Annotated in this window: 57 protein-coding genes (2 of these 57 cut by a window edge); 21 read left to right on the top strand and 36 right to left on the bottom strand. The window is 67.4% G+C overall.

Features of this window, described 5'->3' with window-relative positions:
* Positions 1–780: the 5' portion of an ABC transporter ATP-binding protein gene (locus AC1D1A_RS14815; protein ID WP_476849641.1), read on the bottom strand. 6 nt of this gene lie to the left of the window's left edge; the window shows 780 of its 786 coding nt (coding positions 1–780); the start codon lies at positions 778–780; its stop codon lies off the left edge, out of view.
* A 131-nt stretch (positions 781–911) separates the two neighbouring features.
* Between AC1D1A_RS14815 and serB the strand changes: the two genes are divergently transcribed.
* Positions 912–1,919 (top strand): phosphoserine phosphatase SerB, encoded by a 1,008-nt coding sequence (gene serB, locus AC1D1A_RS14810; protein WP_476849640.1) that lies wholly within the window; start codon positions 912–914, stop codon positions 1,917–1,919.
* 98 nt (positions 1,920–2,017) lie between these two features.
* Here serB and AC1D1A_RS14805 read toward each other — a convergent pair whose 3' ends face one another.
* The 3 genes from AC1D1A_RS14805 to AC1D1A_RS14795 all read right to left on the bottom strand — a co-directional run bounded on the left by AC1D1A_RS14805 (position 2,018) and on the right by AC1D1A_RS14795 (position 4,376).
* Positions 2,018–2,794 carry an SDR family oxidoreductase gene (locus AC1D1A_RS14805; RefSeq protein WP_476849639.1) on the bottom strand — a complete coding sequence of 259 codons (777 nt, stop codon included), beginning with the start codon at positions 2,792–2,794 and terminating at the stop codon, positions 2,018–2,020.
* A gap of 148 nt (positions 2,795–2,942) precedes the next feature.
* On the bottom strand, positions 2,943–3,362 hold the full coding sequence (locus AC1D1A_RS14800; protein WP_028275538.1) for an Hsp20/alpha crystallin family protein: 420 nt from the start codon (positions 3,360–3,362) through the stop codon (positions 2,943–2,945).
* A gap of 288 nt (positions 3,363–3,650) precedes the next feature.
* Complete coding sequence (locus AC1D1A_RS14795) at positions 3,651–4,376, bottom strand: beta-ketoacyl-ACP reductase (protein WP_230008961.1); 726 nt, start codon at positions 4,374–4,376, stop codon at positions 3,651–3,653.
* 150 nt (positions 4,377–4,526) lie between these two features.
* On the opposite strand from AC1D1A_RS14795, the gene AC1D1A_RS14790 reads away from it, so the two are divergent.
* From AC1D1A_RS14790 to AC1D1A_RS14775, 4 genes are read left to right on the top strand one after another with little or no spacing between them, the layout of a single operon-like run.
* A complete protein-coding gene (locus AC1D1A_RS14790) occupies positions 4,527–4,991 on the top strand; it encodes a DUF3099 domain-containing protein (RefSeq protein WP_476872549.1) in 465 nt (154 codons plus the stop codon).
* Positions 4,988–5,281 carry a hypothetical protein gene (locus AC1D1A_RS14785; protein WP_476948036.1) on the top strand — a complete coding sequence of 98 codons (294 nt, stop codon included), beginning with the start codon at positions 4,988–4,990 and terminating at the stop codon, positions 5,279–5,281. Before AC1D1A_RS14790 ends, AC1D1A_RS14785 begins: the two co-directional genes overlap by 4 nt.
* Positions 5,282–6,160 carry an SURF1 family cytochrome oxidase biogenesis protein gene (locus AC1D1A_RS14780; protein WP_476849637.1) on the top strand — a complete coding sequence of 293 codons (879 nt, stop codon included), beginning with the start codon at positions 5,282–5,284 and terminating at the stop codon, positions 6,158–6,160.
* A gap of 3 nt (positions 6,161–6,163) precedes the next feature.
* Entirely contained in the window at positions 6,164–6,643 is a 480-nt protein-coding gene (locus tag AC1D1A_RS14775; protein WP_476948035.1) for a YbaK/EbsC family protein, read from the top strand.
* Positions 6,644–6,713: 70 nt separating this feature from the next.
* On the opposite strand, the gene AC1D1A_RS14770 is transcribed toward AC1D1A_RS14775, so the two are convergent.
* Positions 6,714–8,312, bottom strand: a complete 1,599-nt coding sequence (locus AC1D1A_RS14770) for an ABC-F family ATP-binding cassette domain-containing protein (protein WP_476855914.1) — start codon at positions 8,310–8,312, stop codon at positions 6,714–6,716.
* A 327-nt stretch (positions 8,313–8,639) separates the two neighbouring features.
* Here AC1D1A_RS14770 and AC1D1A_RS14765 point away from each other — a divergent pair, with 327 nt between their 5' ends.
* The 3 genes from AC1D1A_RS14765 to AC1D1A_RS14755 are packed head-to-tail and all read left to right on the top strand — an operon-like array spanning position 8,640 to position 10,719.
* On the top strand, positions 8,640–9,287 hold the full coding sequence (locus AC1D1A_RS14765) for a biotin transporter BioY (RefSeq protein WP_476948034.1): 648 nt from the start codon (positions 8,640–8,642) through the stop codon (positions 9,285–9,287).
* Positions 9,284–10,090 (top strand): energy-coupling factor ABC transporter ATP-binding protein, encoded by an 807-nt coding sequence (locus tag AC1D1A_RS14760; RefSeq protein ID WP_476855916.1) that lies wholly within the window; start codon positions 9,284–9,286, stop codon positions 10,088–10,090. Before AC1D1A_RS14765 ends, AC1D1A_RS14760 begins: the two co-directional genes overlap by 4 nt.
* The gene (locus tag AC1D1A_RS14755; protein WP_476849632.1) at positions 10,087–10,719 is read left to right on the top strand and encodes an energy-coupling factor transporter transmembrane component T family protein; all 633 of its coding nucleotides are present in this window, start codon (positions 10,087–10,089) and stop codon (positions 10,717–10,719) included. Before AC1D1A_RS14760 ends, AC1D1A_RS14755 begins: the two co-directional genes overlap by 4 nt.
* A 78-nt stretch (positions 10,720–10,797) precedes the next feature.
* Here AC1D1A_RS14755 and AC1D1A_RS14750 read toward each other — a convergent pair whose 3' ends face one another.
* From AC1D1A_RS14750 to AC1D1A_RS14715, 8 genes are all read right to left on the bottom strand, one after another.
* Entirely contained in the window at positions 10,798–11,787 is a 990-nt protein-coding gene (locus tag AC1D1A_RS14750) for a cyclase family protein (protein WP_476948033.1), read from the bottom strand.
* Complete coding sequence (locus AC1D1A_RS14745; RefSeq protein ID WP_476855918.1) at positions 11,784–12,041, bottom strand: hypothetical protein; 258 nt, start codon at positions 12,039–12,041, stop codon at positions 11,784–11,786. Before AC1D1A_RS14745 ends, AC1D1A_RS14750 begins: the two co-directional genes overlap by 4 nt.
* A gap of 12 nt (positions 12,042–12,053) precedes the next feature.
* Entirely contained in the window at positions 12,054–13,391 is a 1,338-nt protein-coding gene (locus AC1D1A_RS14740; RefSeq protein WP_476948032.1) for a TRAP transporter large permease subunit, read from the bottom strand.
* Between the two features lie 81 nt (positions 13,392–13,472).
* A complete protein-coding gene (locus tag AC1D1A_RS14735) occupies positions 13,473–14,261 on the bottom strand; it encodes an NAD(P)-dependent oxidoreductase (RefSeq protein WP_476855920.1) in 789 nt (262 codons plus the stop codon).
* 20 nt (positions 14,262–14,281) lie between these two features.
* Positions 14,282–14,911 carry an RraA family protein gene (locus AC1D1A_RS14730; protein WP_476872551.1) on the bottom strand — a complete coding sequence of 210 codons (630 nt, stop codon included), beginning with the start codon at positions 14,909–14,911 and terminating at the stop codon, positions 14,282–14,284.
* Positions 14,912–14,947: 36 nt separating this feature from the next.
* Complete coding sequence (locus tag AC1D1A_RS14725) at positions 14,948–15,943, bottom strand: tripartite tricarboxylate transporter substrate binding protein (protein WP_476948031.1); 996 nt, start codon at positions 15,941–15,943, stop codon at positions 14,948–14,950.
* 64 nt (positions 15,944–16,007) lie between these two features.
* A complete protein-coding gene (locus AC1D1A_RS14720) occupies positions 16,008–17,510 on the bottom strand; it encodes a tripartite tricarboxylate transporter permease (RefSeq protein WP_476948030.1) in 1,503 nt (500 codons plus the stop codon).
* 2 nt (positions 17,511–17,512) lie between these two features.
* Positions 17,513–18,016, bottom strand: coding sequence for a tripartite tricarboxylate transporter TctB family protein (locus AC1D1A_RS14715; protein WP_476948029.1), 504 nt, complete (start codon positions 18,014–18,016; stop codon positions 17,513–17,515).
* 121 nt (positions 18,017–18,137) lie between these two features.
* Here AC1D1A_RS14715 and AC1D1A_RS14710 point away from each other — a divergent pair, with 121 nt between their 5' ends.
* A complete protein-coding gene (locus AC1D1A_RS14710; RefSeq protein ID WP_476931037.1) occupies positions 18,138–18,941 on the top strand; it encodes an IclR family transcriptional regulator in 804 nt (267 codons plus the stop codon).
* Between the two features lie 196 nt (positions 18,942–19,137).
* Here AC1D1A_RS14710 and AC1D1A_RS14705 read toward each other — a convergent pair whose 3' ends face one another.
* Both AC1D1A_RS14705 and AC1D1A_RS14700 read right to left on the bottom strand, forming a co-directional pair.
* A complete protein-coding gene (locus AC1D1A_RS14705; protein WP_476872145.1) occupies positions 19,138–20,292 on the bottom strand; it encodes a thiolase family protein in 1,155 nt (384 codons plus the stop codon).
* Positions 20,293–20,410: 118 nt separating this feature from the next.
* Complete coding sequence (locus AC1D1A_RS14700; protein WP_476948028.1) at positions 20,411–21,823, bottom strand: class I adenylate-forming enzyme family protein; 1,413 nt, start codon at positions 21,821–21,823, stop codon at positions 20,411–20,413.
* Between the two features lie 58 nt (positions 21,824–21,881).
* On the opposite strand from AC1D1A_RS14700, the gene ypfJ reads away from it, so the two are divergent.
* Complete coding sequence (ypfJ, locus tag AC1D1A_RS14695) at positions 21,882–22,769, top strand: KPN_02809 family neutral zinc metallopeptidase (protein ID WP_476948027.1); 888 nt, start codon at positions 21,882–21,884, stop codon at positions 22,767–22,769.
* 69 nt (positions 22,770–22,838) lie between these two features.
* Here ypfJ and AC1D1A_RS14690 read toward each other — a convergent pair whose 3' ends face one another.
* From AC1D1A_RS14690 to AC1D1A_RS14660, 7 genes are all read right to left on the bottom strand, one after another.
* On the bottom strand, positions 22,839–23,435 hold the full coding sequence (locus tag AC1D1A_RS14690) for a hypothetical protein (protein WP_476849628.1): 597 nt from the start codon (positions 23,433–23,435) through the stop codon (positions 22,839–22,841).
* Positions 23,436–23,616: 181 nt separating this feature from the next.
* Positions 23,617–23,949 carry a metal-sulfur cluster assembly factor gene (locus tag AC1D1A_RS14685; RefSeq protein WP_018772973.1) on the bottom strand — a complete coding sequence of 111 codons (333 nt, stop codon included), beginning with the start codon at positions 23,947–23,949 and terminating at the stop codon, positions 23,617–23,619.
* A 13-nt stretch (positions 23,950–23,962) separates the two neighbouring features.
* Positions 23,963–24,760: a Fe-S cluster assembly ATPase SufC gene (sufC, locus tag AC1D1A_RS14680; RefSeq protein WP_026537381.1), complete on the bottom strand. Its 798-nt coding sequence runs from the start codon at positions 24,758–24,760 to the stop codon at positions 23,963–23,965.
* An 88-nt stretch (positions 24,761–24,848) separates the two neighbouring features.
* On the bottom strand, positions 24,849–25,208 hold the full coding sequence (locus tag AC1D1A_RS14675; protein WP_476948026.1) for a non-heme iron oxygenase ferredoxin subunit: 360 nt from the start codon (positions 25,206–25,208) through the stop codon (positions 24,849–24,851).
* Between the two features lie 31 nt (positions 25,209–25,239).
* Positions 25,240–26,526 (bottom strand): Fe-S cluster assembly protein SufD, encoded by a 1,287-nt coding sequence (gene sufD / locus AC1D1A_RS14670; RefSeq protein WP_476948025.1) that lies wholly within the window; start codon positions 26,524–26,526, stop codon positions 25,240–25,242.
* Positions 26,526–27,989 (bottom strand): Fe-S cluster assembly protein SufB, encoded by a 1,464-nt coding sequence (sufB, locus tag AC1D1A_RS14665; protein WP_223917411.1) that lies wholly within the window; start codon positions 27,987–27,989, stop codon positions 26,526–26,528. Before sufB ends, sufD begins: the two co-directional genes overlap by 1 nt.
* Positions 27,989–28,852, bottom strand: coding sequence for a helix-turn-helix transcriptional regulator (locus tag AC1D1A_RS14660; RefSeq protein ID WP_476948024.1), 864 nt, complete (start codon positions 28,850–28,852; stop codon positions 27,989–27,991). Before AC1D1A_RS14660 ends, sufB begins: the two co-directional genes overlap by 1 nt.
* A gap of 171 nt (positions 28,853–29,023) precedes the next feature.
* Here AC1D1A_RS14660 and AC1D1A_RS14655 point away from each other — a divergent pair, with 171 nt between their 5' ends.
* The 5 genes from AC1D1A_RS14655 (at position 29,024) to AC1D1A_RS14635 (ending at position 34,032) form a co-directional block, all read left to right on the top strand.
* Positions 29,024–29,992 carry an ABC transporter ATP-binding protein gene (locus tag AC1D1A_RS14655; protein ID WP_028275511.1) on the top strand — a complete coding sequence of 323 codons (969 nt, stop codon included), beginning with the start codon at positions 29,024–29,026 and terminating at the stop codon, positions 29,990–29,992.
* Positions 29,989–30,801: an ABC transporter permease gene (locus tag AC1D1A_RS14650; RefSeq protein ID WP_476855928.1), complete on the top strand. Its 813-nt coding sequence runs from the start codon at positions 29,989–29,991 to the stop codon at positions 30,799–30,801. Before AC1D1A_RS14655 ends, AC1D1A_RS14650 begins: the two co-directional genes overlap by 4 nt.
* A 7-nt stretch (positions 30,802–30,808) precedes the next feature.
* On the top strand, positions 30,809–31,753 hold the full coding sequence (locus tag AC1D1A_RS14645; protein WP_476858599.1) for a COX15/CtaA family protein: 945 nt from the start codon (positions 30,809–30,811) through the stop codon (positions 31,751–31,753).
* Positions 31,754–32,039: 286 nt separating this feature from the next.
* Positions 32,040–32,564: a hypothetical protein gene (locus AC1D1A_RS14640; RefSeq protein ID WP_476849623.1), complete on the top strand. Its 525-nt coding sequence runs from the start codon at positions 32,040–32,042 to the stop codon at positions 32,562–32,564.
* A 307-nt stretch (positions 32,565–32,871) separates the two neighbouring features.
* A complete protein-coding gene (locus AC1D1A_RS14635) occupies positions 32,872–34,032 on the top strand; it encodes an acyltransferase family protein (RefSeq protein ID WP_476948023.1) in 1,161 nt (386 codons plus the stop codon).
* A 24-nt stretch (positions 34,033–34,056) separates the two neighbouring features.
* Here AC1D1A_RS14635 and AC1D1A_RS14630 read toward each other — a convergent pair whose 3' ends face one another.
* Positions 34,057–35,004, bottom strand: coding sequence for a threonine/serine dehydratase (locus AC1D1A_RS14630; protein ID WP_476948022.1), 948 nt, complete (start codon positions 35,002–35,004; stop codon positions 34,057–34,059).
* A gap of 132 nt (positions 35,005–35,136) precedes the next feature.
* Complete coding sequence (locus AC1D1A_RS14625; protein WP_026266346.1) at positions 35,137–36,099, bottom strand: heme o synthase; 963 nt, start codon at positions 36,097–36,099, stop codon at positions 35,137–35,139.
* A 497-nt stretch (positions 36,100–36,596) separates the two neighbouring features.
* Between AC1D1A_RS14625 and tkt the strand changes: the two genes are divergently transcribed.
* The 6 genes from tkt to pgl all read left to right on the top strand — a co-directional run bounded on the left by tkt (position 36,597) and on the right by pgl (position 44,858).
* Entirely contained in the window at positions 36,597–38,714 is a 2,118-nt protein-coding gene (gene tkt / locus AC1D1A_RS14620) for a transketolase (protein WP_476948021.1), read from the top strand.
* A 63-nt stretch (positions 38,715–38,777) separates the two neighbouring features.
* On the top strand, positions 38,778–39,893 hold the full coding sequence (tal, locus tag AC1D1A_RS14615; protein WP_476872135.1) for a transaldolase: 1,116 nt from the start codon (positions 38,778–38,780) through the stop codon (positions 39,891–39,893).
* 6 nt (positions 39,894–39,899) lie between these two features.
* Positions 39,900–41,534, top strand: coding sequence for a glucose-6-phosphate isomerase (locus AC1D1A_RS14610; protein ID WP_476948020.1), 1,635 nt, complete (start codon positions 39,900–39,902; stop codon positions 41,532–41,534).
* A gap of 15 nt (positions 41,535–41,549) precedes the next feature.
* Positions 41,550–43,112: a glucose-6-phosphate dehydrogenase gene (zwf, locus tag AC1D1A_RS14605; RefSeq protein ID WP_476849618.1), complete on the top strand. Its 1,563-nt coding sequence runs from the start codon at positions 41,550–41,552 to the stop codon at positions 43,110–43,112.
* Positions 43,109–44,050 (top strand): glucose-6-phosphate dehydrogenase assembly protein OpcA, encoded by a 942-nt coding sequence (locus AC1D1A_RS14600; protein WP_028275501.1) that lies wholly within the window; start codon positions 43,109–43,111, stop codon positions 44,048–44,050. The genes zwf and AC1D1A_RS14600 overlap by 4 nt, the downstream gene beginning before the upstream one ends.
* Positions 44,040–44,858 carry a 6-phosphogluconolactonase gene (gene pgl, locus AC1D1A_RS14595; protein ID WP_290370274.1) on the top strand — a complete coding sequence of 273 codons (819 nt, stop codon included), beginning with the start codon at positions 44,040–44,042 and terminating at the stop codon, positions 44,856–44,858. The genes AC1D1A_RS14600 and pgl overlap by 11 nt, the downstream gene beginning before the upstream one ends.
* On the opposite strand, the gene AC1D1A_RS14590 is transcribed toward pgl, so the two are convergent.
* The 12 genes from AC1D1A_RS14590 to AC1D1A_RS14535 all read right to left on the bottom strand — a co-directional run.
* Positions 44,811–45,170 (bottom strand): RNA polymerase-binding protein RbpA, encoded by a 360-nt coding sequence (locus AC1D1A_RS14590; protein WP_306292809.1) that lies wholly within the window; start codon positions 45,168–45,170, stop codon positions 44,811–44,813. The genes pgl and AC1D1A_RS14590 overlap by 48 nt on opposite strands.
* Positions 45,171–45,324: 154 nt before the next feature.
* On the bottom strand, positions 45,325–45,582 hold the full coding sequence (secG, locus tag AC1D1A_RS14585; RefSeq protein ID WP_018772994.1) for a preprotein translocase subunit SecG: 258 nt from the start codon (positions 45,580–45,582) through the stop codon (positions 45,325–45,327).
* A gap of 48 nt (positions 45,583–45,630) precedes the next feature.
* Positions 45,631–46,446, bottom strand: a complete 816-nt coding sequence (tpiA, locus tag AC1D1A_RS14580) for a triose-phosphate isomerase (protein ID WP_018772995.1) — start codon at positions 46,444–46,446, stop codon at positions 45,631–45,633.
* 108 nt (positions 46,447–46,554) lie between these two features.
* Positions 46,555–47,781, bottom strand: a complete 1,227-nt coding sequence (locus tag AC1D1A_RS14575) for a phosphoglycerate kinase (RefSeq protein ID WP_476948019.1) — start codon at positions 47,779–47,781, stop codon at positions 46,555–46,557.
* 10 nt (positions 47,782–47,791) lie between these two features.
* Positions 47,792–48,802, bottom strand: coding sequence for a type I glyceraldehyde-3-phosphate dehydrogenase (gene gap, locus AC1D1A_RS14570; RefSeq protein ID WP_028276841.1), 1,011 nt, complete (start codon positions 48,800–48,802; stop codon positions 47,792–47,794).
* A gap of 287 nt (positions 48,803–49,089) precedes the next feature.
* Positions 49,090–49,713 (bottom strand): superoxide dismutase, encoded by a 624-nt coding sequence (locus AC1D1A_RS14565; RefSeq protein ID WP_028276840.1) that lies wholly within the window; start codon positions 49,711–49,713, stop codon positions 49,090–49,092.
* 169 nt (positions 49,714–49,882) lie between these two features.
* A complete protein-coding gene (whiA, locus tag AC1D1A_RS14560) occupies positions 49,883–50,863 on the bottom strand; it encodes a DNA-binding protein WhiA (RefSeq protein WP_018772999.1) in 981 nt (326 codons plus the stop codon).
* Positions 50,864–50,873: 10 nt separating this feature from the next.
* A complete protein-coding gene (locus tag AC1D1A_RS14555) occupies positions 50,874–51,893 on the bottom strand; it encodes a gluconeogenesis factor YvcK family protein (RefSeq protein WP_028276839.1) in 1,020 nt (339 codons plus the stop codon).
* The gene (rapZ, locus tag AC1D1A_RS14550; protein WP_018773001.1) at positions 51,893–52,816 is read right to left on the bottom strand and encodes an RNase adapter RapZ; all 924 of its coding nucleotides are present in this window, start codon (positions 52,814–52,816) and stop codon (positions 51,893–51,895) included. Before rapZ ends, AC1D1A_RS14555 begins: the two co-directional genes overlap by 1 nt.
* A 119-nt stretch (positions 52,817–52,935) precedes the next feature.
* A complete protein-coding gene (gene uvrC, locus AC1D1A_RS14545) occupies positions 52,936–54,945 on the bottom strand; it encodes an excinuclease ABC subunit UvrC (protein WP_476849615.1) in 2,010 nt (669 codons plus the stop codon).
* Between the two features lie 85 nt (positions 54,946–55,030).
* Complete coding sequence (locus tag AC1D1A_RS14540) at positions 55,031–55,699, bottom strand: lysophospholipid acyltransferase family protein (RefSeq protein ID WP_026266350.1); 669 nt, start codon at positions 55,697–55,699, stop codon at positions 55,031–55,033.
* Positions 55,686–55,958, bottom strand: the 3' end of a protein-coding gene (locus AC1D1A_RS14535) for an HAD hydrolase-like protein (RefSeq protein WP_476948018.1). Its footprint extends 489 nt past the window's final position; the window shows 273 of its 762 coding nt (coding positions 490–762); its start codon lies off the right edge, out of view — the gene reads right to left on this strand; its stop codon occupies positions 55,686–55,688. The genes AC1D1A_RS14540 and AC1D1A_RS14535 overlap by 14 nt, the downstream gene beginning before the upstream one ends.

The raw sequence follows: 55,958 nt of genomic DNA, 5'->3' as shown, positions 1-55,958 counted from the left end.
GCTGGCGGTCGCGGTGTACCGGCCCGCGTTGACGCTGACGTCCAGCGGCAGGCCGAACGTTTCGCTCAGGTTTTCCGCCGTGAGGACCTCCTGCAGCGGGCCGGAAGCCACGACGCCGCCGTCGCGCATGAGCATCGCGTGCGTGAAGCCCGGCGGCACTTCTTCGAGGTGGTGGGTGACCAGGACGATCGCCGGGGCGGCGTCGTCGCGGGCGAGTTCGCTCAGGCGCTGGACCAGGTCCTCGCGGCCGCCGAGGTCGAGCCCCGCGGCCGGCTCGTCCAGGAGCAGGAGCTCGGGATCGGTCATGAGGGCGCGGGCAATCTGGACGCGCTTGCGCTCCCCCTCGGAAAGCGAGGCGAAGGGGCGGTTGAGCAGCGGGCCCATCCCCCACTCGTTCAGCAGCCCGAAGGCGCGCCGCTCGTCGTCCTTCTCGTAGCCCTCGCGCCAGCGGCCGGTCACGCCGTACGCGGCGGTGACCACCACGTTGAGGACCTTCTCGTGCTCGGGGATCTGGCTGGCCAGCGCAGCGGAGGACAGCCCGATCCGGGGGCGGAGCTCGAAGACGTCGACGGCGCCGAGGACTTCCTCGAGGATGCCCGCCATTCCGGAGGTCGGGTGGATGCGGGCCGCGGCCAGCTGGAGGAGCGTGGTCTTGCCGGCGCCGTTGGGGCCCAGAATCACCCAGCGTTCGCCCTCTTTGACCTGCCAGTCGACCTTGTCCAGGAGCGTCTTCGCCCCACGTACAACACTGACCCCGGCCATTTCAAGAACATCACTCATAGGAGTAGACACTAGGACAAAAAAGCGGGTGACTGATAACCGGCGCCGCGCCCTGCCGTGGAGCGTCACGCGGCGCCTGCCCAGGCGCAACGAATTCGGGCCGCCCGCCCCCGCTCGCTAGGATTGAGGCCATGAGTTCGAACGTGACCGCAGTGAGCTACGGCCTGAAACTGTCCCTTCCCGACATCCAGCGGCTGCGTTCGCTCCTGACGGCCGCCGGGCTGGGCGTCGGGGCGGAAACCCGGACCGGCGACGCCCGCTTCGAGGTATACGCCGTCGACTGCGCACTGGACAGTGTGCAGGACGACTCACTGGACTCCTCCCGGGGCGACTCCCAGGCCGGCGGAGCGGACAGCCGCCCGGACACCGGACGGGACGGACGGACTGCAGACGCCGCCACAGCCGCCGCGGTTGCGGAAGCCCGCCTGGACGGTGCGCGCCGTGCGCTGGCGGCCGCCGGCATCGAGGGCGTCGACACGGCCCTGGTTCCGGCAGCACTGCGCAGCGCGCCCCGGAAGTTCCTCATCATGGACGTGGACTCCACCCTCATCCAGCAGGAAGTAATCGAGCTGCTGGCCGCCTACGCCGGCAAGCGCGAGGAAGTGACGGCGGTGACCGAGGCGGCCATGCGCGGCGAGCTGGACTTCGCCCAGAGCCTGCACGCCCGGGTGGCGGTCCTCGCGGGGCTGCCCGCGGACGTCGTCGAGTCGGTCCGCGCCGAGGTCAGGCTGACCGAGGGCGCCGCCGAGCTGGTGGCGGCGTTCCAGGCTGCCGGCCATGCCGTGGCCGTCGTGTCCGGCGGCTTCAACCAGATCCTCCGGCCGATCGCCGAAGACCTGGGGCTGCACTACTGGATCGCGAACGAACTCGAAATCGTCGACGGCGCCTTGACCGGCAAGGTGCTCGGCGACGTGATCGACCGGGCGGCCAAGGAGAAGTACCTGCGCGAATGGGCTGCGGCCGAGGGCATCCCGATGGAACACACGATCGCCGTGGGCGACGGCGCGAACGACCTCGACATGCTGGGCGCCGCCGGGATCGGCATCGCCTTCAACGCGAAGCCGGCCGTCCGCGCTGCCGCGGACGCCGCCGTCAACCTTCCCTATCTTGACGCCGTCCGGTATATCGCCGGAGTCTGATGCATTAACCGGGAAGGCACGTTCCGGCAATGTTTAGTCAAGCATTGCCGGGACGTGCCTTCTCTACGCGCCATCCCGGCGCGCGTGGCGGCCTGCGCCTAGCTGGAGCTCTTATCCGCTGCCTGGTCCGCGGTCTTACCGAAATAATCCGCACCGCCAACGTATTCCGTGTGGCCGGTTTCGACATCGGCCGAGGCCATCTTGGCGACCTCGGCGGCAAACTCCTTGACCGAGTACAGCTTGCCGGCTTCTGCGCGGCGGGCCTCGATGGCGCCGGGGTTGGACCGGTCAAGCAGGGTGGCCGTGACGGTGCCCTCGATCATGTCGCCGGAGACGACCACGAGCGTGATCCCCTTCTCGGCCAGGTTCGGGACGAGTGCCCGGAGTGCATCCTCGCCGGCGCGCTTGCTGCGGGCCACGGGCTCGTACTCGGGCATGGTGGGCACCGTGTCGATGAAGTGGGCCTGGTGGCTGGTCACGAAGACCACGCGCGAGCCGTGGGGCATGAGCGCGACGGCGGCGTTGAGCATGTTCACCTGGGCGTCGCGGTTCAGCTTCAGCGCGTAGCCCTCTTCCATGCCGGTCTCCATGCCGCCGGAGGCGTTGAGGACCAGGAGGTCGAGCGAGCCGAAGTTCTCCATCGCGGCGCTGGCGAGGGCCTGGACGCCTTCCTGGGTGGTGAGGTCCGCCCCGACGGCCGCGGCACGGCCGCCGTCGGCTTCGATCTCGGCGACGACCTTGTTGGCGCGCGGCGCCTTCTGGCGGTAGTTGACGACGACGGCCGCACCCTCGGCGGCGAGGATTTTGGCCACTTCGGCGCCGATTCCGCGCGACGAACCGGTCACGATCGCAGTCTTGTTCTCCAGCAGTCCCATACGAGCTCCTTTGTTCCAAACGTCCAAATACTGTGGGTCTGCAATCCATCATGCCAGCGGACCGCGCCATTACAGTTGTTCAGCATCCACAAAGAAGCCCCGGCGGCGTAGTTCCGTCGTCACGTGGCTTGAACATGCCGGGGGTGGGTCAGCCGCGGTCGATCCGGATCTTCGTCGTCGCTTCACCGGTCACAACCTTGGGCGCCGGTGCGCGGACTTCCAGGACGCCGTCCTTGTACGTGGCGGTGATGTCTTCTTCCCTCACCCCTGCGGGCAGCGCGATGCTCCGGGCGGCCCGGCCGTAGCGGAACTCCGAGCGGTAACCGTCCTTGCTCTTGTGCTCGGACGACTCCCGCCGCTCCACCGCAATATTTAGCACGCCCTCGCCGACCGAGACGTCGACGTCCCGGTCCGGGTCGATCCCCGGCGCTTCCGCCCGCACCACCAGGGTGGTGCCCTCCTGGAACTGTTCGATCTTGATCCCTGGCGCTATGGACAGATCACCGTCAAGGAAGCGGCGGACCGGTTCCAGCATGTCCGAGGGCGTCCATTTGCTGAGATCACTCATGATTTCCTCCTGCGTCCACGCCCCTGCCGCGGCATGGTCAGGGGCTGTGAGCCCATTACACGCTCCAGGAGCCCCGGAGCCAAGGGCAAAAAGGCCCGGCACGGTTCCCGGCACGGAACCCGGCACGGAAAAGTGTGCGTCTCCAGTGGCCCGGTCCGGGTTGCAATAGACAGCGGACACAGCACAGCGGACTCAGAACAAGCGGACACAGCACAGCGGACGACGGCGGAATCCGCCGTCGTCCGCTGTGCTCCGCAGGAGTCCTGCGTCGTCCTGCTGTGTCAGGGGCTAGTGGCCCATTCCGAGGCCGCCGTCGACCGGAATGACCGCACCGGAAATGTACGACGCCTCGTCGCTGGCAATCCAGCGCACGACGTTGGCGACCTCGGAGGCCTCGGCGAAGCGGCCGGCGGGGACCTTGGTCAGGTAGTCCTTCTGCGTGGCCTCGGGCAGCTCGGCCGTCATGTCGGTGTTGATGAAGCCGGGCGCGACCACATTCGCGGTGATCCCGCGTGCGCCGAGCTCGCGGGTGAGCGACCGGGCGATGCCCACCAGGCCTGCCTTGGAGGCGGAGTAGTTGATCTGGCCCGGCGCGCCGTAAAGGCCGGAGACGGAGGAAATCAGCACCACGCGGCCCTTGCGCGCCCGGATCATGCCCTTGGATGCGCGCTTGATCACCCGGAAGGCGCCCGTGAGGTTCGTGTCGATCACCGAGGTGAAGTCGTCTTCGCTCATCCGCATCAGGAGCGTGTCCTTGGTGATGCCGGCATTGGCCACAAGGACTTCCACCGGGCCGTGGGCGGCTTCGACTTCCGCGAACGCGGCGTCCACCGACGCTTCGTCCGTGACGTCCGCTTTGACGCCGAGGATGCCCTCGGGCAGCGACGATTCGCTGCGGAAGGTCACGGCCACCTTGTCGCCGTTGGCCAGGAAGGACTCGGCGATGGCCAGGCCGATCCCGCGGTTTCCGCCGGTGATCAGAACGCTGCGGCCAGTGGTGGATGTGTCAGTCATATGGGGCTCCGGGATTCTGCGGCAGGGAGGGCCGCGCTGGGGGCTGGAATTTTCCTGCCTCCGATCTTAGCGCCCGGTTCGCTTCCGTTTGGGCGGCTCCGCCGATGGTGAGAGAATCGAAGTAAGCCTTGGGAGCGTGATCTGACAGCCGTGACACTCAAAAACCGACCCGGTGCTCATGTGCCCGGGAGGCCGGACTCCGAGTCCGGCGGTACCGAGGTGCACAGCATCACCGACGCCGCTGCTGCGCACTCGGACGAGATGCACCAGCGGATGGTGAAGTATGCCATCGCCATGGGCATCCGCATGGTCTGCCTGATCCTGATTTTTGTCGTGGATGGCTGGTTCAAGCTCCTGCCGATTGCCGGCGCCGTCTTCCTGCCCTGGGTGGCGGTGGTGATCGCCAACGGCAGCGACAAGGCGGAAATCCACAGTGACTCGCTCCTGGACTATGCTCCGCTCGCAGAGCTGGACGCACCGGACACCGCGGGCCCCGCCGGGCAGGATCCAAAGGGGCAGGATCTGAGCGACGGCGCAGACGGTTCAGGGACGCTGCTGCAGGGTGAGCTGATCGAAGATGAGAACGACGACGACCACGGACGGGCAGCTTCATGAATCTCTTTGACCTGGCCGGGACCGGTGGGGACACGGCCGCGGCCCCCGGCACCGTCTGCTCGCGGAAAGCCTGCCGCGCGGCGGCGGAATGGCAGCTGCTGTGGAACAATCCCAAGATCCACACCCCGGAGCGGCGCAAGATCTGGCTGGCGTGCGCGGAGCACCGCGCGTGGCTTGAGGACTACCTCCAGACGCGCGGACTGTGGAAAGAGACTGTGGTCCTCGGCGCAGAGACCGTCCCCCTCCCGGCAGTGACCGCCCCTCTCGACCCGTCAGGCAGGATCGGCTGAATGTACCGCTTTCTCTTCTCCAGTAAATGGCTGGGGTACTTGTTGCTGGCCGCGATCTTCGCTGCCGGCTGCGTTGGGCTGGGCCGGTGGCAGATGGACCGCCGCGCCGAGACCCTGGCCGAAATCAACCGGGTGGTCTCCAACTACTCGGCCACCCCCGTGCCGTTCGCCGATGTCCGGGACCAGTTCAGCCGGCTGAATCCGGAGCGGGAGTGGACCCAGGTGGAACTGAAGGGCAGCTACGACGCCGCCGGCCAGCGCATTGTCCGCAACCGCCCGCTCAACGGCCAGCCCGGCTACGAGGTGGTGGTTCCCTTCAAGCTCCAGTCCGGCGAAACCGTGGTGATCGACCGTGGCTGGCTGCCCATCGGCAACAACACCCCGGGACGGCCCGACTCAGTGCCTGCCCCGCCGCAGGGGCCGGTGACGGTGGTTGCCCGCCTCAAGCCGGCCGAGCCCGAGCTGCAGCGCGGCGCCCCTGACGGACAGCTGGCCTCGATCGACCTCTCCGCCTATTCCGGGCAGCTGGGCTATCCGCTGCTGACGGGCGCCTACGGACAGCTGGCCTCCGAGTCGCCGTCGGTGCAGGACATGCCGTTCCCGTTCCCTAAACCGACCACTGATGAAGGCACCCACCTGTCCTACTCCCTGCAGTGGTTCGCGTTCGGCGTGCTGATGTTCGTCGGGTTCGGCTACGCGGCCAGGCAGCAGGCCCGCAACGCCGCGATCGACGCGGAGGACGCCGAAGCGGAGGCCGCCGAGGGCGTGTTCCTGCACTCCAGCGGCCCGGTGGCCCGCCGTCGTCCTGCTCCGCGGAAGCGCAAGAACGCGACGGCGGAAGAAGAGGAAGACGCCATCCTCGACGCCCAGGGGTTCTGAGCGATGAGCCCTGACGCCTTTCCCGGCCCGGTGGCCAACGTCAAGCGTGCCCTCACCGCCCTGGGCGCCCAGGACACCGTGACGGTGTTCGACGCGAAGGTGCCGACGGCGGCAGCGGCCGCCGCGGCGCTGGGCTGCGATGTCGCGGCGATCACCAACAGCCTGGTGTTTGAGCTCGGGGGCACCCCGCTGCTCATCCTGGCCAGCGGCGCGGCCAAGGTGGACGTCCGCAAGGTCGCGGACCGGCTGGGCACGGGCAAGATCCGTCGTGCCTCCCCCGAGTTCGTCCTGGCCCACACCGGCCAGGAGGTGGGCGGCGTCGCCCCGGTAGGCCACCCGGAGAAGATCCGGACTCTGCTGGATGAGTCGTTGTCGGCCCACCGCGTGCTCTGGGCGGGGGCAGGGGATCACAACTCGATGTTCTCGATCAGCTACGCGGACCTGCACCGGATCACAGGCGCGGAAGAGATGCCGGTCCGCTGACCCGGCTGCCTCGCTGCTGGGGACGTTTTCCGTGCCGGGAACGGCCCCCGCTTCGGGTCGGTTGGGTGACTTACGCCAGCGTGATGAGGTCCAGGTAGTCTTCGTTCCAGTGGTCCTCGATGCCGTCGGGAAGCAGGACAACACGCTCCGGGTTGAGCGCCTCAACGGCGCCCTCATCGTGGCTCACGAGGACGACGGCGCCGGTGTAGTTGCTCAGGGCCCCGAGGATTTCGGCGCGGCTGGCGGGGTCCAGGTTGTTGGTGGGCTCGTCGAGGAGCAGCACGTTCGCGCTCGAGGCCACGATGGTGGCCAGCGCCAGCCGGGTCTTCTCGCCGCCGGAGAGCACACCGGCGGGCTTGTCGACGTCGTCGCCGGAGAACAGGAATGAGCCCAGGATATTGCGGACTTCCGCGTCGTTCATGTCCGGGGCGGAGGAGCGCATGTTCTGCAGGACGGTGCGGTCCACGTCGAGTGTCTCGTGCTCCTGCGCGTAGTAGCCCACCTTCAGGCCGTGGCCCGCAACGACTTCGCCGGTGTCCGGCTTGTCGACGCCGGCCAGCATCCGCAGCAGCGTGGTCTTGCCGGCGCCGTTGAGGCCCAGGATGACCACCTTGGACCCGCGGTCAATGGCAAGGTCGACGTCGGTGAAGATCTCCAGGGAGCCGTAGGACTTGCTGAGGCCGTCCGCGGTGAGCGGGGTCTTGCCGCAGGGTGACGGGTCCGGGAAGCGCAGTGCTGCCACGCGGTCGGTCGCGCGGACGGCTTCGAGGCCGCCGAGCAGGCGCTCGGCACGCTTGGCCATGTTCTGGGCGGCGACGGCCTTGGTGGCCTTGGCGCGCATTTTGTTGGCCTGGTCGATGAGGACCTGGGCCTTCTTTTCCGCATTGGCCCGCTCACGCTTGCGGGCGCGCTCGTCCGTTTCGCGCTGGTTGAGGTAGCGCTTCCAGTCCATGTTGTAGAAGTCGATCTGCGCGCGGTTGGGGTCGAGGAGGAAGACCTTGTTGACGGTCGCTTCAAGCAGTTCGGTGTCGTGGCTGATGACAATCAGCCCGCCCTGGTGGTTCTTGAGGAACTCACGGAGCCAGGAGATGGAATCGGCGTCGAGGTGGTTGGTGGGCTCATCGAGGAGCATGGTTTCGGCGTCCGAGTACAGGATGCGCGCAAGCTCGACGCGGCGCCGTTGTCCACCGGACAGGGTCTTGAGCGGCTGGTTCAGCAGCCGGTCCGGCAGGGCGAGGTTCGAGCAGATCGCTGCCGCCTCGGCTTCGGCGGCATAGCCGCCGGCGGCCAGGAATTCGGATTCAAGCCGGTCATAGCGGTTCATCGCCTTGCGCTGGACCGTAGCGTCCTCGCTGGCCATCTCTTCGTGCGCCAGGCGGAGCTTGCCCACGGCAATGTCCAGGCCGCGGACGGACAGGATCCGGTCCCGCGCGAGCTGCTCCATGTCCGGGGTGCGCGGATCCTGCGGCAGGTAGCCGATTTCGCCGGTGCGGGTTACCTTACCGGCGGCGGGCAGGCCCTCGCCCGCAAGCACCCGGGTCAGCGTTGTCTTGCCTGCACCGTTACGGCCGACCAGACCGATCTTGTCTCCCTTGTCGATCCGGAAGCTCACCTGGTCCATGAGGAGGCGGGCGCCGGCGCGCAGTTCGAGATCCTGGACGGTAATCAATGCAGCTAAGGCCTTTCACAACAGGGAATGCCGCGGCACGACGGGTGGAGTCTGGGCGGGGCCGGGGCAGGGCGATGCGAGAGCACGGCCTCTGCAAGTCTACCGGCACCACCCCGGCTCCCTGACATTGGCACGTATGGCAGCAGGCAGCCGCCGTCGCGATGCTGGCCCGGCCGGCTGGCCGTGTTCATTGGCGGTGCCCTCCAGCAACCGGGCCGCGCGTTAGTGGGGCGCCTACAAAAAACCGTCCGCGCGGCGGCCGTACAGTCAATATCACAATCCATATTTCCGCCGCAGCCCCCTGAGCAGCACCCCGACAGGAACATCATGACGCAAACCGACCGTCCCGCCGCAGCCAGGACCCCGCACCGCCGGGTCCGCTGGAATGCCACCGACCTTGGCCTCATCGCCGTCTTCGCCGCCCTGGTGGCCGCTTCGGCACTGGTCGCCGCCATTCCCGTAGGCGGCCTCGGCGTGCCCATCACGCTGCAGACCCTAGCCGTCATGCTCACGGGCCTGGCCCTGGGCCCTGGCCGGGCCTTCGCCGCCGTCGGCCTGTACCTGCTCCTGGGCTTCGCCGGCTTGCCGATCTTCAGTGGCGGCCGCAGCGGGCTGGGCGTCCTCGCCGGACCCTCCGCCGGCTACATCATCGGGTTCCTGCTGGCCGCCACGGCCGTCGGCTGGCTGACCGTCGTCGTGCTCAAGCGCACCGCCAACCGCAAAGGCAGACTGCGTGCCATCCTCTTGTTCGCCGCCGCCATGGTGAGCAGCATCGTCTTCATCCACGGCCTGGGCATCCTGGGCATGATGGTCAACGCCAAGCTGGACTTCTCCAAAGCCTTCCTGGCCGATCTCGTGTTCTACCCCGGCGACATCATCAAGAACGTCCTGGCCGTCAGCATCGCCTTGGCCCTGCACAAGGCCTTCCCGGACCTGCTGCTGCGCCGTGTCCGGACGGTTGACACCCGCCCGTGAGCATCATCGTCCTGGACCGGGTTTCGGTGCGGGTGCCGGTTGACGGCCGCCCCGCACCCAAGACGCTGCTCCAGGAGTTTTCGCTCGACCTGACGGAACGGCGGATCGGGGTTATCGGGGCCAACGGCTCGGGCAAGTCCACCCTCCTGAGGCTCCTGAACGGCCTCGTGGCACCCAGCGACGGCACCGTGAGAGTCGACGGCGCCGATACCGTCCGGGCCGTCCGTGAGGTCCGCCGCCGCGTGGGCTTCGTGTTCACCGACCCGCTCTCCCAGCTCGTCATGCCCACCGGACGCGAGGATGTGGAACTGTCCCTGCGCCGCTCCATCCGCAACGCCACCGAGCGCAGGGCCCACGCGGAGTCGGTGCTGGAACGGTTCGGTCTCCTGCCGCTGGCGGACCAGAGCATCTACGAGCTCTCCGGCGGCGAACGCCAGCTCCTGGCGCTGGCCGCGGTCCTGGCCGTTGATCCGGAGGTGCTGGTTCTGGACGAGCCGTCCACACTGCTGGATCTGCGGAACCGCGAACTCCTGCGGCGCACCCTCGCCGGGCTCCGCCAGCAGGTGATTCTGTCCACCCACGACCTCGAGCTGGCCCTGGACATGGACCGCGTCCTGGTGGTGGATGCCGGGAAGGTGGTGTTCGACGGCGAACCGGCGGCCGCCGTCGCCCGTTACCGCGCCCTGTGCGCGGCGGGCCTGCCAGCGGCTAACGGCGTCCCAGCCGGCGGTGGGCTCGGCGGCGTAGCCGGCGGCCGGCTGGAGCGGGCCGTGCCCGACCAGGCCCGGCGGGAGCAGGCGTGAGCGGTCACGGCTTCCTGCTGGCGGCGTATGTGCCGGGCTCGTCCCTGGTCCACCGTGCGCCGCTGTGGCTGAAGTTCCTGCTGGTCGTTGGGTGCGGAATGACGTCGTTCCTGATCGCGGACTGGGCCGTGTCGGCCGTCATGCTGGTGCTGCTCTGCGGACTGTTCCTGCTCAGCGGGGCCGGCCCGGCCCGGCTGTTCCGGGCGGTGCGTCCGGTTCTTCCGGTACTCGTGGCGATCGGGCTTTTTCAATGGTGGCAGCTGGGCGCACCGACCGCCGCCCGGATCGTCCTGAACGTCCTGGTCTGCGTCGTCGCGGCGTCTATCCTGACCGCCACCACTCCTGTGCAGGCACTCCTCGACGGCGTGGCGTCGCTTGCCCGGCCGTTCCGGCGCTTCGGTGCGGACCCGGAACGCTTCGCCCTGACCATCGCCATCATGCTCCGCAGCATCCCGTTCGTTGCCGGGGCCTACACGGACGTGCGCGACTCGGCCCGGGCGCGCGGACTCGAACGCAACCCGCGGGCCCTTGTGTTGCCCGTCTTCATCAGCACGGTGGCCTTCGCCCGGCAGACCGGCGAGGCCCTCGCCGCCCGTGGGCTGGGTGAGCCGGAGGACCCGGAAGACTAGCCCCGGATGGCCGGGCCGCGGTTCCGCTGCCAACCCAGTGGACATGCCCTCCCCTGGCCGCAGCCAGTGGACCTGCCCTCACGTCGCTGCGGTGGCGTTCGCAGGTGACCCGGTGCCGCCGGTGATGTTCAGCGGTTTGATGCTGACGAAGGCGTCCCAGGTTCCGGTCTTCTTCATGTGTCGGCTGAGGGGTCCCAGCTTCCAGAGTTCGCCGAGCGGCATGCCGAGTTTGGCCAAGAGCTGTTGGTGCATCATGCCGTGGTCGTTGGGCGCCGATAACAGAAAGGGGCTTTCGGGAATGACGGGCAGGCATTCGAGGGCGAAGTTGTCGGCGGCAATCAGCGCGAGGCGGTGGTCCCAGGCCCAGGCGACGAATTCCTGTGATTGGGCGATGCCGGTGGCGCGGCGGCTCTCCCGGGTCTGTTGCTTGTCCGCCATGGTCAGGGCCAGGAACCATTCACACCATCCGGTGTGGAGCATGAGGATGTCGCCGGGCTGGATGGTGAGGGATTGGGCCTGGATGGCTGCCTGGATCAGGTCAAGACTGAGGGGCTCACCCGCTGCGTGGTCAATGGGAGTGCCTTCGCCGGTGCGGTAGCCGTCGAGGTCGACGAGCACTCCCCTGCCGACGATGGGTTTGTCAGCCCATTCCTGGATGCCGAGGTCCGGGGTGCCTTCCGCAATCCGGTCATCGCGGGTGCCGTTGTAGAAGCCGATGTCGTCTGCCCGGCGGTGCCGGAGCCCGTCGACCTGCGTGGATCCCTGGAGGTAATACCCGTCCAGGTAGTCGTCCCGGTGCGCCTGGTGGGAGGAGTAGATGGTGTGACGAGGGGCGCTGCGCTTGAGTGACATTCCGGGATCGAAGGCATCGGCCGGGTAGTCCAGGCCGAAGACCACGCCGGTCCTGATGCAGTTCCTGGCCTCCAGGGTGGTGTCCTGCGTGATGAAGGACGGCGTTCCGCGGTCCGGCTGAAGAAACAGTCCCCACGACGTCCCGGATAGCGCGCCCTCCCGTTCGAGAAGTTCGGCGAAGGACGGGTAGGTTCCGGATTCCCTGGTGTCGGTCATCGCGTCGCTGCCTTCTGGGGAGTCTGTTCTTTGTTTTCGTAGCGCTTGTAGTTGAGGAAGAACCCGGCGATCGCACAGATCGATGCCGCAAGGCACATCGGGGGCTTGACGGATTCGTTGAAGAATACGAGCCATTCGCTCTGGCCGGCGGCAAGGGCGATGGCCTGGCCCGTCACGAACAGGACTCCGCCGGCGAGGAGGGCGGCGAGGCTCACGATGAAGATGACTTCGATGGCTCGTCTGATCTTGTGCATGTCGCGGTTCCTTTAGATCGGCAGGATGCCGAGGATGATGAGCACGCCGATGCCCAGCAGGGGCAGGGCGTAGTGGGTGAGCAGTCGGGCGAAGGTTTTGATCGGGTCCACGTCCGCGATGCCGCAGGCGACATACAGGGGCGCGCCTCCGGGGGGAACGGCGGCTTCGCAGGATGAGAAGACGAGCACGGCGACGGCGGCGGTGGTCGCCGGAACACCGGCGCTAACGAGTGTGGCGACACCGACGGTTCCGACGGCGGCCATGGTGGCCGTGGCGGAGAGGGGCGCGGCGACGGCGATGACGATCAGCCCGATGAGGATGGCGAGGAGCCACAGGGGCAGGTTCATCCGGTTGAGCAGTGCCGTCATTTGCTGGGGCAGGCCGGTGACGGCGAGGGCGTTGGCGCCGGCGAAGGCGAAGACGACAGTGATGCCGACGATCCCGAACCTCGGGGCGGACTCCTGCAGCAGGGTCCACCAGCCCCGGCCGCTGCGTGGGAGGTTTTTTCGGCCGAGGACGGCGCCGGTGATGATCAGGACCACCGGGATCCAGACGATGATGCTAAGGGACTTGGTGATGTCTCCGCCGGTCCAGTCCGACAGTGCGGTGGCGATGAAGCCGGAGGTGATGATCAGTGGGATGGCCACCACGACGAACAAAAGCAGCATGGCCCAGCCGCGGCCGAACGCCGCCCGGACCGGCAACCGGTGCGCGGCATCCAAGGGTGTCATCCCGCTCTTGCGGATCAGCAGCCAGGTGACGATCAGCCGGTGCAGGAAGCACCACAGCCCGCCGATGAACAGCGGAAGCACGAGTTCATTGACGTTTAGCAGGGGCCCGACTGTGGCGGAGCCGACCAGGACGAACATCGAAGCGCTGAACGGGAAAGTGATGCCCATTCCGGCGTTTCCCGCGACGAGGGTCGCGGCCGCGGGCTTGTCGAGCCGGGACTTTTCCATCCACGGGATGGTCACGGAACCCACGGTCGCGGCGATCGCCGCCTGGTTGTGGACCACCCCGCCGAGGCCTGCCGACGCCACGGTGGACACCCAGGCGGGGCCTCCCTTGGTACCGCCGATCAGTGAGTTCAACAGGTCGATGAGCCGGTCCAGCACTCCGGTCTTGTCCAGCAGGTACCCCATGAAGACGAACGCCATGGTGGCGTAGACGATTTCATCAGTCACCGCCGTGTAAAGGGAGGACCAGCCGATCTGCGCCGCTGTGACCCCCGTGAAAGGCAGGACGACCAGGAATCCGAGGATCATGGCCTCTCCAACGCTGCGTTTGAGAAGGGTCGTCCACAGCAGGATGACGGCCAGATAGGCTGCCAGGGCCCAGATGCCGATCATGCTGCTGCTCCTGACGGGGTAGTGCTGGTTTGCGGATGGTTCATCATTGATTCCTGTAAAAGATTCTGCCTGAGGTCGGGGTCAGCGCAAGGCCGGCGCCGCCTGTGCTGATTTCTCGGCGATGCGCGTAAGTGCCGCAGCGGAGGCTGTGGTCATTTCGGCGGGGACTCCGAGGTCGGTGAGGTAGCCGGCAGTGTCCTGCATCTCCTTGGAACGGCGCAGGGCGTGCTTGGCTGTGCCGGTGAGGAACCTGTCGATGACTGCCTGGCCGTCCCCCGCCAGCTGCCTGGCGATCTGACTCCGGATCCAATCTTCCAGTCCCGCGGCCCGTCCCGCCGTGACGGCTTCGACCACCACGGAGGCCAGGCCTTTCATCAAGACGCTGCGGAGCAGTTTGTGGGCCATCGCGGCCCCGGGCTCGCCGTCGGCGATTTCGACCTCGGCACCAAGCGGCGCCAGGAGATCGGCAACGGCCCGGGACCCCGGGCCACTGACCATCAGCGGGGTCTTCTCGCCCAGCGCGGCTACGGGCCCGAGGATGGCGACGTCAACGAAGAGTGCCGGACTGGGCAACTGCCCAAGTTCCCGCATGACGTGCGGTGAGGACGAGGTGAAGTCGGCATAGCAGCTGCCCTCCGGCAAAACGGGCAGGCATTCCTGGGCCACACTGCGGGCTGCGGCCGCTCCGGTGAGGACCAGGACAACGTCTGCGCCAAGGCACGCCTCGGCCGCGGTTGCTGCCCTGGTGACGCCGGCCGGGGTGGATGGTGCGACGGGATCAAATCCTGTGACGCTGTGGCCTGCCGCAATGAGTGCAGTCGCGTAGGTGGCTCCGGCTTCGCCGAGGCCGATGATGGTGCACGCGGTCATAGTTTTCTGTCTTTCTTGCTTTAGTGTCGGTCGGCGATGATGGCGGCCCGGCGGGTGGTTTCGTCGTCGAAGACTGCTTCGGCGGCTTCGGCTACAGCAATTGCCTGTTCCCTGGGGATGACGACGACGCCGTCGGAGTCGCCGATGATGATGTCCCCGGGCAGGACGGGGATCCCGCCGAAGGAGATGGGCGTGCCGAGACGGGAGGGTCCGTTCTTGTATGGTCCGGCCGGGGTGATGGCGCGGGCAAAGACGGGCATGCCGATCTCGCGGAGGGCTTCGGCGTCGCGGGCTGCCCCGTCCAGGGCGAAGCCGGCGAGGCCAAGATTGATGGCCCGTTCGCCGATGAGCTCGCCCAACAGTGCCCGGGATTCGTCTCCGCCGCCGGCGACGACGATCACGTCCCCGGCGCGGGCGAGCTGCAGTGCGCGGTGGATGCCCTGGTTGTCCCCGGGGCGTGTCCAGACGGTGAAGGCTGGTCCGGCGAGGCGGGCGCCGGGCCAGATTGCCTGAATGGCTGAGTCCGCGATTCCGAGGCGGTCCATGGCGTCGCCGATGTTGGCGGCGGGAAGTTTGGCAAGGCGGCCTATCAGGTCCCGGTCGGGGCGGACGAAGTTTGCGTCGATGTCCTCAAGGACAGGAGTTGTCATGGTGGATTCTTCCGTGGGTGGCGGCTGGTGGTTGGACTAGTCTTTTTTCTGGACCAGCGGGAGGACCTTCTTGAAGACCTCTTCCTGTCCGGCCCAGAACTTCTCGTAGTCGGTGCCGGAGAGGTAGCTGGTCTGCAGGCCCAGGGCGCTCATCTTTTCCTTGACGGCAGGATCCTCGATGGCCTTTTGGAGGGCGGCTTCCAGCTTCTTGGCAACGGCGTCCGGCAGCCCGGCCGGTGCGGAGTAACCGCGGACCGTACCGGCTTCCACCTCGTAGCCGGATTCCTGGAAGGTGGGAACGTCCGGCAGCGAGGGTGAGCGTTCGGCGGTCATGATGCCCAGGACCCGGGCCTTGCCCTGCTTGGTCAGGTCGGTCACGTCACTGACGTTGGCAACCAGGACGTCCACGTGCCGGCCGAGGAACGCGGTGGTGGCCTGGGAGGCGCCTTCGGAGAAGTGCACGGGGGCGAATTCGGAGCCGGTGGTTTCCTGGATCTGGGCCAGGGCGAAGTGTTCGCCGGTCTGCAGTCCGGTGGTGCTGGCGGTCATGGATTTCGGGTTTGCCTTGGCGGCGTCGAGGAGTTCCTTCAGCGTCTTGTACGGGCTGTCCGGCTGGACGGCAATGACGGCGGGGTCGATGACCTGACGGCCGAGGGGCTGGAAGCTGGCGCGGGTGTATTTGGCGCCGCGGGCCGGGTCCAGCGGTGAAACGACCACTGACGGTGAGCCGGTTGCGCCGATGGTGTACCCGTCGGGCTTGGCGCTGGTCAGTGCCGTGTAGCCGATCTGTCCGCCGGCGCCTGGCTTGTTGATGACCTCGACGTTGGTGCCGAGTTCCTTCTCCAGGATCGGCTGAACGAGGCGGGCTGCGGTGTCCACGGCTCCGCCGGAGGAGAAGGCAACAATCAGGTCGATGGACTTGCCCTTCTTGGGGAAGTCCTCCCCTGAGGTGTTGGAGGCGTTGGCGCCGCAGCCGGTGAGGGCGATAAGTGCTGCTGCTGCGAAGGCTGCGGTGATTTTATTGCGTGACAAGGGTCTTCTCCTTTGAAGAAATGCGTTGGTGGCTGGTGGGTGTTTGGACGGTGTATTAGGAGGGTCAGGCTTCGGGATCCTCGGTGAGGGCCTTGGGTTTGCGGAACTTGAGCAGCGGGCTGCAGATGATCAGCACGCCGGCGCCGATCAGGACGGCGGAGATGGGGCGGCTGGTGAAGACGCTGAAGTCGCCTTGGGAGATTTCCAGGGATTCGCGTAGTGAGCGTTCCATCAGGGGGCCGAGCACCAGGGTGAGGACCATCGGTGCCAGCGGGATGTCCAGGTTCCTCAGGGCCAGGCCGAGTAGGCCGAAGCCGATCATCACGAACACGTCGAAGACGCTGAAGTTGATGGTGTAGGCGCCGATGACCATGAAGAGCAGGATCAGTGCGGTCAGGATGGGCGTGGGGACGCGCAGGATGGAGGTCCAGAGGCCGACCAGGGGGACGTTGAGGAGCAGCAGCAGCACGTTGCCGATGAAAAGGCTGGCGATGATGGCCCAGGCGATCTCGGAGTGGTCGGTGAACAGCGCGGGCCCAGGGGTCAGGCCCTGTTGCAGGAACGCGCCCATCAGCACGGCGATGGTCGGGGATGCGGGGATGCCGAGGGTGAAGAGCGGGATCAGGGCGGCATTGGCGTGGGCGTTGTTGGCCGTTTCGGGACCGGCGACGCCTTCGACTGCGCCCTTGCCGAGTTGGTGGCGGAAGCGGGAGAACTTCTTTTCCGCGGCATAGGACAGCAGGGACGAGACTGATCCGGTCATGCCGGGAATAAGGCCGAGTCCGAAGCCGACGCCGGTGCCCCGGGCCATGGCGGGGGCGCTTCGGCGCCATTCCGTCCGGGTGGGGAGCAGCGAGCGGAGTCCGGGGGCATGAACCAACGGAGTCTCCGCGTTTTTCCGGTGGGACAGGATTTCGGAGAGCCCGAAGACGCCGACAATGACGGCCACGAAGCTGACGCCGTCCAGGAGCCGGTCCATCCCGAAGGTGAAGCGCGGGGCGCCCGCGACGGGGTCGATGCCGACCATGGAGATCAGCAGGCCCAGGGCTCCGGAGATGATGGCCTTGACCATGGATTTGCCTGCCAGGGCGACGAGCAGGGAGATACCGACGACCATGAGCGCGAAGAACTCCGGCGGCCCGACGAGCAGGCCCAGTTCGCCCAGGGGTTTGGCGGCCGCGACCAGGCCGATGGTGGCGATGGTTCCGCCGATGAAGGATCCTACCGCGGCCAGGGTCAGCGCCGCACCGGCCCTGCCGAGCTTGGTCATCGCGTAACCGTCGATGGTGGTGATCGCCGACGACGCCTCACCCGGAGTGTTCAAAAGGACACTGGTGATGGTTCCGCCGTACTGGGTGCCGTAGAAAATGGCGCACAGCATGATGATCGAACCGGTGGGGTCCAGGTTCAAAGTGAGCGGGATGAGCAGGGCTACACCGGCCACCGGGCCAACTCCGGGAAGGACCCCAATGATGGTGCCCAGCAGGCAGCCCAGGAAGGCGAAGATCAGATTTTGCCAGGTCATGGCGGCTGCGAAGCCGCCGAGCAGTTCGTTAAGTGTGTCCACGTCTATAGTCCGATCAGGTTCAGCGGAGCGAATGCCGAGACGGGGAGTGCGACGTTCAGCCCGTAGTTGAAGGCATAGAACGCACCGACGCTTCCGGCAAGGGCGATGATCAGGGAGGACACCCAGGTCCGGCGGCCCCGCAGTTTCAGGTGATAGAGCAGGAACAGGAACATGCTCAGCTGAAAGCCCAGCAAATCCATGACGGACGCCACAAGCACAAGGCTGACCACGACCGCGATCACCAGACCCCTGTCGATCCCCTCGGCCCTCTCGCTCGGCCGGCGCAGCTCCTGGACCAGCCAGAGCGCTGACATCGCGACCAGCACCCCTCCCATGGCGAACGGGAACAGGCCGGGGCCGGGCCCCAGCGACGTCCACAGGCCGAGGCCGACCGAACTGACCAGGACATACACGCCGACGGCGGTGAAAGTGCCGACGCCCGCAAGCACCGACGGAGCGACACGAATGGCGCGCTCGGGTTTAGTCAGTAGTGACTCCGTTGTCATTGTTTCCTTCTTACGTTCCGTGATCTTTCATTTCATAGAATGAAAGAATGTTTCGTCTGAAGAAATAGTGACAGGAGACACAATCACTGTCAAGCGCAGTGAAGTTACATAGAATGAAACAATGACAGTGACTTCGACACATTCGGCCGGCTCCGCTGAAGAGGGCGGCCCCAAAGCCGGGAACATGCGCTCCCTGTCCAGGTCGATGGAGGTCTTCGCCGAACTCCAGCGTGCGGAGCGGCCCCAGCGCCTCAGTGATTTGGCCCGGACTTGCGGGATGAGCCTGCCGACCACACTGCGGATCTTGCGTGTGCTTCAGGATTTCGGCATGGTCAGCCAGACGGATAAGTCCTACCGGATAGGGCCCGCAGTCCTGCCGGCGGCCCGTAGCTACCTGGAGAACGACCCCCTCGTGGTTGCCGCGAGGCCGATCCTCCAACAGGTGGCCTCGCAGACAGGACTCACGGCATCGCTGTACACCAGACTGGGCTTTGAAAGGATCCTCGTAGCACGTGTCGACGGCGACTCGCCCCTCCGCTATGACCTGCCGCTGGGTAAGCGGCTCCCCCTCACCGTCGGAGCGGCCGGGAAGATCCTGCTGGCCACCGTTTCCGATGCGGAACTCGGGCAAGTGGTAGCCGCGGCCGTCGCATCCGGCCATGAGGAGAGTACATTTACTGCCGACGAGCTCCGCGCACGCCTGCCTGAGCCCGGCGTCGATTACGCGTATTCGGCCGATGAGCGTGCCACCGGCGTGCTGTCGGTCGCCGTCGCTGTGCCGAACGGAACCCGACGCCCCAGTGAGTCCATGGCACTAACCAGCCCCGTTGAGTCAGCCACCGAAGCAGGCCTCGAGGCCGGCGTTCCTGAACTCCGGCGCGCCGCCAGCCGACTCTCAGAGCTCTTGGAAGGGTCTGTCTACTAGGCGGGGGACCGCCGCCACCACGCCACCACGTGCCCGCTCCCCGTGCCCAAGAATGGGCATGTCCTTCCCCGAGGCCACGCCGGGGCATGCCCGCACCGGGTACAGGGACATGCCCTCCCCTGCCCGCAGCCAGTGGACATCTGGCCTATATGTCCATCCTGCGCCGCGAAGAATGGGCATGTCCCCCTCCCGGGGCCTAATTGAGGCGCGCGTAACCCAGCAGCGCGGCCGTGCCCATGCCGCCTGCGATGCTGATCATCGCCAGGGAAAGCTGCCCCGGCGCCGGGGACCTGCGGGCCTGTGCCAGCAGCCGGGTGACCAGTACCGCGCCCGAGGCTCCATAGGCGTGACCGAGGGCCAGGGCGCCGCCGTCGAGGTTGGCCTGGTCCGGGTCGATTCCCAGCTGGTCAAAGCACGCGAGCGTCTGGGCCGCGAAGGCCTCGTTGAATTCCACCAGGCCCACGTCCGCGGCCGTCAGTCCGTGTGCCGCGAGGAGCCGTTCGGCCGCCGCGGCCGCGCCGATGCCGAGGATCTGCGGCGCCACCCCGGCGGTGTCGGTTCCCAGGACCAGCAGTCCGTCGGCGGCGCCCAGCTGCCGGGCCCGCTCCATGGACGTGACGAGGACGGCGGCGGCACCGTCGGCGTCGAAACAGGAGTTACCGGCCGTGACCGTGCCGCCGCTGGCAAATACAGGCGGGAAACGGGCCATCAGGGCCGGGCCAAGACTCGGCCGCGGTCCGTCGTCGGCTGCCGCGGACCCCCCGGAGCCGGCGGCGAGGGGCACGATTTCGGCGTCGAACGTCCCGGCGGCCGCGGCGGCCAGGGCGCGTTGGTGGCTGCGGAGCGCGAAGGCGTCCTGGCGTTCCCGGCTGATGCCGAAGCGGGCGGCGACGTTTTCGGCCGCCACCCCCATGTCGGGGTCGCCGAAGCTCAGCGGCGCGAACTGGGCCCGGCTGTAGAAGTCCGGGCTGCCGTCGTCGTTGCGGTGGGCGCGGAGCGGAGCCGTGCTGATGCTCTCGACGCCGCCCGCGAGGTACAGGCCGCCGCCGCCCGCCGCGACCAGCCGGGAGGCCAGGACGATCGCGTCCAGACCCGAGCCGCATTGCCGGTCCACGGTGACGCCGGGGACGGTGACCGGCAGGCCCGCCTCCAGCGCGGCGAGCCGGGCCACGTTCCCGCCGCCGCCCACGGCGTTGCCGATCACGACGTCGGTCACGGATTGCCGGCCGGGGCCGGCGCCGGCATCGGCGAGCAGGCTGCGGAGCACCGGAGCCAGGAGTTCGTGAGCGCGCAGCTTCTTCAGGGCCCCGTTGGCCCGGCACAGCGGCGTCCGGCGCGCGGCGATGATCACCGGCTGCCTGTCCTCAGGCAGCAGCCCCGGGAAAGACAGCCCGGGAACAGACCGCCCGGGGAACGACGTCCCGCGGGTCGGCCGCCCGGGTGCTGCCGGCCCGCTGCCCGCGCGCGGCTCAGCCAAGACGCCGGATCCTGGGATCGTTCCGGGCCACCCAGTCCAGCAGCAGCTGCCGGCTGATTTTGCCGCGGTCCGTCAGGGGCAGCTCAGTCAGCACGAAGTACTCCAGGGGGCGCTTGTTCCGGGCCAGCACATCGTCGATCCCGGACCGCAGCTGGGTGGCGGTGACCGCCCCGTGCGAGGGCACGACGCCGGCCACGACGCGCTGGCCGCGAAGATCGTCAAGCATGCCGGCCGCCACGGCCGCCGCGACGCCCGGGACGGAGGCCAGCGCCATCTCGACCTCATGCGGGTAGACGTTGGTGCCGGCGGTGATGATCATGTCGGAGCGGCGGCCCAGCATGTGCAGGGTCCCGTCGGAGAGGTAGCCCTGGTCCCCCACGGTGTACCAGCCGTCGAAACAGCGCAGCGCCTGGCCGTCGTCACCCCACAGGTAGCCGTTGCTGACCATGCCGCTGCGGACGCAGATGTTGCCGTCGCTGCCGTCCGGGAGTTCGGCGCCGTCGTCGCCGAGGATGCGGATTTCGACGCCGGGAAAGGGCTTCCCGATGCCGGTCCCGCCCGGCTCGACGGGCTCGCCCGGACGCAACCCGGCGCCCGAGACGAAGCTGAGCTCGGAGGCGCCGTAGTACTCGAAAATGGTCGCGTTGGGGGCCCAGCGCCGGGCCGCCTCCAGCGTCCGGGCGTCCAGCTTGGAACCGGCGCAGATGATGCTGCGGATGCCGGAGGCATCGACACCGCCGGTAAGGCCCCGCTCGCTGAGCAGCCGGAGCATGGTGGGCACCAGGACCAGGCGGGTAATGCCGTCGTGGCTGACGGCCGCGTGGGCGGCACCGACGTCGAAGTGGTCCAGGCTGTGGAACTCGGCGCCGGCATACAGGGATTCGGCGAGGGCATAGAGGTTCAGGCTTGCCGCGAGCGGCCCGGGAGCCAGGGACTTGTCGTCCTGCGTCAGTGCGAAGAATTCGATGGAGGCCTCGAAGGATTCCTGCCAGGACCGCCGCGAGCGGGTGAACGCCTTGGGCACCGAGGTGGTGCCGGACGTCAGGCCGACCAGGAACGAGGTCTCCGGCGGCCCGTCGACCAGGAACGGGTCCGGCCCGGGAGCTGCACGCGCCGGACCCGTTTCCGTCCCGGCGATGCGGGCGGTGATGCCGTCCTGGAGTTGCTGGGGCCAGGCCGGGTCCAACACGGCGCACTGACGCTCACCAGCCACGGCCGCGGCGAACGCTATGGCGAAGTGGGTTGAATTTTGTAGGGACAGCACAGTGATGGCCGGCGCCGAAGGCACCAGGGCCGCCGCTTTGTCCCGCAGGGCCGACCAGCTGAGGTGCTCTCCGGACACGACGACGGCTGTCTCGTCGGGACGGTCATCGGCCCAGCGCTGGAGTCTGTCGAGAAAAGGCATCGAACCAACTTTAGCGTTGCCGGGCGCCGCGGCTGCGTGTGCGGGATATTGTGACTCCATGAGCTTTAACGACAACGCCCCGCTGGACCCGTCACAAGTCCAGGACCGTCGCGGGATGGGCCGCGGCCCGATGATCGGCGGCGGGATCGGCGGCGGCATCATCCTGCTGCTGGCAGCCCTCTTTGGCATCAACCCCCAGCTTCTCGAGGGTCTGGCCGGCACCGTCCAGGAGCCCCAGTCGCAGAGCCAGGGCTCTCCCCCCGCCTGCCAGACCGGCGCTGACGCCGACGCCCGCCTCGACTGCAGGATCACCGGCACGGTGAACAGCCTGAACGCCTTCTGGCCGGCCTATCTGTCGCAGTACAACACCAAGTACCCGCGGCCGAAGGCCGTGATCTTCACCGGCGGAACCAACACCGGCTGCGGCGCCGCCACCTCGGACGTGGGGCCGTTCTACTGCCCCGTGGACACCACGGCGTACTTCGATCCCGGCTTCTTCCAGGAGCTGGTGGACCGGTTTGGCTCCTCAGGCGGTCCCCTGGCGCAGGAATATGTGGTGGCCCACGAATTCGGCCACCACGTCCAGAACCTGCTTGGCGACCTCGACCGGGCGCAACAGGATCCGCAGGGCCCCGGCTCCGGGGGTGTCCGGGTTGAGCTCCAGGCCGACTGCTACGCAGGGCTGTGGGCCCACTATGCAACGACGCAGGCGGATCCCAAGACCGGCCAGCCCTATCTCGACCCCTTCACTGACCAGGACGTGAAGGACGCCCTGTCGGCGGCCTCCGCCGTCGGTGATGACCGCATCCAGAAGGCCGCCACGGGCCGCGTCTCACCGGAGGCATGGACCCATGGCTCAAGTGCCCAGCGGCAGAAGTGGTTCTACCAGGGGTACACCACCGGGGACATCAACAAGTGCGACACGTTCGCGGTGGCAACGCCTTAGCCCCACCCCCTGGCCCCAGCCCCCTGGCCCCAACCCTTCGGCCCAACTCTCGGGCCTAAACCCGAGGCCTCACCCGCGCTGCCGGCGCCGGATCGGGACCTCGACGTAGCTGAGGAATCCGGCGTGGCCCAGGTGCCGGTGCTTTGCGTGCCACACGGGCCGGTATTGGTGCCCGAAGGGGTCGGTCACGAGGACCGATTCCAGCCGGTCGTTTCCGGCCAGGAGGCGGTCGACGTCGGCCAGCGCATTGCGCCGCGTCGCCAGACCGTCGATGTCCAGGCTCCAAAGTCCCAGCTCAGCATCGGTTCCGCGTTCCAGCTGCAGCGTCTCGAACAGTCCGGCCACGAGCCCGGCGAGCCCGACGGGGTCAACCCGTTGCAGCCGGAGGGATTCGGGATGCACGTCACGCGCCTCGGCGAGGGCCTGGCGCAGCCAGTGGAACTCCACCGATCCCAGGGGCGGTCCCATGCGCAGGTGGCGGTTCTCGTCCAGCTCCAGCCGGTAGGTAGTGGCGCTGCGGTCCATGATGCACGGAGCTTCGCCGACATATTCGAAGTCGGCCAGCAGGGCTTCCCGGGACCGGTAGTAGGAGAACTCGCCGCTGTCCTCGACAACCACGAAGTCCTTGCCCGCATCGGAGGGCCGCGGCGGTGGCGTGGCATCCATTCCCGTGTGCCTCCTGTTCGACGGCGTGCCCGGCCCGAAGCGTGTGGACCCGTTGTCTTTATCAGACCACCGCCGGGACGATATGGGAACGGCGGCRGGAACGCCGGAACGAAATGACGACGGCGGCCCCGCCTCAWTGAGGAGGGGCCGCCGTCGGCGTAATTAGGGAGGCGGTGGGGACCTAGATGTTGAAGCCCAGGGCTCGCATCTGGTCGCGGCCGTCCTCGGTGATCCGTTCCGGACCCCATGGCGGCATCCACACCCAGTTGAGCCGCCAGTCGTCGACGATCCCGTCCAGGGCCTTGCCGACCTGCTCCTCGATCACGTCGGTGAGCGGGCAGGCGGCGGTGGTGAGGGTCATGTCGATCAGCAGGGCGCCGTCGTCGTCCGAGTACTTCAGACCGTACAGCAGGCCCAGATCAACGATGTTCACCCCGAGTTCCGGGTCGATCACATCCTTGAGCGCCTCTTCGACATCCTCGAGGCCCGTGCGGGCCACATTGAGTTCGGTCATTGCGGAGTCCTAACTACGCCTGGGCTGCAGCCGAGGCGGCAGCGATGGTGGCCGCCCCTGCGCCGGTGGCGTAGCGGTCGTAGCCTTCGTCTTCGAGGCGGTCGGCGAGCTCCGGGCCGCCCTCTTCCACAACCTGGCCATCGACGAACACGTGCACGAAGTCCGGCTTGATGTAGCGCAGGATCCGGGTGTAGTGCGTGATGAGCAGGGTGCCCATGTTGCCTTCGCCGTGGGCGCGGTTGACGCCCTCGGAGACAACCTTGAGCGCGTCGACGTCCAGGCCGGAGTCGGTCTCGTCGAGGATGGCGAACTTCGGCTTGAAGAGCTCGAGCTGGAGGATCTCGACGCGCTTCTTCTCGCCGCCGGAGAAGCCTTCGTTGACGTTGCGCTGGGTGAAGTCGGCGTCGATGCGCAGCTGCGCCATGGCGGCCTTGACGTCCTTGGTCCACGTGCGCAGCTTGGGGGCTTCGCCGTCGATCGCGGTCTTGGCGGTGCGCAGGAAGTTGGTCATGCTCACGCCCGGGACCTCGACGGGGTACTGCATGGCGAGGAACAGGCCGGCGCGGGCGCGCTCGTCGACGCTCATGGCGAGGACGTCTTCACCGTCGAGGGTGATCGTGCCGGAGGTGACGTTGTAGCGCGGGTGCCCGGCGATGGTGGACGCCAGCGTGGACTTGCCGGAGCCGTTGGGGCCCATGATGGCGTGCGTCTCGCCGGTCCTGATGGTCAGGCTGACGCCCTTCAGGATTTCCTTGGTGCCCTGCTCGGTGTCAATGCTGACGTGCAGGTCCTTGATCTCAAGAGTCGACATGTGTCTTGTTCTCCTCTGCACCGTGCCCTCGGCACTGTGCGTTTTCTTGGCGATAAGTTTTCTTGTGCGGGTTGCCGGCTGCAGGCAGCTAGCTGAAGTTGGGAGCCTCGGCGCCGTTCAGGACTTTGGTGAAGTCCACGTAGACCTCGTCATCCAGGACGGTCACGGCAAACACGGGAACGGGATCATAGGCCGGCAGCTGGAGCGGCTCGCCGCTGCGCAGGTCGAACTGGGAGCCGTGGCCCCAGCACTCGATTTTGCAGCCTTCGACTTCTCCTTCGGAGAGCGAAATGTCCGCGTGCGAGCAGGTGTCGCCGATGGCGTGGATCTCCCCCATCGAGTCCTTCACGATCGCTACCGGGTAGTCGTCGATCAGGATCCGCAGCGCCTGCTTGAGTTGGATCTCGCTGGCGTTGCAGACTAGCTCGCCCTTTGGCTGTTCAGTCATTGATGTCGTCCGTGTTCTCTGGTGCTGCGCACTAGTGATTGGTCGCCGCGAGTTCGCGCTCGACGGCTTCCGTGAGGCGCTCTTCGATGGCCGGAACGTTGATCTTCTGGATGATCTCGTTCAGGAACCCGCGGACCACCAGGCGGCGGGCCACCTCTTCCGGGATGCCACGGGCCATCAGGTAGAACAGGTGCTGATCATCGAATCGTCCGGTGGCGCTGGCGTGGCCGGCGCCGGCGATCAGGCCGGTCTCAATCTCAAGGTTCGGCACGGAATCGGCGCGGGCACCGTCGGTCAGGACCAGGTTGCGGTTGGCCTCGTAGGTGTCGGTGCCTTCTGCTTCCTTGCGGATCAGAACGTCACCGACCCACACGGTGTGCGCGTTGCGGCCCTGCAGGGCGCCCTTGTACAGGACGTTGGACTTGCAGTTGGCCACGGCGTGGTCTACGAACAGGCGCTGCTCGAGGTGCTGGCCGGCGTCGGCGAAGTACAGGCCGAACAGTTCCACTTCGGCGCCCGGGGCGGTGAAGCGTGCCGAAGGCGTGACCCGCACGAGGTCGCCGCCGAGGCTGACGACGATGTGCTTGAACTTCGCGTCGCGGCCGAGCTTCGCCTGCTGGGAGGAGGCGTGGACGGCGTCGTCGTTCCATTCCTGGAGCGAGATGACGGTCAGCTGCGCGCCGTCCTCAACGAGGATTTCGATGTTTTCCGAGACGACGGCGGTGCCCTGGTGGTCCAGGACGACGACGGACTTGGAGAACTTTTCCGCGACGATCACGACGTGCTGCGCGGAAGCTTCGGTGCCCTGGCCGGTCAGCAGCACGCTGACCTCGCCCTCCACCTCGACCTCGGACGGGACCGTGATGACGGTGGCCTCGGTGAAGTTCTCCCAGGCGTTCGCGGAGACGCGGTCCTCGGGGATGGCGGCGGAGCCGATCCGGCGGTCGTCACGGCCGACGGTCTCGACCCTGACGCTGTCCGGAGCGGTGACGCTCACGGCCGGCGCCGCACCGGTGAGGACCTCGGTGTGCAGGCCGCGGAGGCGCTTGAGCGGGGTGAAGCGCCAGTCCTCTTCCATGCCGGTCAGCGGCTTGAAGTCCGCCAGCTTGTAGGAGGTCAGGCGGCCGGCGCGCGAGCTGTCCGGTACGCCGACGCCGCCGCCGTGCGAGTGGCGCTTGACGGCTTCGCCGGCCAGCGGCGCCTTGGACTCCGCGGCGTTCAGCGGTGAGAGGCTTTCGCCTTCCTCGGTGAAGCCGTTGATGAACGGCTGGGCTGAGGGCGCGCCGATGCGGGCCTTTTCAGTAGTGATGTCAGTCATTAACCGACCGATCCTTCCATCTGCAGTTCAATCAGTCGGTTCAGCTCGAGGGCGTATTCCATCGGCAGTTCGCGGGCAATCGGCTCGATGAAGCCGCGGACGATCATCGCCATGGCCTCGTCTTCGCGCATGCCGCGGGACATCAGGTAGAACAGCTGCTCTTCGCTGACCCGCGAGACCGTGGCCTCGTGGCCCATCGTGACGTCGTCCTCGCGGATGTCGATGTACGGGTAGGTATCCGACCGGCTGATGGTGTCCACCAGTAGGGCGTCGCAGCGGACCGTGTTGGCCGAGTGCTTGGCGCCTTCGCGGACCTGGACCAGGCCGCGGTAGGCAGCACGGCCGCCGCCGCGGGCCACGGACTTGGAGATGATCGAGCTCTTGGTGTTGGGCGCGATGTGGACCATCTTGGAGCCGGTGTCCTGGTGCTGGCCTTCGCCGGCGAACGCGATGGACAGGGTCTCGCCCTTGGCGCCTTCGCCCACGAGGTAGACGGCCGGGTACTTCATGGTGACCTTGGAGCCGATGTTGCCATCGATCCACTCCATGGTGGCGCCCTCTTCGCAGATGGCGCGCTTGGTCACCAGGTTGTACACGTTCGTGGACCAGTTCTGGATGGTCGTGTAGCGGACGCGGGCGCCCTTCTTCACGATGATTTCCACGACGGCGGAATGCAGCGAGTCCGAGGTGTAGATCGGCGCGGTGCAGCCTTCGATGTAGTGGACGTAGGAGTCCTCGTCGGCGATGATCAGCGTGCGCTCGAACTGGCCCATGTTTTCCGTGTTGATGCGGAAGTAGGCCTGCAGCGGGATGTCCACGTGGACGCCCTTGGGCACGTACACGAAGGAACCGCCGGACCAGACGGCCGTGTTCAGCGACGCGAACTTGTTATCGCCCACCGGGATGATGGTGCCGAAGTACTCCTGGAAGATCTCCGGGTGTTCGCGCAGCGCGGTGTCGGTGTCCAGGAAGATGACGCCCTGGGCTTCCAGGTCCTCGCGGATCTGATGGTAGACCACTTCAGACTCGTACTGGGCGGCGACGCCGGAGACGAGGCGGCTGCGCTCGGCTTCCGGGATGCCCAGCTTCTCGTAGGTGTTCCGGATGTCCTCGGGCAGGTCCTCCCAGGTGGCGGCCTGCTTCTCGGTGGAGCGCACGAAGTACTTGATGTTGTCGAAGTCGATGCCGGACAGGTCCGCGCCCCAGGTGGGCATGGGCTTGCGGTCGAAGTACTTCAGGCCCTTGAGCCGGAGGTCGAGCATCCATTCCGGCTCGTTCTTCTTGGCCGAAATATCGCGAACAACGTCCTCATTGATACCGCGGCGGGCGTTGGCCCCGACGTCGTTCTTGTCGGCCCAGCCGTACTCATAGGTGCCAATTCCGTGGAGCTCGGGATTCTTTTCCAGAATCTCCGAAATCACAGTAGAGTCAGCAACCTTCTTCTCTGATAGTTGGTCCGTCATCACGGCCTTTCTTGGAGATGGTTGGATACTTCGTCCGGGTTGACCGGTGCAGCGGGACTGGGAGTCCCGATGGCGGCCGGACGGCCCGTAGGTATGTGGGTGGTGCAGACGTGCCCGCCGCGCGCCAGGGTGGACAGCCGGCGCACATCGACGCCGACCAGCCGGGAGAACACCTCAGTCTCCACGTCGCAGAACACGGGGAACTGGGCAGCCAGGTGCTGGATGGGGCAGTGCCCCTGGCAGAGCTGGACGCTGGAGAGCGCCGCCGGGAGCGGGGCCTTGGCTTCGATCGACTGCGCCGAGGCGACGAACCCGTCGCGGCTCAGCGCCGCGGAGAGAGCCTGGGCGCGGGCCGTGATGTCCGGTCCGGCCTGCTCGATCTCCGGTGCGTAGCGGCGCTCCATGTCGGCGAACCGCTCGACGGCGAACTGCCGCACGGCCTCGGGGCCGGCCGCCTCGCCGAGCCGGCGCAGCGCCACGGAGGCGATGTCGAGGTAGTCGTTGCCCAGGTTCGACTGGCCCTGGGAGCTCAGGACGTAGCGGCGGGCGGGCCGTCCGGCGCCGGCACCGGCGCGGGCAACCCGCTTGACCTCAATCACTCCGGTGCGCGCGAGGTGGTCCAGGTGGCGGCGCACGGCGGCCGGAGTGAAGCCCAGGAGGTCGCCGAGTTCGGCCGCGCTGATGGGTCCGTGCTCCAGCACCGCGTTCAGGACGCGGTCACGCGTGCGCTCTTCGGCGTCGTGCGTGTGGGTGCCGGCAGCCGCGGGAACGGCGTCCGGAACGGCCGCCACGTGTACCCGGGCAGGCCGGACGCGCGCGGCGCCGCGCCCGGACGGGACTGCGGACGTAGCGGCTCCGGACACAGGGCCTCCGGACACAGCTGCTCCAGACACAGCGGCTCCGGACACAAGGGGGCTCATGGAATACACAACACAATCATGTCGTAATTTAGTCCGGCATTCCAGTAAGGCATGGCTTGCCTGCGGGACGCCCCCTCCGGGGAGCCGACGTACTACATCGCGTAGAATGCTGTGGTGCGATCTCCCGAATCCCCCGTTCTGACCATCAGCGGGCTTGTCAAGGATGTTGGTCCACTGCCCACCCTCGACGGCAAGATGCTGCGCGTGGTCAGCGGCCTTTCCCTCATCGCCGAACGCGGCCAAGTCACGGCCCTGCTCGGCGCCAATGGCGCGGGCAAGACCACCACCATCGAATGCGCCCAGGGGCTGCAAAAGCGCACCGCCGGCGCCATCAGCCTACTCGGCCACGATCCGGATTCGGCCGGCGCGGGCCTCCGCGCCCGGGTGGGCGTGATGCTGCAGGACGGCGGCCTGCCGCCGTCGGCCCGGCCCATCCCCCTGCTGCGGCACATCGCCGGCATGTACCAGGACCCGTGGCCGGTGGATGAACTCATCGGCCGCCTGGGCATCGACTCCTTCAGCCGCACCAACGTGCGGCGCCTGTCCGGCGGGCAGAAACAGCGCCTCGCCCTGGCCGCGGCGCTGGTCGGCAATCCGGAGGTCCTGTTCCTCGACGAGCCCAGCGCGGGCCTCGACCCGCAGTCCCGCCAAATGGTCTTCGATCTCATCTCCGAACTGCGGAACAGCGGCATGGGCATCATCCTGACGACGCACCTGATGGACGACGCCCAGCGGCTGGCGGACTACGTCTACATCATCGACGCCGGCCGCAACGTCGCCGAGGGCACCGTCGCCCAGCTCCTGCGCCACCAGCTCCCGGCGGGCGACGCGTCGCAGCACATACGCACCTTGTTGTTCGAAACCGAACCAGGCCTGGACTTCGCCGGCGTGCTGCCCGACGGCGTCGACGTCACCGAGGCGCGGGCCGGCAGTTACGCCGTGACCGGAGCCCTGACCCCCGCCGACCTCGCCGCGATCACCGCGTGGTGGGCCCAGCGCGGAATCATGCCCAGCTCCCTGAGCCTTGAAGCGCGCAGCCTCGAGGACGTCTTCCTGGACATCTCCGGAAGGGAGATCCGATGAACCGCGTAACAGGTGGTGCCCCGCTGGAGAGCGCACGCCGTGCCGGCGCGCCCCCCGCCGCGCATGGCAGCGCGCCCGCTTCCCTGCTGCGCCGCATCCTGCTGCAGGGGCAGTACGAAACAGTCACCATGCTCAGGAACGGCGAGCAGCTGATCCTCGCGATCGTGCTGCCGCTGCTGGCCATGGTCGGGCTGACCGTGACGCCGCTGCTGGACGGGCTCGGTTCGAGCCGCATCAATGTCGCCGTCCCCGGCATCCTGGCCCTGTGCGCCATGTCCACGGCCTTCACCGGGCAGGGCATCTCCACCGGCTTCGACCGCCGCTACGGCGTCCTGCGCTTTCTTTCCACGACACCCCTGGGCCGCACCGGCCTGATTGCGGGGAAGGTCCTGGCCGTCCTGGCGGTGCTGTTCCTGCAGGTGCTCATCGTGACCGCGGTGGCCGTGCTGCTGGGCTGGCAGCCCAATCCCGCGGGCTGGCTGCCCGGGCTGGCCATCCTGATCCTCGGCGCCGCCGCCTTCACGGCACTCGGGCTGCTGGTCGCCGGGACGGTCCGGCCGGAGGCGACCCTGGCCATCACCAACCTGCTCTGGATCCTGCTCGGCGCGCTGGGCGGAATCGTGATTCCGGCCGAACGGCTCCCGGCGCTGGCCCAGGCTGTGGTGCATTTCCTCCCCTCCGGCGCGCTGGGCCAGGCGCTGAGGGATGCTTTCCTGTACGGCAGCGTCAATGGTGCCGCCATTCTTGTCCTGCTGCTCTGGACGGCGATCGCCGGCGGCGCAGCAACCCGTTGGTTTAAGTGGAATTGAGAAAACTGTGAGCACGGCGTCACGAACTCCCCGGATTGTCTCCGGAATCACCTCCCGGCTGCCAGTCCGCGTCGATAAGACGATCAGGCGGCTGGCCGTGCTGTCCCTCATTGGCCAGATCGTCCTGGTGGTGACCGGCGGTGCCGTCCGCCTGACGGCCTCGGGCCTTGGCTGCCCCACGTGGCCGCGCTGCACGGAGGGATCCCTGACGACCACCCCGGAAATGGGGATGCACGGAATCATCGAATTCGGCAACCGGCTCCTGACGTTTGCGCTGGCGGCCGTCGCCGTGATGATGCTGGTCTATCTGTGGAACCTCCGCAAGGAGCGCCGCGACCTCTTCCTGCTGGCCCTCGGCCTGCTCGCCAGCATCCCGGCCCAGGCCGTCATCGGCGGCATCACGGTGCTGACCCAGCTGAACCCATGGGTCGTAGGCCTGCACTTCCTCGTGTCCATGGCCCTCGTGGTCCTGGCGACCCTTCTGGTGAACCGGGCGTACGGCCGCACGGGCAAGGCCCGGACCGTGCAGCTTCCCGCCCTGCCGGGCGTTGCCCGCCCGGTGATGACCGCCGTCGCGGTCCTCTCCGCCGTCGCGGTCTGCCTCGGTGTGGTGGTGACCGGCGCCGGTCCGCATGCCGGGGACGCGAACGCCCCGCGCAACGACCTCGACTGGGACCTGTTCGCGCACATCCACGCCGTGCCCGCCTACCTGGTGACCGCCGGCGCGCTGTTCGCGCTGGTCCTTGTGGTCCGCGGGCGGATTCAGGGGCCGTTCCGCTCCGCGGTGTTCATGCTCCTGGGCGTCACGGTGCTGCAGGCCGCAATCGGCTTCACGCAGTACTACAACGGCATCCCGGCGCTGCTCGTCGGCGCTCACATGCTGGCGGCGGCACTGCTGATGAGCGCGGCGACCAACGCCGCGGACCTCGCCCGCTACAGCCCGGTGGACTAACCGGTGGACTAATCAGCCGCAGCACCCCTGAACAAAGCATCGCGGGGTCACTTACCGCCCTTCCGGCACGTCCGGACGGGCCGTAAGTGGCCCCGCGTTTGCTGTCTGTTGCTGTCTGAGCCCTCGTACGGGCGCTGCGGCAACAATGACCAGTAGCGCATTCACCTCCCGGGGGCTGGCCTTGACGGGATTTCCGGGTGGACTATGGGATGGCATGGATATGGATCGTCGCGGCCGTGGGCTTTCCTCGTTCGTTCCCGTGACGCTGACCGGAAGGCCTTCTCTGATGCAAGCGACAGAACCGACCGTGCCTCCTTCACCCTCAGCCCGCCAACGCGCGGCGAGCCTCAAAGAACGCGTCTACATCATCTTCACGAGCCTGGCCGTGGTGTTGGCACTTCGGAGTCACGCGGACGAGACCACGCCGCTGGCAGCGGCGGCGACGCTCAGCATCGTGGTGATCGGCTCCCTGCTGGGGATTTTCGTCGCCGACCTCCTGAGCCACCTGACTGTTCATTCGAAGCTTCCCACCGGTGAGGAGCTGCACCACATGATCGCGGTCAGCGCGGGCGGCCTCGGCGTCCTGGTCACCCCGCTGCTCCTCCTCACGGCAGCCGGCCTCGGTCTGTGGTCGACGGCCGTTGCCCTCGGGTGGGCAGTCGCTGTTCTGGTTGTTTCGCTCGGCATCGTCGGGTTCCTCGCGATCCGCCGCCTCGAGATCCCGCTCCGTCACAAGGCCGCCATCATGTTCGCCGAAGTCGTGTTGAGCCTGCTGGTAATCGGGCTGGAGCTGGTGGCCCACAATCTCTAAAGAAGCCTAGAGGCGTCGCCCCTCGACGCCCGGTTACCGGCCGGTCACTTGTCCAAACAGGAAAGATTTCGGAATACTGGAAGGTGTGGCCCCTTTTCGGGCCCGCCCTACAACCAACCGCAGAGCCGGGCAACTGCAGAGCCGGGCAGCCGCAGAACCGGCGTCAGGTTTCGTCCAGCCAAGGCGGGAATACTTGGATAGGGCGCAGGACTGGCGCCGCAATCGCATCCATGGATAGACGGACGGCGCGGTTTTGCCTTGATGCAGCTGGAATCGGAACCGGCCAGACAGAGGCACCGGAGGATATGTGGCGTTACTAGTCGGCGAAAGGCCCGCACAGACGGTCCAACATACTGCAAAGCGCCCACGGCTGGATGGCCTGGACGTTCTTCGCGGTGCCGCCGTGGGCGCCGTCCTGCTCGGACATTCCTGGCCCGGCATATTCCAGGGCGCCGGCATCGTGGGTGTCATTGCCTTCTTCGTACTGAGCGGTTACCTGATCACCAACGTGCTGGTCGGCGATATCGAACGGCACCGAAAGATTCGCTACGGACGCTTCTATGCGCACAGGGCCTTCCGGCTGGTGCCGGCACTGGTTTCCCTCCTGGGCGTCTACGCGAGCGTCGAATTGGCCACCGACGTCCTCGGTGACCGGTCCAAGGGAATCGTGGGGTACACAGTCCTCGCCGGTCTTGGCTACCTCAAAGACCTCCCCCTGCCGTTCGACGTCAGCATGGCGGTCGGACCGCTCTGGACGCTGGCGGTGGAAGAACAGTTCTACCTGATCTGGCCCGCGCTGCTGGTGCTTGCCCTGCGGCGCAACCGCCAGGGACGGCTGATTGGCTGGTCCGCCGCCGTCGCACTGTTCCTCATGTCGGCCAGTGTGCTGGCAATGGTGACCCTGGCCCCGCAACTTCACTCCCTGGTTTACGCGCTGCCGACCACGTGGGGCCTGGGCCTGATCATCGGTTCGGCCTTGCGGTTGTACAGGGTCCATGTGTTCAACTGGTTCACCGGCCGCTGGCTCAGGCGCACGGCCCTGCTCGGTTCCGTCGCCGTCCTGGCCGCGCTGATATACTTCCCGAAGGCCAACGAAACGCCGGCCTTCATGTTCATTGGCGGCCCGCTGGCCATGGCCGCCGCGGCCGTCCTGGTCGCACTGGCCGCCTCCCGAACCGCGGTGATGCCGAAGTGGACGCGCCCGGTGCAGCTGCTGGGCACCGTCTCCTACGCCGCGTACCTCTGGAACTACCCCGTCATTCTCTGGCTCAACGGCGGCTCCACGGCCGATCTGCCGCCGCTCATCGCGGTGTCGGCCATCGTGGTGACCCTGCTCATTGCGGTCATCAGCTGGCACACTGTCGAACGGCTCGGGCGGATCGCGCGGGCCCGCTTCGACCAGCACTATTCGGCCCGCTACCATCCGGACCGGCAGCAGGCCGGCAGCGCCGCTTCCCGGCACGGTTAGTCGGCACCCCTCAGTCGGCGCTATTCAGTCGGCGCCCGGCTCGTTCTCCAGCGTGCAGGCATCGGTGTTCGCCCCGCAGACGATCACCGCGACGCGTTCCCCTTCGGCGGGTGTGTACGCCCCTGACGTGAGCGCCGCGAACGCAGCCGCAGCCCCGTATTCGGCGGGGATCCGGTAATCGCCCCACAACTGTGACCGGGCGGCGACGATGGCGGCGTCGTCCACCAGCACAGAGGTCGGCGGGACGCGTGAGGCGATGCTGAAGGCGATCCCACCCACGCGCCTGGCCCCGAGGGAGTCCGCGGCGACGCCCGAAACGGCCACATCGACCGGGCGGCCGGCGTCGAGGGCCGCGTGCAGCGTGGGGATGGTGTAGGGCTCGACCGCGACGACGCGGGCCCGGCCCTCGGCAGCTGCCGCCACGCCCGCATAGAGTCCGCCGCCGCCGACGGCGACGACGATCGTGTCGATGCCGGGCTCGTCCTCGAGGATTTCCTCGGCCAGGGTGCCTGCGCCTGCCGCAATTTCCAGCTGGTCGTACGCATGGCAGAACAGGGCGCCGGTATCTTCCACGTAGTGCATTGCGGCCGCGAAAGCCTCCGCGTACTCGGCGCCGACCTGCCGGACCGTGGCGTTGTACGCGAGGAGACGCTCGACCTTTACCCGCGGGGCGTTCTCCGGGACGAACACCGTCGCCGGCACACCGAGGACCGCGGCGGCGTACGCGTTCGCCAAACCCGCGTTGCCGCCCGACGCCGCCACTACACCGACTGCCGGGTCAAGCTCCCCGCGCTCCCGGGCGGCGAGCTGGCGGTTGAAGGCGCCGCGTGCCTTGAAGACGCCCGTGTGCTGCAGGAACTCACATTTGAACCAGAGCGGGGCGGCAGCGGTACCACCACGGAGCAACGGTGTGCGCCGCACGTGGCCACTGATGCGGTTCTGTGCCTGAAGTACATCGCTGCGGTTGATCACGGGCTCCCCCTGGGGTTGTGTCGCCTGGCCGGTTCGTAAGGATACCCCGGGACCGAAAAGGACCGTCCCCCTGATACAGCAGACGCTCCCCCACCACTGGCGAGGGAGCGTCAGGCAGATGAACGGGGGGGATCAGCCGCCCATGATGGCCGAGCCGACGAACGGATCGACGGCCAGGGCAATGAAGAGCAGGGTCAGGTAGCTGATGGAGCCGTGGAAGACCTTCATGGCCCCCTTGTTGGATACGTCGCCGGCCTGGGCGCGGTTGTACAGGGCGTGCGACTCGTACAGGAACCAGGCACCGGCGCCGACGGCGGTCACCGTGTAGACCCAGCCGGCACCACCGGCCGGGATCATCAGCAGCGAGCACGCCACCATGGCCCAGGCGTAGAGGACCACCTGCACCGAAACCACCTTCGCCCCGGCGATGGCGCCCAGCATCGGCACGTTGGCGTTGCGGTAGTCCTCGCCGTAGCGCATCGACAGCGGCCAGTAGTGCGGCGGCGTCCAGAGGAAAATCACCATGAACAGTACGACGGCGGGCCACTCGACGGTGTTGGTGACGGCGGCCCAGGCGATCAGGACCGGGAAGCACCCGGCGGCGCCGCCCCAGACAATGTTCTGGGCCGTGCGCCGCTTCAGGATCATGGTGTAGATGACCACGTAGAAGACGATGGCGCCGAGTCCGAGCCACGCGGCGAGCGGGTTGGCCCCGAACCAGAGGATGGCGATCGCCGCCGCGCCCAGCAGCCAGGAGAAGATGAGGGCTTCGCGGGGTGTGACCTCACCGGTGACCAGGGGCCGGTTCTCCGTGCGGTGCATGAGCTTGTCGATGTCGCGGTCGATGTAACAGTTGAAGGCGCCTGCGGAACCTGCCGCGAACGCGCCGCCCACCAGCGTCGCCAGGATCAGGCCGATCGACGGGAAGCCGCGTTCGGCATAGATCATGGTGGGGAGCGTGCTGACGAGCAGAAGCTCGATCACGCGGGGTTTCGTGAGCGCCAGGTAGGCCTTGGCTTTGCGGCCGAAGCCCATTCTTCCCGAGGCCGGGGAGGCGTTCAGCGGCGTATTAGTTGTGCTCACGGTGGCAGTCACTCTGTTCTGTCTGGCTGTGCAGTTCTGTCTGGCTGGGCAGCCCCGGGTGGATTTCGCAACGCACTGTGCTGCAGACCGGGCTCCGCGCTCGGCGCACACCCGTGTCCTTGCCCCAGTCGAAGGCCACCACCCATCATACCGTGGAGCTCCGGGCCGGAGGGCCGCCGAATGCCGCGCCATGATTCCGGCGCGTTAACGCCGGCTCACCGGCCCCGCGGCGGACGGTGATTCATATAAGCGAAATCAGGTCCAATTGGTGAGATATACGCTGACCACAAAGTGGAATGGGACTAGGCTGTCATTAGATCAGCGCACACGGGCACGCATTTAGGCACTTGCCGGAACACGCGGCTCTGCATCTGCGTCTGAATGATAGATCAACGTTTCGATGGTGAACGGCTGGTACGAACCGCAGCGGGCACCGAACTGTGCCCGGGCGGGAAAAGAGCGTACCGCCGGCCGTCAGCACAGAGAGGGGCCCGGTTTTCGTGCCACATTTGGAAGAGCAAGAACTGTCATGGACTGACTTGGACCAGCGCGCAGTGGACACCGTCCGGGTGCTGGCCGCGGATGCGGTGGAGAAAGTCGGAAACGGCCACCCGGGGACGGCGATGAGCCTTGCTCCGGCCGCGTATTTGTTGTTCCAGAAGCTGATGCGCCACGACCCGGCGAATCCGGACTGGCTGGGCCGCGACCGGTTCGTCCTGTCCCCCGGTCACACGTCCCTGACCCTGTACATCCAGCTGTTCCTCGCCGGCTACGGCCTGGAACTGAAGGACCTGGAGGCGCTGCGGACCTGGGGCTCGCTGACCCCGGGCCACCCGGAGTACAAGCACACCAAGGGTGTGGAGATCACCACCGGCCCGCTGGGCCAGGGCCTGGCGTCCGCGGTCGGCTTCGCCTATTCCCAGCGCCGGATGCGCGGCCTGTTCGACGCCGACGCTCCCGCCGGCACGAGCCCGTTCGACCACACCATCTGGGTGATCGCCTCCGACGGCGACCTGCAGGAAGGCGTCACCTCCGAGGCGTCCTCACTCGCCGGTCACCAGGAACTGGGCAACCTCGTGGTGATCTACGACGAGAACCACATCTCGATCGAGGACGACACCGATGTGGCGTTCACCGAGGACGTCCTGGCCCGCTACGAGGCCTACGGCTGGCACACCCAGCGGGTCGACTGGACCCGGACCGGCGAATACGTCGAAGACGTCCAGGAACTGCACGCCGCTCTGCTCGCCGCGAAGGCCGAAACCGGCAAGCCCTCCATCATCTCCCTGCGGACCATCATCGGGTACCCGGCGCCGAAGAAGCAGAACACCGGCAAGATCCACGGCTCCGCCCTCGGCGCTGAGGAAGTCGCGGCCCTGAAGAAGGTCCTGGGCTTTGACCCGGAACGTGCCTTCCAGGTCGACGAGGACGTCCTGGCCCACGCCCGTGCCGTCCAGGACCGCGGCGCGGCCGCCCGCGCCGAATGGCAGGCCTCGTTCGAGGCGTGGCAGGCCGGCAACCCCGAGTCCGCTGCACTGCTGGAACGCGTCGAGGCGAAGAAGCTCCCGGGCGACTTCGAAGCCGCCCWGCCGGTCTTCGAAGCCGGCAAGGACGTCTCCACCCGGGCCGCCTCCGGGAAGGTCCTGAACGCGATCGGCCCGGTCATGCCCGAACTCTGGGGCGGCTCCGCCGACCTCGCGGAGTCGAACAACACCACGATCGAGGGCTCGCCCTCATTCATCCCCACGTCCCGGTCCACCGCGGCGTGGAAGGGCAACCCCTACGGCCGGGTCCTGCACTTCGGCATCCGCGAGCACGCCGCTGCGTCGATCGTTAACGGCATCTCCCTGCACGGGCGCACACGGGCGTTCTCCGGAACGTTCCTGATCTTCTCCGACTACCAGCGCCCCGCGATCCGGCTCGGCGCCCTCATGGGCGTCCCGTCGCTGTATGTCTGGACGCACGACTCGATCGGCCTGGGCGAGGACGGCCCCACGCACCAGCCCGTTGAGCAGCTCGCCTCCCTCCGCGCCATCCCGGGCCTGGACGTCGTCCGCCCGGGAGATGCGAACGAGGTGGCCGCGGCCTGGAAGGCCATGCTGGAAAACCACGAAAACCCCGCCGGCATCGTCCTGACCCGGCAGAACATCCCCACCTACGCCCGCGGCACCGGCGTGGCCGACGGCGACACCTTCGGCTCCACCGCCGGCGTCGAGAAGGGCGGCTACGTCCTTGCCGAGGCGTCGAAGGACGGCTCCACCGTCGAAGCCCAGGTCATCCTGATTGGCACCGGCTCCGAGGTCCAGCTCGCCGTCAACGCCCGCGAAGCGCTGCAGGCCGAGGGCATCCCCACCCGTGTGGTGTCCATGCCCTGCGTGGAATGGTTCAACAAGCAGGACGCCGCCTACCGCGACGCCGTGCTGCCCCCGGCCGTGAAGGCACGCGTCTCGGTCGAAGCCGGACTGGCCCTGGGCTGGAAGGAATTCGTCGGCGATGCCGGCCGTTCCATCTCCCTGGAGCACTTCGGAGCGTCCGCGGACTACAAGCGCCTCTTTCAGGAATTCGGCATCACGGCAGAAGCAGTCGCCGCCGCCGCGAAGGAATCCCTCGCCGGCCTCACCAACTGATCCACCACCACGGTTCCGGGGGACGCTGTGCCCCCGGAACCCATGATTTCCAGGAGTTATGAAATGACTACCCCCACCCAGCAGCTCTCCGACGCCGGCGTCTCGATCTGGCTCGACGATCTCTCCCGCGGCCGCCTCCAGACCGGCACCCTGCGCAAGCTGATCGAAGAGAAGAACGTCGTTGGCGTCACCACCAACCCGTCGATCTTCCACGCCGCCATCACCGCCGGCCACGACTACGACGCCGTGATCGCCGCCCAGGCCGCCGCCGGCGCCACCGTCGAAGAGACCGTCTTCGAAATCACCACCACCGACGTCGCCGACGCCTGCGACCTGTTCGCCCCCGTCGCAGCGGCCACCAAGGGCGTCGACGGCCGTGTCTCCATCGAGGTCGACCCCCGCCTGGCCTGGGACACCGCAGGCACCATCGCCGAAGCGAAGCACCTGTACAAGAAGGTCAACAAGGACAACGTCCTGATCAAGATCCCGGCCACTCTCGAAGGCCTCGAGGCCATCACCGCCACCCTGGCCGAGGGCATCAGCGTCAACGTGACCCTGATCTTCTCGCTGGAACGCTACCGCGCCGTGATCAACGCCTTCCAGTCCGGGCTCGAGCAGGCCAAGGACAACGGCCACGACCTGTCCACGATCCACTCGGTCGCGTCCTTCTTCGTCTCCCGCGTCGATGCCGAAATCGACAAGCGCCTCAACGCCATCGGCACCGAGGAAGCCAAGGCACTCAAGGGCAAGGCCGGCCTGGCCAACGCGCGCCTGGCCTACCAGGTCTATGAGGAGCTCTTCTCCACCGAACGCTGGGCCCTGCTGGCCGAGGCCGGCGCCCTGCCGCAGCGCCCGCTGTGGGCCTCCACCGGCGTGAAGGACCCGGCCTACCCGGACACCCTCTACGTCACCGAACTCGTCGCCCCCGGCGTCGTCAACACGATGCCGGAGAAGACGCTCGACGCGACGTTCGACCACGGCACCGTGACGGGCGACACCGTCTCCCGCGGCTACGACGACGCCAACGCCACGCTGAACTCCCTCGACGCGCTGGGGATTTCCTACAACGACGTCGTCGCCCTGCTCGAATCCGAAGGCCTGGACAAGTTCGTGGCCAGCTGGAAGGAACTGCTGGGTGACGTCGAAGGCGCCCTGGCCTCTGCACGGAAGGCTTCCTAACCCACCATGAGCACACTCAGCTACGACGCCACCGGCGCAGCCCGCCAGGCACATGAGCAGCACCTCCCGGCACTGCTGGAAGACCGCATCGCCACCCGGATCTTCGCGAAGGACCACACCCTGTGGGGTCCGGACGCAGAGCAGGAATCCGCTGTCCGGCTGGGCTGGGTCGAGGCGGCTTCCGTCTCCCAGCCGCTGGTCGGCGACATTCTCGAACTCCGTGACGCGCTGAAGGCCGAGGGCGTAACGCGGATCGTCCTTTGCGGCATGGGCGGCTCTTCGCTGGCGCCTGAAGTCATCGCGGGCACCGCTGGCGTCGAGCTGACTGTTCTGGACAGCACCGACCCCGAACAGGTCAGTGCCGCGGTGGCGGACCGGCTGGACGAAACCGCGATCGTGGTTTCGTCGAAGTCCGGCTCCACTGTGGAAACCGATTCCCAGCGCCGGATCTTCGAGCAGGCGTTCACCGATGCCGGGATCGATGCGAAGAGCCGCATCATCATCGTCACCGACCCGGGGTCGCCGCTGGACAAGGCCTCCCGGGAGGCCGGCTACCGCGCCGTCTTCAATGCAGATCCGAACGTCGGCGGCCGTTTCTCGGCTCTGACCGCCTTCGGGCTGGTCCCGTGCGGGCTGGCCGGCGTCGATATCCAGGCTTTCCTGGATGAGGCCGAAGAAGCCGCCGAGATCCTCAATGAGGACTCGGAGGACAACATCGGCCTCGCCCTCGGCACCGCCCTGGGCGGCACCACCCCGCTGCGCAACAAGATCGTCATCGCGGAGGACGGATCCGGGATCGTGGGCTTCGCCGACTGGGCCGAGCAGCTCATCGCCGAATCCACGGGCAAGCTCGGCACCGGCGTGCTGCCGGTCGTAGCCGGTCCTGCCTCCCCGGAAGCCACCCTGGGCGCCCCCGACGTCCTGGTCATCCGGCTCGTCGCGGCGGATGCCGACGTGCAGCTCGGCGAGAACGAGGTCGCCATCGCCGGCGGCTTGGCCACGCAGATGATGGTGTGGGAATTCGCCACCGCCGTGGCCGGCCGCCTGCTCGGCATCAACCCGTTCGACCAGCCGGACGTCGAGGCAGCGAAGATCGCCGCCCGCGGCCTGCTGGACGCACAGCCCGCACCGACGCCGGCGAATTTCACCGACGGCGCCATCGAGGTCCGCGGCGGGGAATGGCTCGGCAACGCCGGCACAGCGGCCGAGGCCGTCAGCGCCCTGCTGGGCGAACTCGGCCCGGACAACTACCTCAGCGTCCAGGCCTATTTCGACCGGCTGGCCTATGCCAGCCTCGAGGGCGTCCGGGACGAACTGGCCGCGGCCAGCGGACGCCCGGTCACCTTTGGCTGGGGCCCGCGGTTCCTGCACTCCACCGGCCAGTTCCACAAGGGCGGACCCGCGATCGGCGTCTTCCTGCAGGTCACGGCCGCATCCGCGGCTGACCTGGCCATCCCGGACCGGCCGTTCACGTTCGGCGAGCTGATCTCGGCGCAGGCCGCGGGCGATGCCCAGGTCCTGTCCGAGCACGGCCGTCCGGTCCTCCGGCTGCACCTGGCCGACCGCGCCGCGGGTGTGAAGCAGCTCCAGGAGCTCGTCACCTCCCTTGCCGGCCAGGCAGCACCCTCCACTGAAAGCTAAGGCACCCACGCAACCATGCCAGAAACCTACAACGGCGGCAGGAACACGGCCGGCCGGGGGCGCAATCCGCTCCGGGACCCCCGTGACCGCCGTCTGAACCGTATTGCCGGACCGGCGTCGCTGGTCCTGTTCGGGGTGACCGGGGACCTCGCCCGCAAGAAGCTCATGCCCGCCGTGTATGACCTCGCCAACCGCGGGCTGCTGCCGCCGAGCTTCGCGCTGGTGGGCTTTGCCCGCCGCGAGTGGGAGAACGAGGACTTCGCCGCGGAGGTCAAGGAGTCCGTCAAGGCGTACGCCCGCACCCCGTTCGATGAAACGGTCTGGAAGCAGCTCTCCGAGGGCATCCGCTTCGTGCAGGGCGAGTTCGACGACGACGAGGCGTTCAAGCGGCTCTCCGACACGATCGATGAGCTCGACGAACAGCGCGGGACGCGGGGAAACCACGCGTTCTACCTCTCGATCCCGCCGAAGGCCTTCGAACAGGTCTGCCGTCAGCTCTCCAAGCACGGCCTGGCCCAGGCCGCGGGCGACAACTGGCGCCGCGTGGTGATCGAAAAGCCGTTCGGACACGACCTCGAGTCGGCCCGGCAGCTCAACGACATCGTCGAGTCGGTATTCCCGCCGGACGCGGTGTTCCGGATCGACCACTACCTGGGCAAGGAGACGGTGCAGAACATCCTGGCACTGCGCTTCGCCAACCAGCTCTTCGAGCCGCTCTGGAACGCCAACTATGTGGACCACGTCCAGATCACCATGGCCGAGGACATCGGGACCGGCGGCCGGGCAGGCTACTACGACGGCGTGGGCGCGGCCCGCGACGTCATCCAGAACCACCTGCTGCAGCTGCTGGCCCTGACGGCGATGGAAGAACCGATTTCCTTCAACGCGGACGACCTGCGTGCCGAGAAGGAAAAGGTCCTCGCCGCCGTCCGGCTCCCCGAGGACCTCTCCTCCCACTCTGCCCGCGGGCAATTCACCGGCGGCTGGCAGGGCGGCGAGGAAGTCCTCGGGTACCTGGAGGAGGAGGGCATCCCGGCCGATTCCAAGACCGAGACGTTCGCCGCGATCCGGGTGGACATCAACACCCGCCGCTGGTCCGGCGCGCCGTTCTACCTGCGCGCCGGCAAGCGGCTGGGGCGCCGGGTGACGGAGATCGCCGTCGTGTTCAAGCGCGCACCAAACCTGCTCTTCACGGACCACGGCGAGGACGACTTCGGCCAGAACGCCGTGGTGATCCGGGTCCAGCCTGACGAGGGCGCCACGATCCGGTTCGGTTCCAAGGTTCCGGGCACCCAGATGGAGGTCCGGGACGTCACCATGGACTTCGGCTACGGCCACTCCTTCACCGAGTCCAGTCCCGAAGCCTACGAACGCCTCATCCTGGACGTGCTCCTCGGCGAGCCGCCGCTGTTCCCCCGGCACCAGGAAGTTGAGCTGTCCTGGAAGATCCTGGATCCCTTCGAGGAATACTGGGCCGGCCTGGACGAACAGCCCCAGCCCTACGCTCCCGGCAGTTGGGGCCCCGCCTCGGCCGATGAGCTCCTAGCCCGCGACGGACGAACCTGGAGAAGGCCATGATCGTAGATCTTCCCGATACCACCACCTCCAAAATTTCCAAGAAGATCATGGCCCTGCGCGAGCAGGGCGGCGTGATCGCCCTGGGCCGGGTCCTGACCCTCGTGGTCGTCACCCGCTCCGGGCTGGAAGAGGAGGCCATCGAGGCCGCCAACGAGGCCAGCCGCGAACACCCGTGCCGGATCATCGTCCTCGCCGACGCCGGGGCCTCGGCCCCAACCCGGCTGGACGCCCAGATCCGCGTCGGCGGCGACGCCGGCGCCTCCGAGGTGATCCTGTTGCGCGGCTACGGCGAACTCGCCGAGGAAAGCGAATCCCTCGTCGCGGCCCTGCTGCTCCCGGACGCCCCGATCGTGGCCTGGTGGCCGCACGGCGCGCCCAGGAACGCGTGCCAGACCTCGGTCGGGGGCATCGCGCACCGCCGGATCACCGACTCGGCCAATGAAGCGGACCCGGTCGCGGCGCTGGAGAACATCCGCCGCACGTACAAGGCCGGCGACACGGACCTGGCCTGGACCCGGCTGACCAACTGGCGCATCCAGCTGGCCGCGGTCCTGGACCAGGTGGACGACTCGCCGGTGACGGCCGTGGCCGTCGAGGGCGCCTCGGACTCACCCAGCACCGTGCTTCTCGCAGCCTGGCTCACCCTGGCCCTGGACGTTCCCGTGACGATCGTGGCGGATCCGGCCGGAACCGGCATCCGGCGCGTCCGGCTGACCCGGCCCGGCGGCGACATCCAGCTCTTCCGGCCCGGGCTTACCATCGCCGAACTGACCCAGCCCGGCCAGCCCGCCCAGCGGATCTCGCTGCCCCGCCGCAGCCTCAAGGACTGCCTGGCCGAAGAACTCCGCCGCCTGGATCCGGACGAAGTCTTCGGTGAAGTGATTACTATGGGACTGCCGCGTACCAATCTAAGGAGTGTCCGTCCCAGTGAGCGCTGACCCGAGAGTAAGCATCCATCCTGACTCGACCGTTCTGATGGCGGCGATCGCAGCCCGCCTGATTACCAAGCTGGTGGATATCCAGGACCGGCACGGCGAGGCCACGGTGGTGCTTACCGGGGGAACGATGGGCATCGGCTCGCTCAGGGCCGTGGCCGAATCGCCCGCGGCGCGGGCCGTCGACTGGTCCAAGGTGAACTTCTGGTGGGGTGACGAGCGCTTCGTGGCGGCCGGCGACGCCGAGCGCAACGCCCGCCAGGCCCAGGACGCCCTCCTGTCCCACATCAATGTTGATCCGGCGCGCGTCCATGTGCCCGGTTCCACCGATGACTTCGACAGCCCGGACGACGCCGCGGCCGACTATGCCCGCCGGCTCGCCGAGGCGGCGGCCGGTGAGCACGCCGCGGACATGTCCGACGACAGGCCGGAACAGCCGGCGCGGCTTCCCCGCCTGGACATTGTCCTCCTCGGCGTGGGGCCGGACGCGCACGTCGCCTCGCTCTTCCCGGAGCAGGCCGGCATCCGGGAGAAGGAACTGACTGTCGTGGGCGTCCACAACTCCCCCAAGCCGCCGCCGGCGCGGGTGTCGCTGACGTTGCCGGCGATCAACACGGCATCCGAGGTGTGGATGGTGGTGGCCGGTGATGACAAGGCCGGCGCCGTAGGGCTGGCCCTGGCCGGCGCCAATCCCGTACAGGTGCCCGCCGCGGGGCCGCGCGGCCGCCGGGAAACGCTGTGGCTGATTGACGAGGACGCGGCCTCACGGGTCCCGGAGCAGCTCGTCCGGAAGGGTCCGTCCGGAGCGTAGACGTTCCAGCGCTCCAGCCAGCACGTCTTCGGCGTCCTGGCTGGAGCGCCGCTCTTTAACGTATTCCAGATGCGTCTTGAAGCCTTCTGTTGGCGTTTCCTCCAGGGCAAACTTTGATTCGTCGCGGGTTGCGGTGCCGCCGCAGCGCCGGCAGTCCCAAACTCCGGGGATCTGTTCCTCCGGAAGCTGTGCGAACACGAGCGAGGTTTCATGGCCCTTGGCGCACCGGAACGATACACGAATACGGGGCTGGCGTACGCCGGCCCCGTTCAGTGGTTCGTGGCGGGGAGTTGCCCCCTCGGTGGCGCCCACACGGATTCCTTTGAATCCGGAAGCAGAATGCAGCATCGGGAACTCCTGGCTACTTGGCTGGTGGAAGTGCAAGACGACAGCCACAGTGTAGTTCGTGAGTTCCCGATGCCGGGAGGGCCATAAGGACCCCATATGAAGTTGTCGGACGGGCGTCCTAGGAATCGGCGCCTGTGCTGAACCGCATGAGCAGGCCGAGGGCGATGATCACCACGCCCCAGGTGATTCCCAGGATGACCGTGAACCGGTTGAGGTTCCGTTCCGCGACGCCGGAGGAGCTCAGGCCCGAGCTCATGCCGCCGCCGAACATGTCGGACAGGCCGCCTCCGCGTCCTTTATGGAGCAGGATGAGCAACGTCAGCAGGAGGCTGGTGATGCCCAGGAGGACCTGCAGAATGACATGAAGAACGTCCACGACGGCCTTTCAGAAGGATTGGATTGCGGGGGTCAGGCTGTGTCCGGACTAATCCGTCAACAGGTGACTCTCGAACCTGACAATATTAGCAAACTCGGCAGCGTCCAGGCTGGCACCGCCGACCAGCAAGCCGTCGACGTCGCGCTCCTTCAGGATCGAGGCCGCGTTGTTGGCCTTGACGGAGCCGCCGTACAGCAGGCGGGTCTTGGCGGCGACGTCTGCTCCGAAGAGGGTGGACAGTTCGGCACGGATGGCGGCGCACATTTCCTGCGCGTCCTCCGGGCCTGCGACCTCGCCGGTGCCGATGGCCCACACGGGCTCGTAGGCGACTACAAGCTCGGCGGCCTGCTCCGGGGTGAGGCCCTCGACGCCGGCGCGCAGCTGGGCGAGGGTGTGGTCCACGTGGGTGCCGGCCTGCCGGATCTCCAGGCCTTCACCGACGCAGAGGACCGGAGTAATGCCATGCCGGAAGGCGGCTTTGGTCTTGGCGTTGAGCACGGCGTCGGACTCGTTGTGGATGGTGCGGCGTTCGCTGTGGCCGACCAGGACGTAGCTGCAGGCAAGCTTGGCGAGGAACTGGCCGGAAATATCGCCCGTGTAGGCGCCGGAGTCGAACTGGGAAAGGTCCTGGCCGCCATAGACGACGGCGAGCTCGTCGCCCTGAACCAGGGTCTGGACGCCGCGGAGATCCGTGAACGGCGGGAAGACGGCGACCTCCACCCGGCTGTAGTCGTGCTTGGCGTCGGACAGGGTCCACGCGAGCTTCTGCAGGAGGGTGATGCCCTGGACGTGGTCCATGTTCATCTTCCAGTTGCCGGCGATGAAGGGCTTGCGGTCGAATTTACCGTTGGTTGACGTGGTCACGTGATCTCCAGGAGTTCTTGGTGTGTGGGAGCAGCCGGCAGGGCGCCCGGTTCCCTGCGGAGGGCACCCTGCCGGCTCAAATGCCGGTGCTTTTAGCGGTCAGTGCTTCTAACGGTCGAGGACGCTCAGGCCGGGGAGTTCCTTGCCTTCAAGGTACTCCAGGCTTGCGCCGCCGCCGGTGGAAATGTGGCCGAACGCCTCATCGGCGAAGCCGAGTGTCCGGACCGCTGCCGCCGAGTCGCCGCCGCCAACCACGGTGAATGCCTCCGTCTCGGTCAGGGCCTGGGCAATGGCCCGGGTACCGCCGGCGAAGGCCGCGAATTCGAACACGCCCATGGGCCCGTTCCAGAACACCGTCCGGGCGTCCTTGATCCGTTCCGCGAACGCCGCTGCCGAGACCGGCCCGATGTCCAGCCCGATGCCCTGGGCTCCGAAGCTGCCCGACTCGATGGCGTCGGCGGCAACGGTCTCGTGCTCGGCGTCGGCGGCGAACTTGCCCGCCACCACAACATCGGTGGGCACGACGAACTCGGTACCGGCGTCGGCGGCGCGCTTCAGGTAGTCCTGGACGACCGGGATCTGGTCCTCTTCGAGCAGGCTGCCCGCGACCTTGTGACCCGAGGCGGCGAGGAAGGTGAACAGCATGCCGCCACCCACCAGGATGGTGTCCGCCTTGCCCAGGAGGTTGTCGATCACAGCGAGCTTGTCGGAGACTTTGGAGCCGCCGAGGACAACGACGTAGGGCCGCTGGGTGTCGGTGGTGAGCTTGCGCAGCACCTCGACCTCGGTGCGGACAAGGTCGCCCTGGTAGGACGGCAGCCGCGTGGCGACGTCGTACACGCTGGCGTGCTTGCGGTGCACCGCACCGAAGGCATCATCGACGAAGGCGCCGTTGTCCCCGGTGAGGGCGACCAGCTCGTCCGCGAAGGCGCCGCGCTCGGCGTCGTCCTTGGAGGTCTCCCGCGCGTCGAAGCGCACGTTTTCCAGAACCAGCACTTCGCCGTCCTGCAGCGCCGCGGAGAGCTCCTTGGCCGACTCGCCAACCGTGTCGGCGGCAAGGGAGACCTTGAACCCGGCAAGCTCGGCCAGCCGTGCGGCTGCGGGCTTGAGGGAGTACTTCTCCTCCGGCGCGCCCTTGGGGCGGCCGAGGTGTGCTGTGACCAGCACGCGGGCACCGGCGTCCGTGAGCTTCGCCAGCACTGGCAGGGAGGCCTTGATGCGGCCGTCGTCAGTCACTGTAGAGCCGTCGAGCGGCACGTTCAGGTCACTTCTGACCAGAACGTACCGCCCGCGGACACCATCAGCGATCAGTTCGTTGAGGGTGTGAAATGTCATGAGTCTTACCCTAGCCCAGCTTGGACGCGACAAGCTCCGTGAGGTCCACGAGGCGGTTGGAGTAACCCCACTCGTTGTCATACCAGGACACAACCTTGACCTGGTCGCCGATCACCTTGGTCAGGCCGGAATCGAAGATGGACGATGCCGGGTCGCCGACAATGTCGGAGGAGACGATCGGCTCGTCGGTGTAGGTCAGCAGGCCCCTGAGCTCCTCGGTCTCCGATGCTGCCTTGAGGGCGGCGTTGACTTCGGCGACCGTGGTCTCGCGGGAAACCGTGACGGTCAGGTCGGTAGCGGAGCCGGTGGGAACGGGCACGCGGATGGCGTAGCCGTCGAGCTTGCCCTTGAGCTCCGGCAGGACCAGGCCGATTGCCTTGGCCGCACCGGTGGAGGTGGGCACCATGTTGATGGCGGCGGCGCGGGCGCGGCGGAGGTCCTTGTGCGGGCCGTCCTGCAGGTTCTGGTCGGCGGTGTAGGCGTGGATGGTGGTCATCAGGCCACGCTCGATGCCGAAGGCGTCATTGATGACCTTGGCCAGCGGGCCGAGGCAGTTGGTGGTGCAGGAGGCGTTGGAGATGATGTGGTGCGTGGCGTTGTCGTACAGGCCGTCATTGACGCCCATCACGATCGTGATGTCCTCATCCGACGCGGGGGCGGAGATGAGGACCTTCTTGGCGCCGGCGTCGATGTGCTTCTGCGCATCGGCGGCCTTCGTGAAGAAGCCTGTGGACTCGATGACGATGTCGACGCCGAGCTCGCCCCAGGGCAGCTTCGCGGGATCGCGTTCGGCGAGGACCTTGATGATGTTGCCGTCGACGACGATGTTGCCGTCTTTGACCTCGATGGTTTCGGCCAGGCGGCCGCCCACGGAGTCGTACTTGAAGAGGTGAGCGAGGGCTTCCGGGCTGGTGAGGTCGTTGACCGCAACGATCTCGAGGTCTGCGCCCTGTGCGAGGGCGGCGCGGAAGTAGTTGCGGCCGATACGGCCAAAGCCGTTGATGCCAATACGGGTCGTCACGTTTTCAGTCTCCTTGGTGCTCTTGCGAGCACGACTAGTTGAGAAGGCGTTCAAGCCAACTAACAGATCCCGCACGCCATTGGGCAGAGATAATTACCAGATCGGAGGGCGACCAGCCACATTGCTGAAGGCTAACCGCCTTCCGTGATCCATCTTACGTTTAACCGGGACTGCCCCCGCAAGTGCAGGGGCAGTCCGTCCACATTTCGGGCCGAAGGGCCTGTAATGTGAGGTTTGTTACAAACGGAAGTCGATTCCGTCACCCTGTGCAGGGTAAAGGGACCTGCCTAGAGGGTGATGAGACCCGTCGCGTTTTTGCGGGCGGCGTCGAAGCGCTTGGCGACGTCGGCCCAGTTCACGATGTTCCAGAAAGCCTTGACGTAGTCAGCCTTGACGTTGACGTAGTCCAGGTAGAAGGCGTGCTCCCACATGTCCAGCATCAGCAGCGGGGTGGTGCCGAGTGCGACGTTGCCCTGCTGATCGTAGAGCTGCTCGATGACCAGGTTGCCGCCGATGGGCTCGTAGGCCAGGAAGCCCCAGCCGGAGCCCTGCAGGCCCAGTGCCGCGGCGCTGAACTGCGCACGGAACGCGTCGAACGAGCCGAAGGCGTCGTCAATGGCCGCCGCAAGCTCGCCCTCGGGCTTGTCGCCACCGTCCGGTGAGAGGTTCTTCCAGAAGACGGAGTGGTTGATGTGGCCGCCGGTGTGGAACGCGAGGTCCTTGGAGAGGCGGTTGATGTTGGCGAAGTCGCCCTTTTCGCGCGCCTCGGCCAGCTGGGCCAAGGCGTTGTTGGCGCCGGCCACGTAGGCGGCGTGGTGCTTGCTGTGGTGCAGCTCCATGATCTTCGCGGAGATGTGCGGTTCCAGCGCTGCGTAGTCATAGTCGAGCTCGGGCAGTACGTACTCGGTCACAAATTCCTCCAATGTCGTGGACGGGTTGTCCGGTTCGGTAACTCTTTTGATTGTGCATCCGGATGCGGGGCATCCGGAAAATTGCGGTGGGATCCTACGGCGACAACCAGCCGCGGCTCCCGGATATTTCATTCCCCGGGATATTCCTGCTGTTGATTCTAGGGGCGGGCTAGTCGTCGAGCATTTCGGGCGTCACATTGGCTTCCGTGCCCGGGATGCCGAGGTCCTGGGCCCGTTTGTCCGCCATGGCCAGCAGCCGGCGGATCCGGCCGGCGATGGCGTCTTTGGTCATGACGGGGTCGGCGAGCCGGCCCAGCTCGTCCAGGCTGGCCTGCTTGTGCGCGACCCGGAGCTCACCGGCATACTTCAGGTGGTCCGGGACGTCGTCGCCCAGGATTTCCAGGGCGCGGTCCACCCGGGCACCGGCGGCCACGGCGGCCTGCGCGGAACGGCGCAGGTTCGCGTCATCGAAGTTGGCGAGCCGGTTGGCCGTGGCGCGGACTTCCTTGCGCATGCGGCGTTCCTCCCAGACCATCAGCGCGTCGTGGGCGCCCATGCGCGTCAGCAGCGCGGCGATCGTGTCGCCGTCGCGGATCACCACGCGGTCCACTCCCCTGACCTCGCGGGCCTTGGCCTGAATTCCCAGGCGGCGGGCCGCGCCGACGAGGGCCAGGGCAGATTCGGGGCCGGGGCAGGTGACTTCCATGGCAGAGGAGCGGCCGGGCTCGGTGAGCGAGCCGTGGACCAGGAACGCGCCGCGCCAGACAGCTTCGGCGTCCGCGGCGGAGCCGTTCACCACTACCGACGGAAGGCCGCGCACGGGGCGCCCCCGCGCGTCCAGGAGTCCGGTCTGGCGGGCGAGGGCCTCACCGTCGCGCACCACCCGCACCACGTAGCGGCTGCCACGGCGCAGGCCGCCGCCGGAGACGACGATGATCTCGCTCTGGTGGCCGTACACCTCGGCGATGGCGGCGCGCAGCCGCCGGGCGGTCGATGCGAGGTCGACTTCGGCCTCGATCACAATCCTCCCCGAGATGATGTGCAGCCCGCCGGCGAAGCGGAGCATCGCCGATACCTCGGCCTTGCGGACGGAGGACTTCTTGATATCCAGACGGGAAAGTTCTTCCTTGACTGATGCTGTCAGTGCCATGGCACCTTTCCTAACTATTCCCGAAAATATCGTGATACGCCGTCGCCAGCCGCAACGGATCGTGGACCGGACGGCGACCAGACGCCCCCACTTTACCCAAGACCACCTCAGCACCGAGCATTCCTGCCGCCGCCTCGAAGTCGGGCAGGTTCTGCACCGACGCCGGGTCGGCCAGGATGACGTCGATCGTGAACTCCGGCGCGTATTCGCGCAGCACCCGGAGGTGATCGGCGGCGGACATGCCGGCCGTCTCCTTGGTATCTGTGGCCAGGTTCATGGTCAGGCACCGGCGGGCAGCGGTGTTGGCGAGGGCCTCGCGCATCTCGGGCAGCAACAGGTGCGGCAGCACGGACGTGTACCAGGAGCCCGGCCCGAGGATCACCCAGTCGGCCAGCTCGATCGCCGTCAGTGCCTCGGTGCAGGCCGGAGCGTTCTCAGGCAAGAGCCGGACGTGCTCCAGGGACCCTGCCACCGCGCACTTGGCCTGGCCGGTGAGGGTCTGCAGTGCCGTCGCGCCGTCCGGGGCGGTGACCCGGACCTGGCCCTCGATGGTCAGCGGGACGCTGGACATCGGCAGGACTTCGCCGCGCGCGCCGAGCAGGGCGCCGGCCCACTTCAGGCCTGCGACGGTGTCGCCCAGGAGCTCCCAGAGCGTGACGATCAGGAGGTTGCCCATCGCGTGCTCATCGAGGGAGCCGCCGCGGCCTTTGCCGGGGGCGAAGCGGTGCTGCATGACATCGCGCCACGTGCGGCCCCAGTCGGTGTCGTCGCACAGCGCGGACAGGGCCATCCGGAGATCACCGGGCGGCAGGACGCCGTACTCTTCGCGGAGCCGGCCGGAGGATCCGCCGTCGTCCGCGACCGTGACGACCGCGGTGAGTTCGGAGGTCAGCAGGCGCAGGGCCGACAGCGAGGCGGAGAGGCCGTGGCCGCCGCCGAGCGCGACGACGGAGGGGCCTTTGTCCTGCTGGCTCGCGAAGGCCGCGCTGGCGGGCGGGACAAGGGGCAGCGGGCCGGTCAGCAGCGCCATTACTCGCGGCCCAGGTCCCGGTGCGTCGTGGTCACCGTGACGCGCGGATACTGCGCCAGCCTCCGTGAGAGCTCGACGGCGACCGCCACGGAGCGGTGCTTGCCGCCGGTGCAGCCCACGGCGATGGTGGCGTAGTGCTTGTTCTCCCGGCGGTACCCGTCCAGGACAGGTTCAAGGGCCAGGACGTAGCGTTCCACGAAGTCGCTGACGCCCTGGGCCTCCAGCACGTAGTCGCTGACGTCCTTGTCCAGTCCGGTGTGCGGGCGCAACTGCGGCACCCAGTGCGGGTTGGGGATGAAGCGGGCATCGGCCACGAAGTTGGCGTCCACCGGCAGCCCGTACTTAAAGCCAAAGCTCATGACGTTCAGCCGCAGCGCCACCGGCCCGGTCTCGCTGAAGAGTTCGGTGATGGCGGTGGCGAGGCCATGGACGTTGAGGGAGGACGTGTCCAGGACGATGTCGGCGGTGTCCTTCAATTCACGGACCAGCTCGCGTTCGGCGGCAATGCCGTCGAGGATCCGGCCACCGCCCTGGAGCGGGTGGGGCCTGCGGCCCTGCTCGAAGCGGCGCACCAGGACGTCGTCGTTGGCGTCGAGGAACAGGACGCGGAAGCTCACGCCGGTGGCTTCCAGGGCGCGGAGGGCCGCGCGCATGTCGACGAACAGTTCCTTGCTCCGGACGTCCATCACGACGGCGAGCTTGGACATGGAGTGCGGCGTCCGGGACACCAGTTCGGCGAGCGTGCCGAGCATCTGCGGCGGCAGGTTTTCCACGACGTACCAGCCATGGTCCTCAAGGGCGTCCGAGGCGGTGCTGCGGCCGGCTCCCGACATTCCGGTCACCACGAGCAGTTCAGCCTCGACGGGTTTGACGGGTGTCATGCCGTCCGCATCCGTCTCGGATCCTGCCGTCGACTCTGCCATCAGTGAAGCCCCATCTCTGCCTGTGCGATTTGCTGTTGTCAGGTTTGCGCGCGGGCCGCGGTGATGCCGCTGCCGTGCCGTACCCAAGTCTTTACCCTAGCTAAGTTTGGCGGCACTAGCTAAGCGTCGAGAATTTCGCCGGTGGTCATGTTGACGGCAGGAACCGTGGCGGCTTCCTCGACTCCGCCCCCAGCGAAGTGCCGGACGATCGCGGCGGCCAGGGAGGGGCCAATCCCCTTGGCGCCGGTGAGTTCCTCCTGCGTCGCGGCTTTGATCCCCTTGACGGAGCCGAACTCCGCCAGGAGGGCCTTGCGCTTGGACTCGCCCAGACCGGGTACGCTGTCCAGGGCGGAGGCCGTCATGGCCTTGCCGCGCTTTTGCCGGTGGAAGGTGATGGCGAAGCGGTGGGCCTCATCGCGGATCCGCTGCAGCAGATACAGGCCGGCCGAGGCGCGCGGCAGGATCACCGGGAAATCGCTGTCCGGCAGCCACACCTCTTCGAGCCGTTTGGCCAGGCCGACCACATACACGTCCTCGATGCCGAGCTCTTCCAGCGCCCTTGCGGCGGCATTGACCTGCGGTTTGCCGCCATCGACGACGACGAGGTTGGGCGGGTAGGCGAATTTGCTCCGCGGTGTTGGCGTCGTGGAGTCCGCGACCGCCGCGGCGGTCGCCGCGTCCAGGGCGGCCTGGTGCGCCGGTTTGGCCGCGGCCGCCGCCTGCTCGTCTTTTTCTTGAAGATAGTGCCGGAACCGGCGGGTCAGCACATCATGCATGGCCGCCGTGTCGTCAGTGGCCGCGGCGCCGGTCACGGCGAACTTCCGGTAGTCGGACTTTTTCGGCAGGCCGTCCTCGACCACCACCATGGAGCCGACCACGTTGGTGCCCTGGACGTGTGAGATGTCGAAGCACTCGATCCGCAGCAGCGCCACGGGAAGCTCGAGCGCTTCCTGGATTTCCTGCAGGGCCTGGGAGCGCATGGTGAGGTCGCCGGCGCGCCGGGATTTGTGAAGTTTGAGGGCGTGCTCCGCGTTTTCACGGACCGTGGACAGGAGGGCTGCCTTGTCCCCGCGCTGGGGAACGCGGATGTCCACCCGGGCCCCGCGCAGGCCGCTGAGCCATTGCGCGAGCTCCGGGGCGTTGCTGGGTTCGGCAGGCACCAGCACTTCCCGGGGCAACCTGCCCTGGAGCCCGGCTTCCTCGCCGTAGACCTGCTGGAGCAGGTGTTCGACCAGTTCCGGGGTGGTGGAGTCCTCGACCTTTTCCACCACCCAGCCGCGCTGGCCGCGGATCCGTCCGCCCCGGACGTGGAAGACCTGCACGGCGGCCTCGAGCTCGTCTTCGTGCAGGGCGAAGACGTCGGCGTCCGTGCCCTCGGCCAGGACGACGGCGTTACGTTCGAAGACCTTCTTCAGCGCCACGATGTCGTCCCGGAGCCGGGCCGCGCGTTCGTAGTCGAGCTCAGCAACTGCCGCGGCCATCTCCCGTTCCAGCCGGTTGACGAAGGGTTTGGCTTCGCCGCCCATGAACGTGCAGAAGTCCTCGGCCAGGGCGCGGTGGTCCGCGGCGGAGATCCGGCCGACGCACGGCGCGGAACATTTGTCGATGTAGCCGAGCAGGCAGGGCCGGCCGCTGGCTTCGGCGCGCTTCAGCACCCCGGCGCTGCAGCTGCGGACCGGGAACACCCGCAACAGGGTGTCCATGGTGTCCCGGATCGCGCCGGCGGTGTACGGGCCGAAGTACCGGGTCCCCTTGCGCCGGTCGCCGCGCAGCACCTGGACGCGCGGGTACTTCTCCCCCATCGTCACGGCGAGGTACGGGTAGCTTTTGTCGTCCCTGAACATCACGTTGAAGCGGGGCGTGAATTCTTTGATCCAGGTGTATTCCAGCTGGAGCGACTCGAGTTCGCTGCCCACCACGGTCCATTCGACGCTGCTGGCCGTGTGGACCATGGCATAGGTTTTGGGCATGAGCCCGGCAGGGTTGGCGAAGTAGGTGTTCAGCCGGGCACGGAGGTTCTTGGCCTTGCCGACGTAGATGACCCGGCCGTGCGGATCGCGGAAGCGGTACACGCCCGGATTGGTCGGAATTTCACCCGTCTGGGGTCGGTAACTCGCTGGATCTGCCACACATCAAGTCTACTGAGCCGCCGGCGGTGCCGTTGCACGTGCACCGCCGCATGCCCGGCGGATCACGGGGGCCGGGAGCTGCGCGCTATTCGGCCGACTTGCTCTGGTTGTAGCTGGTGGAGCGTTCCTGGCCGCTCAGGTCTGCGATTGCGTCCATGATGCGGTCCGTGACCTGGCGGCGGGCCGGCAGGGAATGGTCCGGTCCGGTTTTCTCGAAGTACAACGGCTCGCCGACCTTCATGGTGAAGTGCTGCGGTTTGACGGACTTGCTGTCCGCGGGCTGCAAGTGTTCGGTGCCGATCAGGCCCACCGGGATTACGGGCGCGCCGGTGGTGAGGGCCAGCCAGCCGACGCCGGTGCGGCCGCGGTACAGGATGCCGTCGCGGGAGCGGGTGCCTTCGGGATAGATGCCCACGCCCTTGCCGGAGTCGAGGATGTCCAGCAGCGTTTTCAGCGCCTGGACGCTCGCCGCCTGCTCGCCGCGTTCCACCGGAATGGAGCCGACGGCCTCGAAGAAGGACTTCATGGCCTTGCCTTTGATGCCGCCGGTGGTGAAGTATTCAGCCTTCGCGAAGAAGGCCACGGGCCGCGGCATGAGGGCCTGGACGATCACGCTGTCCAGGAACGAGAGGTGGTTCGGGGCGACAATGAACGGCCCATCCTTGGGCACGTTTTCCAGGCCGATGACCGTGGGACGGCACGTGGTGGTTACAAGCCCCCGCGTGGTCCAGCGGATTGCGTCAAACATTGCCATCGGTGTGCACCTCGTTCAGGGCTGTGGTTCCCGGGCGTTCGGAGAGCCGGTTGATCGTCGCGTGAAGCGCCGTGGTGTTGTGCACGATCTCGACGGCACCGGCCGCGTGCAGTTCGCCGTCAGGCGCAAACCCCCAGCCTACGCCGATGCAGTCCAGTCCGTTCGCAGCGGCCCCGGCGACGTCCTGTGCCCGGTCCCCCACCATCACGGCCCGGCCGGCGGCCGCAGGGTCCGCGGCAGCGAGGTCTGAGAGCGCGGC

The sequence above is a fragment of the Arthrobacter sp. P1_B9 genome (assembly GCF_056406495.1).
The sequence above is the reverse complement of the archived record's forward strand: the minus strand, read 5'-3'. Positions and strand labels throughout refer to the sequence as shown.

Bases quoted from the DNA above. Each gene is read 5' to 3' on its own strand.
- serB (WP_476849640.1), top strand. From the start codon at position 912: ATGAGTTCGAACGTGACCGCAGTGAGCTACGGCCTGAAACTGTCCCTT.
- AC1D1A_RS14805 (WP_476849639.1), bottom strand. From the start codon at position 2,794: ATGGGACTGCTGGAGAACAAGACTGCGATCGTGACCGGTTCGTCGCGC.
- AC1D1A_RS14800 (WP_028275538.1), bottom strand. From the start codon at position 3,362: ATGAGTGATCTCAGCAAATGGACGCCCTCGGACATGCTGGAACCGGTC.
- AC1D1A_RS14795 (WP_230008961.1), bottom strand. From the start codon at position 4,376: ATGACTGACACATCCACCACTGGCCGCAGCGTTCTGATCACCGGCGGA.
- AC1D1A_RS14785 (WP_476948036.1), top strand. From the start codon at position 4,988: ATGAATCTCTTTGACCTGGCCGGGACCGGTGGGGACACGGCCGCGGCC.
- AC1D1A_RS14780 (WP_476849637.1), top strand. From the start codon at position 5,282: ATGTACCGCTTTCTCTTCTCCAGTAAATGGCTGGGGTACTTGTTGCTG.
- AC1D1A_RS14775 (WP_476948035.1), top strand. From the start codon at position 6,164: ATGAGCCCTGACGCCTTTCCCGGCCCGGTGGCCAACGTCAAGCGTGCC.
- AC1D1A_RS14765 (WP_476948034.1), top strand. From the start codon at position 8,640: ATGACGCAAACCGACCGTCCCGCCGCAGCCAGGACCCCGCACCGCCGG.
- AC1D1A_RS14750 (WP_476948033.1), bottom strand. From the start codon at position 11,787: ATGACCGACACCAGGGAATCCGGAACCTACCCGTCCTTCGCCGAACTT.
- AC1D1A_RS14745 (WP_476855918.1), bottom strand. From the start codon at position 12,041: ATGCACAAGATCAGACGAGCCATCGAAGTCATCTTCATCGTGAGCCTC.
- AC1D1A_RS14740 (WP_476948032.1), bottom strand. From the start codon at position 13,391: ATGATCGGCATCTGGGCCCTGGCAGCCTATCTGGCCGTCATCCTGCTG.
- AC1D1A_RS14735 (WP_476855920.1), bottom strand. From the start codon at position 14,261: ATGACCGCGTGCACCATCATCGGCCTCGGCGAAGCCGGAGCCACCTAC.
- AC1D1A_RS14730 (WP_476872551.1), bottom strand. From the start codon at position 14,911: ATGACAACTCCTGTCCTTGAGGACATCGACGCAAACTTCGTCCGCCCC.
- AC1D1A_RS14715 (WP_476948029.1), bottom strand. From the start codon at position 18,016: ATGACAACGGAGTCACTACTGACTAAACCCGAGCGCGCCATTCGTGTC.
- AC1D1A_RS14710 (WP_476931037.1), top strand. From the start codon at position 18,138: ATGACAGTGACTTCGACACATTCGGCCGGCTCCGCTGAAGAGGGCGGC.
- AC1D1A_RS14700 (WP_476948028.1), bottom strand. From the start codon at position 21,823: ATGCCTTTTCTCGACAGACTCCAGCGCTGGGCCGATGACCGTCCCGAC.
- ypfJ (WP_476948027.1), top strand. From the start codon at position 21,882: ATGAGCTTTAACGACAACGCCCCGCTGGACCCGTCACAAGTCCAGGAC.
- AC1D1A_RS14690 (WP_476849628.1), bottom strand. From the start codon at position 23,435: ATGGATGCCACGCCACCGCCGCGGCCCTCCGATGCGGGCAAGGACTTC.
- AC1D1A_RS14685 (WP_018772973.1), bottom strand. From the start codon at position 23,949: ATGACCGAACTCAATGTGGCCCGCACGGGCCTCGAGGATGTCGAAGAG.
- sufC (WP_026537381.1), bottom strand. From the start codon at position 24,760: ATGTCGACTCTTGAGATCAAGGACCTGCACGTCAGCATTGACACCGAG.
- AC1D1A_RS14675 (WP_476948026.1), bottom strand. From the start codon at position 25,208: ATGACTGAACAGCCAAAGGGCGAGCTAGTCTGCAACGCCAGCGAGATC.
- sufD (WP_476948025.1), bottom strand. From the start codon at position 26,526: ATGACTGACATCACTACTGAAAAGGCCCGCATCGGCGCGCCCTCAGCC.
- sufB (WP_223917411.1), bottom strand. From the start codon at position 27,989: ATGACGGACCAACTATCAGAGAAGAAGGTTGCTGACTCTACTGTGATT.
- AC1D1A_RS14650 (WP_476855928.1), top strand. From the start codon at position 29,989: ATGAACCGCGTAACAGGTGGTGCCCCGCTGGAGAGCGCACGCCGTGCC.
- AC1D1A_RS14640 (WP_476849623.1), top strand. From the start codon at position 32,040: ATGCAAGCGACAGAACCGACCGTGCCTCCTTCACCCTCAGCCCGCCAA.
- tal (WP_476872135.1), top strand. From the start codon at position 38,778: ATGACTACCCCCACCCAGCAGCTCTCCGACGCCGGCGTCTCGATCTGG.
- AC1D1A_RS14610 (WP_476948020.1), top strand. From the start codon at position 39,900: ATGAGCACACTCAGCTACGACGCCACCGGCGCAGCCCGCCAGGCACAT.
- zwf (WP_476849618.1), top strand. From the start codon at position 41,550: ATGCCAGAAACCTACAACGGCGGCAGGAACACGGCCGGCCGGGGGCGC.
- AC1D1A_RS14600 (WP_028275501.1), top strand. From the start codon at position 43,109: ATGATCGTAGATCTTCCCGATACCACCACCTCCAAAATTTCCAAGAAG.
- AC1D1A_RS14575 (WP_476948019.1), bottom strand. From the start codon at position 47,781: ATGACATTTCACACCCTCAACGAACTGATCGCTGATGGTGTCCGCGGG.
- whiA (WP_018772999.1), bottom strand. From the start codon at position 50,863: ATGGCACTGACAGCATCAGTCAAGGAAGAACTTTCCCGTCTGGATATC.
- AC1D1A_RS14555 (WP_028276839.1), bottom strand. From the start codon at position 51,893: ATGGCGCTGCTGACCGGCCCGCTGCCCCTTGTCCCGCCCGCCAGCGCG.
- rapZ (WP_018773001.1), bottom strand. From the start codon at position 52,816: ATGGCAGAGTCGACGGCAGGATCCGAGACGGATGCGGACGGCATGACA.
- AC1D1A_RS14540 (WP_026266350.1), bottom strand. From the start codon at position 55,699: ATGGCAATGTTTGACGCAATCCGCTGGACCACGCGGGGGCTTGTAACC.